The organism is Veillonella parvula, assembly GCF_032550495.1.
Lineage (GTDB): Bacteria > Bacillota > Negativicutes > Veillonellales > Veillonellaceae > Veillonella > Veillonella parvula_G.
Map to the genome: position 1 here is coordinate 173,015 of NZ_JAWFZJ010000003.1, position 57,671 is coordinate 230,685.

The following is a 57,671-nucleotide window of genomic DNA, read 5'->3' on the forward strand; positions in this document are numbered from 1 at the left end:
TTAACATAGTTGGTATAGATAATACTCTAAAGGCCATGCATGATGGATTTTTCATGTACATGGAGTTATACCCATCTCATGCGATCAATGGTTGTACTGCGATGAAAGCCCGTGTAGGGAAAACGCAGGATGCAGTGGATATATTCTTAGACATAGATGGTAAGACCTATCGTATGGCAGATGTGAGTTATCCTGATGCGGTGAAGATGATGCGGGCTTTTGTGAAAAAACGCAGAGTACCTGATCGTAGTTTGTGTGTAGAAGTAGCAAATCTAGATATAGAGCAGATGAAACCAACATTTACAGAGCTAGCAACGTTATTACTAGGCGATGCTAAACAAGCTAAATCTTTTATGACCGAGGCTAAGTTGCGCTCCATGGAAGAATTAGAAGATAGTTGGTGGAACCTTTATGAGAAACTAGTATCTAAAGGATATGCTGTAGAGCTAAGCTGCAAGTGTGAACTAGAGGATTTTATTCATAATGTACAGAAATTAATACGTAACAAGTCTTTAGATACTAGCGAAAATCTAACTATTGATACAGCAGCATTAGATGAAGACCAATGTATTACGGACTGGAGTGCGGATCTTAATGCCACATGGGAAACCTATAAGTTAGTAGGTATGGATATCGGAACCGATAGCTTTGTACTTATGGTGCTTTCAAATGAGGAATTCGAAACGGCCCAAGAACTAGCAAAAGAGCTGTTACATAGAATCGATGTAGCAGAACGATCATGATATAACAGAAATTATGATGAGTAGCGTGATTATAATGTAGGAGAGAGTCATATGAGTATTGTACGTGTACCAGAATATGAAGCAGAGTTTGAGCCGGAAGTATTTGAGATTTATGCATTGCCGCGCAGTGATGCGAATGGAGCTAGTCCTTATTTAGATAAGTACCATAGGCCATTAGTGTCTACCGATGCTATTTTAGATACTCGAACCGGTGTGCTTGACCGTAGCGAAGGCATTTTGACGTGGATTATTGAGGGTCTTGACGATAGATGGGGGTATTCTTTTGAGCCTCATGGGGTCTATAAATTGTTAGTTAAGAAAGCAAAACCCTTAGAGGACTTGGGCTATATGCGCCCGTCTTGGAATAATCGCTATTATGTACTCGAGGTGTTAGAGGAACATGCTAAACATAGCAAGTTAGAGGCGTTGTCGGCGTATTTGAAAACTCCTAAATACCTTCATACCGATAGGGGCGATTTCCTCTTAAATCGAGAGTATCAATATTACACAGCGAGAATTGGTGATTATGCATTCACTCTTGATGTGGATGAGGGATCTGATGAAAGCTGTACCACAGCATTGGCTGCTTTCAATACAATCGATAATTTCAAAGCATTTGAACAACGAATTAGTATATATATTAGTGAGACCTTGTTAGAACTCGCTAATTACTGGCTCGACAATGACGATCAAGATCCGATTACATCAGACGTATTTGCTAAGCGTATTACGATGGGTGAATTGGCGTTTCGTAACGATGGCTCCATAGAGGTCTATTATGACGATGATGATATTTTCTGGGGGCACTGTATCATAGCTCATATTGATGCGGATGGGAACCCTGTTGATGCAGATATTGCAGGCTGATTAACTAATGGAGCGTCCTAATGAGAAAATCGGAATTAATGACATTATGGAATGTTGAAAGCTGGTCTGAAGAACCGTATGGCGTTTACTTTGTATCTCGCCGATTGGGCATTAATCGTTTAGAGAATGTAGGACAAGCCTTTAAAAAACTTAATATTAGTTGTACCGGTTATACTGAAGATGATGTACTTTCACTATCAATATGGGAGCAATTATATGTTCAATTAGATGAATTAGACCAACTGGCGAAGGGGCTCATACAAAAGGGAATACCGCAAGAAGAGTCTGTTGTACTAACGCTAACGGATATAATGCTGGATAAATCAGGTTGTTACGATGCATTTGCACTAGGCTATGATGTGGGAGAATCCTCAGCAGGACATCTATATGTTTTGGTTCCTTTTGATGAAAACTTTACGGCTCAACAAGATGTGATATACGAAACCTTATAGAGTTGTTTTAAAGTGGTGATACTGGTGTTGTATTCTACCTAAAAATATAAGTGATATGCAGGAGAGAGCCTATGGAAGATATGTATAAATTAGTCAAAGATTTCTTTAGTCATGATATGGATTTAGATGATTTATTTGATTCTGAGGCTATTATCTGGGTTGACTGGCACGAGGATGACGAAGATGTGGTGCGTTATTTCAATGATATGATAGATGAGCCTATCGATATTCAAACCGTTAGCAATGGCAAGCCCTATGGTGACGATATTATGCTACAAAAAGGCGATAAAGAACTCTTAATTCCTTACGGTGATGAGAAAGATCGGGATGTGACCATCAAATACTTCAACGACTTCGTTAAACCTGATTATGAGGTGCGTTGGTTTGTTGAAAGCCTTGGAAATGATACGCTCGGATTTACCGTGCTTTCAGGGGCAGAATGGTCCAAATTAGACGATGAATTTGGGGCGGATACGGTTCGCTACTATTTTGAGCCAATTGATCTTGAAAGTAATATGTTTAATCTCGACATGGATGAAGTTTCTGCATTATTGGCATTACGAGAAAATAATAGATGAAATAGAGAGATGAGAGAATCAATAAGAGGGAAGAATATGGATTATTTAAAACTATTGTGTGAAGATTCTAGCTTGGCAGCAAATTTTGATGCTCTATTTGATTTCTTTTTACTCGATGAACCTACAAAACGTGATGAGGTAGAGGGGCGATGTACCTTTTCCGTGGACGGAGTAGCTTTTGCTCGTGATGGTGCCGGTGGCGAATATCATCAATTAGAGGATGGCTCTATCGGATATATGAGTAGCGAAGGGGAATGTGGTCGTATAGCTGAAAGTGTAGATGATTTAATCCATTTGTTGGTGTATAGCATTTGCTGGCATGATTATTGTGACGCCAGCCAATATACGGACATATCTACTCTTGAAGCCTATGCCAATGAGCGACATGATCAAATCGCTTCTTATACAGAAATGGATGTATGGGAAACCGTTGTTCAGGTGCTAGGCATGCCTTTAGAAGCAAATGTGGCTGCTGAATTACAAAAATTCTATGACGCTGCACATCGAGCTCCTTTATATATTTGTTATTTCCATGAAGATGATGGAACCGTTACAGAATCACATAATCTGTTTTTCTAGACGTATTGTTTAAAAGGAGAATTATATGGCTATTGATGGAGTAAAAATCATAGATAGTGATGATGGCCATGATATTTATAATTTGATTGTTGAGCGCTATAGAGATGGTATCAGTATTGATACCATTGTTTCAGAAATTCTGGCTGAAGAGCAGAATTTTTGTACTGACGAATTCTATACAGAAATTTATTGGACTGCCGTAGCCTATTCGCTGTGGAAGATAGGTCATCTGCCGCAGGATATCAAAGAGAAAGCATTAGACATAATCGCGAAGGGCGCTCATGAGTTTTGGCTAGAAATTGATAGTAAGGCGCTCAAACAACGGCAAAAGGTGTTAGATACATTAGCCGTACAACTACAAAGTGAAAATCCAAAGCCTCTAAAGGTTCGTAAATCTAAAACAAAGCGAGAACCTCATTTTAAGGTGGGCGACGTATTAGCTGTTAAGTTTGAAAATGAGTATGGAGCTATTTTTGTATCTGACGTGGATCAATCACCGCGGAAAATCGAGTACCATTTGGCCTGTACAAGACTTTTACAAGCGCACAAACCTAGTATGGATGATTTTTTAAATAGTCAAATTTCCTGTCGTAAAGATAATACAAATTTCGGTATCGATACCGACTGTTGGTTTAATCATAAAGATCTAGGCCTATTGCTAGACCATTTAGAAATCATTGGGGCTGTTGAACTGTATCCGTGCAAGCTGTGGAAACTAGCACCGGCAGGCACATTGGACGATATCTACACCGAGATTACAGATGAGCCTAGAAGAGGTAGAATTCGCCTGATAGATACTAATGAATTGGTGAAAGATATTGTTCACCAATAATTATTGCGCTAAAAAAGGGAGTAGATGCGATGAATGCAACAACTCAAACATATATAGAAACTGTGAAAGTCAGTGATATACCCTGGCATCGTTTGACCACAACTTACGGCCGTGCTACAGATTTTCCTGCTCATCTTGAGGTGTTGTGGGATATGAAGGACGTTGATGCCATTGATGCGGCAGGTGAAGAGCTGGCCCAAAACATTGAGCATCAATCGACTTTATGGCATGCTACGCCCTTTGCGTTGATTTTTCTATTACGTATTTTTAAAAAAGCCGTTGAAGAACAAGGCCATAATGAGATCGCAAGATATTTAGTAAAAGAATTAGCTGAATTATTCATCATTATTGCTGAGTGTATTAGAGATGGTCTTATGCTAGAACATGTAGATCAATTATCGAACTTTGAGGATATGCTCAACGAAGAGTATCTTTGGTCTGAAGAATATGATGAAGATGAAGATGTTCTTAGATATGAGGAAGAAGAGGTATTTCCGGATGATCTGTTCTTTAGCTTCTACTACTATTCTTTACAAGTGCTTCTATTATGTAAGCCATTGTTAGACAAAAATAACAAATATGAGGTTACGTTGCTAGAATTGTTGACAGAGATAGAGAACTAACTATCAGTGGAGGCTTCGAATTATTCGGCATTTATGGAGATTATAGATTCCTAAGTAACTATGTAAGTTTTAGATTACTGAGTATCTAGGGAGGTTTTAGAGTATGGGACTCATTGCAAATTATAATTGTATAAGTGATGAAAGCTTAAAAGAACTCAAAGGGTTAGGCTCATCAAAGAGGGATCTTTTTGAAACCGTTGAAGAGTGGAGCGATGAGGACGAGTTATTGCTCGACATCGATAAGATGTGGGATGTCCTTCACTTCGTGCTTACTGGTGTGAGTACTGATCATAGAATAGATGATAATCCACTTAGTCAAGCTGTGCTTGGTGTAACGTCTATAGAGGATTTATCAGACTATATGGCCTATACGGAACATTCTCAAATAGCTGATATCGTAGCGGCTCTAGAGCAGTTTGATATGGATCAAGCACTCGAATCTTTCGATATGAAAGCCTGTAAAGAGGCTGAATTATACCCAAATATTTGGGACTATGACGAAGAAGAGGAGGAAATCATAGATGAGCTTCTCCATGACTTCGAGCAGATGAAGGTGTTCTATAAAAAAGTGCTAGAAGCGAAGGGCCACGCAGTAGTTTCGATTTGTTAAAAAGGTGGTTATAATGGACAAAGCGCGTAAAAAGGAATTGCTAAAGGCTTATGCTGATGAGCAAAGGCAATCGTTTAAAGATAATCTGCCTATGGATGAAGAGCTATTTTGGAATCTCTTTGACTATGTAGATGAGAAATTAGAGACAAATGATGGTTGCGATCATAGTTTGACTTTCACAAGAGAATTTTTGGAAAAGCAGAGCGTAGATGTTGAAAGTGTACTAGCCTGGATTATTAACGAAGGTGGCGGGTGTGATTGTGAGGTTCTCTACAATGTAGAAGAGAGATTTGAAGAGTAATATCTATGTAATTGGGAAGGTTTTCGTATACAGTTTGTTTTTGACTTAGCGCAAACTGTAAGCAGTCTAATGTAAATTTATTTGTGATTTTGGTAACCAAGTAATCTTTGGTAAAAAATCATAGTATACTAGAAATGTTAAATACTGCTGGCGATCTTAGCGATTTTATCTAAGAAACGCCGGCGTTTTTCGTCCGAACTGTTTTCTGTGCCCGTCAACTGGGTATGTGTAACAGGTTTAATGCCACAGGATTTCAGAACCTGATTTTTTAATACCTTGCCATAGTCCTGAATAAACGGCGTCAAAAAGACGGGAGTGTTATGTGTGGTGATAATCCAGGCTGATTTCCCTTGTAAATGACCTATAAGGCCTCTTTTGCCGTATGAATAGGCAAAGCCTGCTGTAAATACGCGATCAATAAAGCCTTTGAGCATTGCGGGCATACCGCTCCACCAAATTGGGTAGATAAAGATGATATGGTCTGCCCAAGTAATCAGATTGCGATAGGTTTCCATGTCCGGCACAGTGCTTAAATCTCGACGTTTGTGCGTATCATCAAATCGCAATATAGGATCGAACTGCTCCTCATATAAATCCAAGGTGTTCACATTGTGGTCTTTTGAAAGATTCTGTTGCACTACTTTCAGAATAGCGTCATTAAAACTTTGATGATTAGGATAGGTGTAAATGATTAAAATATTCATGGCTAGTTCCTTTCTATTTAATCATCGTCAGATTGAAGCAATTTATATAGTAAAATGGTATCTATATTAAGTTAAAGTCTAGTGAAGAGTATTTATTCTGAAAGTAAATGACAATAGAATTTGCTAAGGAAGTATTGTTAATTTCTTTTATTTGCAGGTGTTACTATAAAGGTATATAGTATAGACATGTGATGGATATAGTCACATGTCTATTTTTTTATAAGGAGGACGCTATGCAACACGTTCAAACCCGTAGTACTACGTCCGCGTTAGTACTCACAGCCGTATTGATTGCCCTCGCAACATTGTTTACCATGTACACGAAAATTCCAGTACCTGGCATTCGCGGCTATTTCAATGTAGGAGATGTCGTTATTATGACGTCAGCTCTATTATTAGGTCGAAAATATGGCGCCTATATTGGTGCTCTCGGCCCGGCGCTAGCTGATTTATTCCTCGGCTATGCAGTCTTTGTACCCATCACCTTCGTTGTGAAAGGCATTGAAGGCTATCTTGTCGGTACTGTCTATAAGAATAAGACAACTACCTCTGCCTTGGTAGCAACTATCGTAGGCGGTATTGTTATCGTAGCTGGCTACTTTATCGCCGAATACTTTGTATTCGACCCAGGCGTAGCGATTGCAAGTATTTTAACTAATACTATTCAAGCTGTTATGAGCGTTATTATTAGCATAATACTCTATGCGATATTGCGTAAACGACTTGGATAGTAAATTGACAGTCTTTAGAATTCAGACTATACTATAAGTACAAAAGAGCCAATTAACGTGTTCTAGGCGTTAGGCTCATCAAAGAAATTGTGAATTTGATAAACCTAACGTGTCTAAGTATTGCCGTACTTAGTCTTAAACGTTAGGTTTATTTTTTTTCCTAACTCACGTTAGTTGGCTTTTTTGTTAGAAGATACCTTTATAGAAATTATTATGTTGTGAGTTGTGTATAGTGTATTGTAATTGGTGAAAGTTTATGATTAGAGTTTTATGTCTATTTTTACTATTAGTTGTTTTGAGTCCTATTAATGCATTTGCTGATGATTTAGAACTATATGACGGTGTACCTTCTTCATTTTTTGGTAAAATACAAGAACAGGTATATATTCCTCCAGAAGTCATGAAAAAGATGGGCAATGGAATGTATAGAGTTCAGTTGATTATAAATACGGATGCTCAAGGAAATGTTATTTCTGTTGAATTAAATCCTTATCAGCATCTATCTAATGACACGGTATATTTTGAATTAGTTCAGACTGCTAAAAATATAGTATGGAATGTAGGTAATATTGGTGTTGAGAAAGCGACAACTGTAATGGTGAATTTTGAATTTGGCTTACAATAGTGTTTGGGAATGCTTAAATGTATCATCATGGAACCATCTATAAGACTTTTATAATCATAGTTATCATATGGTATAATACTTTCATTATGTAGTGAAAAAGGAGATCTAAATGGCAAATTTACCTAACTGCCCTAAGTGTGGCGATGAGTACACATACGAAGACGGCCATATGTTTATCTGCCCTATGTGTGGCAACGAATGGACAGCGGCTGATGCACAAGCTGCAGCTGAAGCGGGTATCATTCGCGATGCTAATGGCAACGAGCTTGATGATGGCGATACAGTTGTTGTTGTAAAAGACCTCAAAGTAAAAGGTGCGGGCGTATTAAAACAAGGTACGCGCGTAAAAAATATTCGCCTCATCACCGATGCAAGCGACGGTCACGATATCGATTGTAAAATTGATGGCTTCGGTGCGATGGCATTGAAATCTGAAATGGTTAAGAAAATCTAATCTAAGGAATCCCTACCGATAAAAATTCGGTAGGGATTTTTTCGTGGTATAATCAACTTATAATGCATATAGTAAGAGAGTTTTTAGATGAGAGGAAACTATGGTTAACCGTGTTATTTTATTGGCCTTATTAGTATCTATGATGAGTCCTATTAGTTCTCTAGCTGCAGATTTAAAGCCTGCGGACAAGCGTAATTATGAATTGCAACAACAGATTTCTTATAACGTGATCATTCCACCAGAGGCTTTTGAAACGAGTGCAGATGGAACATTGATTGTTCCTATAGAGATTAAGACGGACGATAAGGGCAATATTGTAGCTGTTGAAGCAGGTCCTAATAATTGGAAACTAGATCGTGAAGCGTACCCAATTTTTGAGGAGGCTGCTAAAGAGGCGGCTTGGAATACTAAGCATGTTGATACTGATGAAGCGCTCGTTGTAACGATTCCCGTTAGTATTGTCATGTTATCTGATAATAATCTAAAGAAAGGATAAAGGAGGACTTATGGAGGATACAAAAGACTTAGAGAGATATACTTACGAGCTTCTCGCTGAACGGGGTGTCACATTAGAGGACATTGCAGAGCTTGTTTTTTATGTACAAAAACCATATATGCCGAATTTAAAACTTGAAGAGTGTAGAGATAGCGTGGCGTCTGTACTATCTAAACGGGAGGTACATAATGCAATTATTACGGGCATAGAGCTTGATAAGTTGACAGAGCAAAATAAATTATCTCAGCCATTGCAACGTATTGTTGCTAATGATGAAAGCCTATATGGTATTGATGAAATTTTAGCTTTTTCCATCGTTAATTTGTATGGATCTATTGGCTTTACAAATTATGGATATTTAGACAAGGTGAAGCCAGGTATTATCAAAAAACTAGATAGCGAAGAAGGGGGACGCTGTAATACATTCCTTGATGATTTAGTAGGTGCTGTAGCGGCAGCAGCGGCAGGGAAACTAGCACATAATGAACCAAATCGGGTTCGACATGCTATAGTAGAAGAATAGAAGTCCGTCATATATCTACTTGTCGATAAAGTATGAGGTGGGTTTCGATGACTCATTGATAACACTTTCACAACAATTTGATGACACTTTCACAACAACTTGATAACAATTTATAGAGTTGGTAGATACTATTGATGTTATAAAGAATAAAGAGTATAAATAATATTGATTGGAAATAAGTACTTTGTTTTGTAGCTATATACAGGAGGAGCTATGCAAAAGGTTCTGGTAGTAATCGATATGCAAAATGATTTTGTAGATGGTGCACTTGGTTCATCGCAAGCACAGTTAATCGTAGATAATGTGCGTAAGAAAATTGAAAGCTTTGATGGCCCTATTATCTTTACTCGCGATACACATGATAGGGATTACTTGGAGCGTCAAGAAGGGAAACTTTTACCAGTGCCTCACTGCGTTAAAAATACCGAGGGCTGGCATATTGTGGATGGCTTGATTGAGGCTGCAGAAGGTCGATCAATTATGAGTCCTGTATCCTTTGTAGATAAACCAAACTTTGCCTCTTTTGAGTTGCTTACACGGTTAGAGGGCATGGATAGGGTAAATCCTATTGAGTCTATTACGCTCATCGGCTTATGTACAGATATTTGCGTTGTGTCCAATGCGATTATGCTGAAAGCAGGCTTGCCAGAGATTCCTATTCATATTGATTCGAGTTGCTGTGCTGGTGTAACAGAGGAGTCCCATCAAGCGGCATTAACAACGATGAAAATGTGTCAGTGTATCATTGACTAACTTGTGAATCAAATTTATATAAAACTATATGTGATTGCTGATCAAAAGTCATATAACAATTAACTAATTAAAGGCTGTAGGAGTTCCTATGGCCTTTTATGTTAGTCTTTTATATTGACGTTTTTCTATATAATGTGTACAATTAGATAAAGAATGATAATTCATATCAATTTGTTAGCTAAAATATTATATCCTAACTTCTGGTTACGTTAGGATAATCAGTCTCTTCTTGAAGTATATATGCTATGCTAGTAGATTGATTCTATATTACCGATGCAGGTGCATCGAATCGCTTTCACAAGAACGATGATACGAAATAGTTAGCATTGTTCTATGCCCTAAATTTAAGGAGGACTACTATGAAACCTTTCGAACTCGCACCATTACCGTATGCGTATGATTACCTTGAACCTGTTATCGATACTGAAACAATGAAATTGCATCATGACAAGCATCATCAAGCCTATGTTAATAATTTAAACGCTGCTATCGCAAAATACCCTGATCTTCCGTATGGCTGTGTAGACTGTATTCTCGGCGATATTGCTAATGTGCCTGAAGATATCCGTCAAGCAGTTATCAACAATGGTGGCGGTCACAAGAACCACACCATGTTCTGGGACATCATGACAAAACCAGATACTTCTAAATTGCAAGGTCCTTTGAAAGAGGCTATCGATGCTGAACTTGGTGGCTACGATGCTTTTGTTGAAAGCTTCTCTACTGCGGCAGCTACACGTTTTGGCTCTGGTTGGGCTTGGCTTGTAGTTAACAAAGATGGCAAGCTAGAAGTGACATCCTCTGCGAACCAAGATAATCCTTTATTGGAAGGTAAAAAAGCAATTCTATGCTTAGATGTTTGGGAACATGCATACTATTTGCACTACCAAAACCGTCGCCCAGACTATATCAAGGAATTCTTCCGAGTTATTAATTGGGACAAAGTTTCTGAAAACTACGAAAAAGCATTGAAACCACATCATGATTAAGTGGTACACTTGTTAGAAACAGAAACAGAAACAGAAACAGAAACAGAAACAGAAACAGTAACAGTAACAGTAACAGTAACAGTAACAGTAACAGTAATAGACAAGTAATTTAAATATATAACGGATAGTTGATGTGTCTCCCTTCATGTATGAGGTGGGATGGATAATCATCTATCCGTTATTTTTATCTTTTTTTACTGTTTTCGAGCGTATAAGCGTATAATTTATTTTATTGGTAAAGAGTTACTATTGGTAAAGCGTTACATGACATTTTGAAAATTTTTGAATTACTTTCAAAAGTATTGCCACGGATACAGATTTTCTAATCGATATCGTTTATCATAGATTCATAGGTCATTATATATAGACCTTTTACAGTAAATAGATAGCCTTATATGCGAGATTTTTACGTATAGGGGCTCATTAATATTAGTAAGTATTTTATAAAGGTTTTGACATGAGGGGCTCAAAATGGAAAAGAAATTAGATCTATCCAAATCTGTATATGATTTGGTAAAAGAATATCCTGAAGTAGCAGATATTATGAAAGAATTAGGGTTCAGCGAAATCACAAACAAGGTGATGTTGAACTCTGTTGGTAAAATCATGACCATCCCGAAAGGGGCGAAGATGAAAGGCGTATCCATGATCGATATCGTGGGCGCTTTCATGAAAGCTGGCTTTACCTTAGAAGGTGAAATGCCAAATCTATCTGGTGATGATGCGGAAGCTGCGAGTCATCCTGGCGTGGCACCTACTGCAGCGGCTACAAAGTCTAATGTTACGGACGCATCTACTAACGTAGCATCTAGCACTGTTGCAGCAAATGCAGTAGAAAGCAGTGTACCAGTATCTACTACAGCGCCAGCTAACACTGACGAGAATTTCGGAGCTAAGGCTGAAGATACAGTTCAAGATAGCGAACGCGTAGAGCAGCTCAAAGGTTTCTTGAAACGTTTAGGTACAGGTGAAGACCTTGGTGCCGTTCGTGAAGACTTTGCTAGTCAATTCGCCCATGTTGAGGCTAGTGAAATCATGAAAGCTGAACAAGGCCTTATGCGTGAAGGTACACCGTTAGCTGAGGTTCAACAATTATGTGACCTTCACTCCGCATTGTTCCACGGTTCTACTATCCATGAACAAATGGAGTCTGAACACGCTAAGGTTGAGGCCGTACTAGAAGCACAAGAAAAAAGTCAAAGCGTAGTAACGCTAGTCGAAACAGTAGGACATCCACTCAATCGATTAACAGAAGAAAACAAGGCTCTCGATGCATTGATTGAAGCTACAAAGGTTAAGGTGGCCGATAAAACTGCTACGGTAGATGATGTGAACGAAGTGCGCCAAGTGTCTATTCACTACGCTAAGAAGGGCGACCTTTTATATCCTCATTTGAAAGTAGCCTATGATATCTCTGGTCCATCCATGGTTATGTGGACTGTTGATGACGATATTCGCGATGGCTTTGGTCGTCTAGCTCGTGCTAAGTCTATTGATGATGCTTGGTACGAAGAGTTTGATGGTCTTCTCACACGTGCTCAAGAAATGATCTATAAAGAACAAAATATTTTGTTCCCAATCTGTGCAGAAAACTTCAGCACTGAAGAGTGGTACCAAATCTACAAAGATACAGCACAGTATGAAGAAATCTTTGGGGTAAAACGCACTGTTTGGACAGAGGCTGAAGCCGCATTAGCTACACAAATAACAAAAGCAAGTGGCGATGATAATACCATTGCTCTAATAGGTGGTAGCTTAACTGTGGATCAATTAAATGCCATGCTTAATACAATGCCAATGGAAGTAACCTTCGTTGACCACGAAGACATTAACCGTTACTTCAACGATGGTGAAAAGGTCTTTAAACGCCCTACTACAGCTATCGGTCGCGATGTATACTCTTGCCATCCTCCAAAGATAGAGCCTATCGTACGCGGTATTATTGAATCCTTCCGCAAAGGGGAACGCGATAATGTGGCGGTATGGCTTGAAAAGGTAGGTCGTCCATTCTATGTAAACTATATGGCGGTGCGCGACCAAAATAACAACTACCTTGGCACATTAGAATTAGTGCAAGACATGCAATTTGCAAAAGACCATTTCAAACGTTCTTAGTAAATTTTATTTTAAATATCTCTACTAAAGATTATCTTAAACATTCTTAGTAAAAGGCTATTTAAATATCCCTGCTAAAAGGCTTTTCAAACGTTCCGAATAATCGATTATTTCAAATACTCCTGATAAATAATTGCTTTAATACTCCTAATAAAGGCTTTAGATGTCGTTAATAGTAACGTATGATTAGCTAAAAGTAGGTTTAAATATAATAAGAGGCAGTCACAGACGTTTTATAAACAGCTGTGACTGCCTCTTTTGATTATATAGTGATATTGAAAGTTAACTATTATTTTAGGTTTGAAATATTTAAATATTTTGTAGGATAGCATCCGTAGCAATTTTGATGTTCTCAAGGCTTGTGGCCAAGTTCAAGCGCACAAAGGTTGCGTAGCTTCCACCACCAAACCATTCACCAAAGCTTGGTGCAATACCGCATTTATTTTCAAAGAAATCATGCATTTCCTCTGGTTTAAGATAAGCGCTAAAATCGATCCAAGCCAAATAGGTGCCGTCCATAGGGCTAATGCGAAGTTCAGGCAAGGTGGCAAGTAGTTTATTGCACATATAATCATAGTTTTCTTTCACTACATTGAGTAGGTCTGTTAGCCATGCTTCTGCTTCTGGATGCGTGTAGGCAGCTGTGATGGCTGCCTCGGCAAGGACGTCCGAATCTGTATGGTATACAAGGGATTTAAAGACGTTGTAATGATTCCGCAGCTCTTCGTTAGGGATAATGACCTCTGCGTGATGAAGGCTAGCCATATTGAACGATTTTGACAACGAGGACATGGCGATGAGCTTGTCTGTATACGCTCCGTTAGACACAGTTAATGCAGATGTAAATGGTGTAAGTCCCGTGATGAGGTCCTGATGGATTTCATCACTAATGATGAGTACCCCGTGACGCTTACAAATGCTAAATAGCTGATCCATCTCATCTTCGATCCATACATGGCCCACCGGATTATGCGGATTACAGTGAATGAATAACTTAACATCGTGTTTGACGATAGCCGCTTCAAAGGCCGCGTAATCAACAGCATAGCGGTTATCTTCGTTGTGTGTCATGGGAACGGCGATGATTTGCCGCTTCGCATCGCTGGCGCTACTGTCGAATGCGCCGTACACAGGGCTTAACACTGCGATGGCATCGTTTGTTTTTGTGAAAGCTGCTATGCACCACATAATGCCCGTAATGACATTAGGTGCGCTGGTGAGCCAACTACCATCAATTATGCAACGATGGCGGCGCTTATACCAACTAATGACAGCCTTTAGATAATCGGGATTTGTCATGGTATAGCCTAAAGTATTGGCTTTCACATAGGTACAAATAGCCTCTTGTATGCACCGAGGCGGCATAAAATCCATATCTGCTACCCATAGAGGCAATAAGTCGGTGCGATTAAATTTTAAATGCTGCCCGTCCCATTTTCGGGAATGAGATCCTCGGCGGTCAATATAGTATTTTTCGGTAAACTCTGCTGTGTTCATGGGGAACCTCGCATTAGTCATAATTCAGAATAGATTTGGCTGTGGTTAGCGTGTAAAAGTCGTAAATCTCTATTCATATTATATCAGTATATGTATCAAGTTATATGTAAATATTAACATTAATATAGTTTAATCTTGCATATAATATTAAAACAATTATGTTATTAATTACATAATTGCTTTGTAAAGGTAGTGCTAAATTTAGAACTTAACACATCACTATGGAAAGGGGTGGCTCATCTCTTTTTCTATGCAATCCTTGCAAGTATAGGGGCTATATTCGTATACAAAACCTGCTAGATTTGCTTGACTGTTGGGACTTTCACATTTTAGAATATACTATAGAATAGTGTGAGTCTGACCAGTGACCACACGTCTATCGAATGGTTACAAAAGATAAATGTTAGCAGCATGTGGCGGCATCCCTATGTGAGAGGGCTCATCGGAATGCTTAGGTGCATGCAAGGCTGTAAGTATAGTACTGGATCCTTGTTAGGAGGCATGTGCCATGAGTAACGAATTAAAACCACTACATTTTGATGCGGATTATACGATGGAGGAAGCGCTCGCCGAGGCGAAACGTTGTCTGAATTGTCCGAAACCATTGTGTAAAATGGGTTGTCCTATTGAGAACGAAATTCCTCGTTTCATTCAAGCCATCGCACGCGGTAACTTTGGTGAGGCCAATGATATTTTGGCGGAACGCACAAACTTACCATCCATCTGTGGTCGCGTATGCCCACGTGAAAATCAATGTGAAGGCAACTGTATCATGAATAAGGCGAAAAAACCGCCTATTAATATCGGTAAATTGGAACGCTTTGCTGCTGATTTTGAAAGCATCAATGAACTTCGCAAACCTAAGAAAATCAAACAAGATCTTGGTAAGGTTGCTGTCGTAGGTTCCGGCCCTGCAGGCTTGTCCGTAGCCGGTGATATAGCTAAACTTGGTTATGATGTAACTGTATTTGAAGGCCAATCTGAACCAGGTGGGGTACTCTTATTCGGTATTCCAGAATTCCGTTTGTCTAAAGCCGTTGTACGTCGTGAAATCGCTCGTCTTGAAGGCTTAGGCGTTAAATTCGTATGCAATACATTTATCGGTCAAGATAAAACTTTGGATGATCTCTTTGCTGAAGGTTTTGACTCTATCTTTATCGGTACTGGTACGCATATTCCTCAAGAAGTGCGCATGGAAAACGATGAAGTGCATGGCGTATTCCAAGCAATGTATTTGTTGACGAATGTACAATTGGTAGAAAATGGCGAGCTTGATGAAGAACAAATTCCTGTTAAAAAAGGCGATCGCGTAATTATCATCGGTGGTGGTAACGTAGCGATGGATGCAGCTCGTACATGCGTGCGTTTAGGTTGTAAAGCGGTAACTGTAGCATACCGCCGTAGCCAAGAGCAAATGCCAGCTTTGTTATCTGAATACGAAGAAGCGCGCGCTGAAGGTGTTCAATTCCAATGGTTCGCTTCTCCAGTAGGCGTAGAAGGTAAAGATAAGGTAGAAGGCTTTAAATACGAAGTGATGGCACTTAACGAAGATGGTGCAGGTATCCACGGCACTGGTAACTTCCAAGTAATGCCTGTAGATAAAATCATTATCGCTGCAGGTCATAAACCAAATGCTCGTCTTGTTGGGGAAGGTAATAACCTACAAGTAGACGAAAAAGGTTACATCATTACTGCAGAAGATCCTTATGGCATGACTAACCGTAAAGGCGTATTTGCAGGCGGTGACGTTGTACATAAACCAGCTACTGTAGTATTAGCGATGCGTGAAGCTAAAAAAGCTGTTGATGGCATGGTTAAATACATGGAAATCAAAAAAGCACAAGAAAGCATTACTCAATAATCTTATATAAATACATAGAAAGGACTATACAGTTGAACCGTATAGTCCTTTTGTATTGTTAATAGACTTATTATTTCTCAATGTATGTTAACAATATTGCGTATTTACTATACATCGTATAGTCTTCTTGTAGTATTAATAGAACTAGGTGATTTTATAAATCAAGTATATGCATAATGTATGAATGCTGTATAGAAATGGTAATATATAGATAATACCTGTATTTTTTGATTTATTCACTGTATTTTTAATGATAATAATTTTTATATATACTAAAATTCCACGAAATGATGAAATCCTACGAAACGTAATCTACATAGTAAAAAGCCTTAACTAAACTAATTTAGACATTAGTTTTTGTTAAGGCTTTTGTGTTATTGCATTTCAACTACTACTAGGCACTGACTGAGCCTAGCCGTATAGTAAAGGCATAAGTATGTGTTGAGGGAGAAAGTAGATAGAGGTTGGCATGAATCCTATCGTATGTTGTCAAGACTTACAAGTTCGACAAGAAATTCATAAACTTGGCGTATTGATTTTACTTTGGCGCAGACAATTGGGAATGACTCAATATCAATTGGCAGATAAATCGGGTTTAGCCCAATCTTATATTAGTGACCTTGAAAGTGGTGCCGTAGATCCTCGGTGGTCTACAATTTATAGAGTCATATATGGACTTGGAGAAATGAACATACAAGATTTTTTGAATGGACCGCAAACAATTAGAAGCCTAAAGATTCATTAATGATGATGACTTCCATGGTTTGCATATTGCGCATCTTTTTATAGTAAATCGTTAATGCATTGCATATACGATCTGGAGAACCACAGTCATAGCATTTTTCTTCTAATCTAGAACATGGATTGAGAGAGCTCTTTTTGTTCTTTTTGCTATTGAGCGGAGCGGCCACATTCCGTGCACGATAGATGGCGGAAGCTAAATCTGGTGTGATTTTGTTGATGCCTAGCACAAAAAATACCTCTTGAGAGCCAAAGAGTGAGGCGGCAACACGATTACCCGTACCATCGATATTGACCATTTCCCCCGTTTGAGCAAGAGCATTTACAGAGGTGAGAAATACATCACGTCCCATGGTGCGCAATGCGGTGTCGCGGAAGCTTTCACCAGGAAGGGGACGTTGAATATCTGTTATATCATCGTTGACCTGGGCTAAGACATCATGAACCTTGAGCTCCAATAAGGTGTGAGAATCACCGATGGCTACACGTTTATTTTGAATACGACCTTTTAAATAGGAAATAGCTTCTGCGCCTGTTTCAAAATAATGAACTACAAATTTATTTCGCTCCAAGGCTTTAATCGTTTTCTCTATGTCTATAGGCGTTTCGTTATTTTCTGGATTTATAACGGCGTTGATTGTTGTCTCAGTATTTGCCATAAGCCCTCCTAAATGGGTGTATAAGGAATATAAATTGGCATTTGGCTATCCGTATTTTGTTTCTATTATTGTAGCGTGTATGTGTAAAGAGTTCAATTATTGGTATGTAGTTCGTAGATAAAACTTATTTGAGGCGTTAGGTTTTAAATTAAAAAATTAGGAATCTAATCCAATCTTATATTTAAAATGATAAAAAGTTGGAATGAAATCCAAGTTGATAATTAAAATTGAGAAAAGTTGGAATGAGTTTCAACTTTCACAAAAAGAGTATAATACTAGGAATGATATGTTAAGAAATAATTTTTACTTTTACCAATAGGTTGAATTTGCTATAATAATAGTATTGATATGGCGTAATGCCAATGTTAAGGAGGCAAAAATCGTGGATTTAATTCAAAATTTGAAAAACCAAGTAAAACCATTAGGTAAAAAAATCGTATTGCCAGAGTACCAAGATGAACGTGTTTTGGTAGCTACTGAAATCATTTTAAAAGAAGGTTTCTGCACACCTGTATTAGTAGGTAATCCTGCTGAAATCGCTGAAGCGGCTAAAGCTGCTGGCGTTTCTATCGAAGGCGCTGAAATCATCGATCCTGCTAACTACGATCGTTACCAAGAAATGGTTGATACATTCGTAGAATTGCGCGCTAAAAAAGGTATGACTCCTGAAAAAGCTGACGCAACTATGAAAGGCGACTGCTTATTCTTCGGCGCTATGCTTGTTCGTCTTGGCGCAGTAGATGGCATGGTTGCTGGTTCTGCTACTCCAACTGCATCTGTATTGCGCGCTGCATTACAAGTTGTAGGTACTAAACCAGGTCTTAAAACTGTATCCTCCACAATGGTTATGTTCACAGATAAAAAAGAATATGGCGATGATGGCATGCTCATCTTCTCCGACTGCGGCGTATTGCCTAACCCAACTAGCGAACAATTAGCTGATATTGCAGAATCCACTGTAGAAAAAGCTCGCAAAGTTGTTGGCATGGCTGATCCTCGCGTATCCATGTTGTCCTTCTCCACTAAAGGTTCCGCTTCCACTCCAGAAGTAGACAAAGTAGTTGAAGCTGTTAACATCTTGAAAGAACGTAATGTGGACTTCAAATTCGACGGCGAATTACAATTGGACGCTTCCATCGTTCCTTCCGTAGCAGAAAAGAAAGCTCCTGGTTCTCATGTAGCTGGTAAAGCTAACATCTTGATTTTCCCTGATCTTCAATCTGCTAATATTGGTTACAAATTGGTTCAACGCTTCGCTGGAGCTGACGCTATTGGTCCATTGATTCAAGGTTTGGCTAAACCTATCCATGACCTTTCTCGCGGTTGCTCCGCTCAAGACGTTGTAGATGTTGCGGCTATCGCTGCTGTTGAAAGCATCTAATTTCCATAATAACTTCATTTGAACGATTCAATGAAATATAAAAAGCTGATTCTTCGGAATCAGCTTTTTTGTTTTATACAGATATTGTTTGATATCTTTTGTAAATATATTGGTGAAAGCATATAGTGTTTGTAAGTTAATTTAGAACATAGAGAGTCAGAAAAATATAGTAGTTGTTTACATTTATATAGAAGGTGTATGATTAAGTTAAGAATATTTAATTAATATATTTAATCAATGTTTGAGTAAATGCACTTGATATGTACAAGTGTAGTTGTGTTTAGAGTCGTGAAAAGGAGAGGGCTATGATTTCTGTATTCGACACAAATCCCATTATTTTTGAAAGTGATGATCGTACCTTAACGATTAGTTACAATGGTGTACTTTGTAAAGATGCAAATGGGCAGGTTGTAACCGACATTAATTTTGAAGATGTAAATGAGCTTCATCTCACAAGATATTTAAATTCAAACTCTAATTATACGATTGTGTTTAGAGACCACAATTGGAAAAATATTGAAGGCCAAGATTTAGATACTGACCGTACAGATTGTAATGGTGGTCATAATATTCGTGAAACCAAAGCAATCATTGCTGCCTTTGCTCGCCATAAATTGACAGCGGACTTCCCTGCAAATTTAGACACGCTTCAATTACCATTGGATTATTCCATTATGGGTAAACGAGAAATTACCATTAAAAATGGCGTTATCTCTAATGGCAAGGTAGATATTCCTATTAAAGATATCCGTCGCGTAGTATGTGCATCTAATGGCACGATTAGCAAGCTTTTAGTATACAAGGAAGAAAAACCTAGCTCTTTCTTTAAAAAAATTTTTGATTCTCCTGATATGAAAATCACATTGAATGCAATCACATTACCTTTGTTGGAGGCTATCGTAACGCGCAATACAGGCCATGGTATTGATTTTACCCGCGGTAACGGTTTTGACCAAAAGGATTCCAACTATATTATTATCCGCTATCTTGACTCTGGTTACTTCCTTGATAAAGATGGTACAGCCCCTACAGAATGGCAGGAAACAGCCTCTGAAACAACGGCGGCCTTTGATTATGATATTCGTTATAAATATAATAGCGATTATTAATATAAGTTAGGAGATAGTATGTCTGTTTATCAATTTTCTCTGCCTACAAAGTCTGGTGAGTTACAATCATTGAAAGATTTTGAAGGCAAGGTTCTTATCATTGTTAATACGGCCAGTAAATGTGGTTTTACACATCAATATGAAGCCTTAGAGGCTTTATATAAGCAATATAAGGAGCAAGGCTTAGAAATTATCGCCGTTCCTTCCAATCAATTTGGAGAAGAAGAACCTGGTTCAAATAGCGAAATTCAATCGTTTTGTAAATTAAATTACGGTGTGACCTTTACGGTTATGGGAAAGGCAGATGTGCGCGATGAAAGTGCATTAGATCTTTTCAAATACATGATTCGAGAACATCCATTCCAAGGCTTCCCAGCTAGTGATAAGACGGAAATGCTTACGGATTATCTTAATGGTATTGACCCTAATTATCTAAATGATGATGAAGTAAAGTGGAATTTTACTAAATTTGTTGTAGATCGTAAAGGTAATGTAGTGGGCCGTTTTGAGCCTGTTGTAAGCCCAGAGGAAATGGAAGCTTTCATTAAAGAATTACTAGTGTAGTTTATATTCCTGAGGTGAGTACAGGCTGCACTTAATCAATTTAAATCAAATATTGAAAAATAATAGACATATAAAAACTGCTTGTACCATAGGTACAAGCAGTTTTTGTGTGTATAGATTTATATAGTATTAGTGTGTAAGTTATTATTCTGCATCCTCAAAGATAAAGCCTGTCATGGATAGGGAGCCTAAATTATAAGTTTGATTAAATACAGTCGGTTTTGCACTTTCACTCGCACCCATAATATAAATTAATGGCAGATAGTGATCTGGTGTAGGTGCTGCATAGCTAGCCTGAGGATGTCGAGTGTAATTAACAATAGCATCTATATCGTTTTCTAAGACTGCCTTAGAAATGTATTGGTCAAACTCAATTGTGGCGGAGGTGCCGGATGGACTGTCCCATTCTATGCGTCTTAGATTATGAACGATATTACCGCTACCCATAATAAGATAGCCTTCATCGCGTAATGACTGAAGTTTTGTTCCTAGTTGATAGGCTTCTTTTGGGCTCAGGTGTTTGTTGATAGATAGTTGGACAACTGGAATTGATGCATCAGGGAACATGTGAACTAACACGGTCCACATGCCGTGATCGATGCCCCAAGTGTCATTTATAGAAACGGAGTTACCCAGTAATTTTTGTACTTCTTTCGTTAAATTGCTGTCACCCTTTGCAGGATATACAACTTCGTAGAGTTCTTGAGGGAATCCATACATATCGTAAATTTGTTTTGGATTCTCTGCACTTTGAATATAGGTGCCATCTGCATACCAATGGGCGGAGATGGCAAGTATGGCTTTTGGTTTGCCATACTTGTTGATTATATTTTGTCCTATACTTGTAAAAGTATTTGTTGTTTCTGTATGTTCTAAGGCCATCATGGGACTGCCATGGCCTACGAATAATGTTGGCATGCGTTTCATAATATCACCTACTGTTTATAAATATAAAAATTAATATTTGTTTAAAGGTATTGATTTAATTATAAGCGAGGGCTATTGGTTGCAGTCAATAGCCCTCGGTGTCTTTATATACGTTGTTTTGTATTGGGAGGATGAGTGTTGCATATAGAGACATGAAAATAGATTGAGATATTAGTTTTGCACTGCCGTAAAACGTTGGCGACCTGCGTTACCATTGGCACCGATTACTAAAATATTCATGATCTAGTTGGCAGATGTCCTTTTGCAACGAGCCAAAAGTTATTGGCTGGCAAATGGTCTTTGTTGATTATGCATGAGTTGTCTGAAGGTCCTGTGCGCTTTCGTGAGTTAGAGCGTCGTCTACATCCCATTACGCAAGCTACATTGACAAGAGCGTTGCGTCAAATGGAGGATGATGGACTTGTACATCGTGAAGTATACGGTACCATTCCACCAAAGGTTGAATATAGACTTACCGAAGTGGGGGCAGGTTTTAAGACTGTTTTAGTATCCCTTGAAAACTGGGGTAACCAATATATCGACTATATGAAAGCCGCTGGTCGCATCTAAGAAATGCCAGCGGCATTTCTTTTCAGTTTTTGCTACTATTAAATTGTATTAGTCCTTGTTATATCTAAGCGTAGGTACAAAAAATATGGTATAATAAAAAATACGAATGATATAAATTCTCAATAAATGAGAGGTATTGATAATAATGTTGAATGTAACTTTTTTAGCTCATAGCGGCTTCCTCGTAGATGACGGTAAGCGTTGCTATGTGTTTGATTATTATAAGGATCCTAATAATATTGTTTGGCAATTGGCAAAACGAGGCCGTGAGCTTTGGTTCTTTGTGACACATACTCATGGGGACCACTTTAATCCGTCCATTACAGAATTTGATGGTCCTCAAACTCGCTATATTTGCCATCAAGATGTGCCATTAGAAGGCAAGGTAAAGAAATGTATTACCATGCGTCCTGGCCAAGATGCGACATTAGATGATGTAGGCATCCATATGTATGGCAGCACCGATGAAGGCGGTTCTTTTTACGTAAAGACAAATACGGCCAATATCGACTCTGACTCTATCTTCCATGCAGGCGACCTTAATTGGTGGCATTGGCTTGGCGATACGCCAGAAAACAATGCGGATGCAAAGCGTATGGCTTGGCGTGAGTTCAAGGAATTAGACGGCTTATCCGTAGATGTAGCGATGTTCCCAGTAGACAATCGTTTGGAAGACGCTATGGAGTGGGGTAGTATTGAGTTTTTGCGCCGTGTACAGGTGAATAAAGCCTTTATTCCAATGCATTTAAATGGTCCATTATGGGCACCGTCTGTATACTTTAAAGCTCTCTTTGGGGAGGTGCCGATTTGGGAACCTCAAAAAGATGGCGATGAGGCTACTTTTTAGATTGTAGATATAATTTGTGAAAGTCCGTAGGCCTCGAGGTCACTACGTTATATAGGGATAGTCTATATGCGTAATTGAGTAAGTTAGGATCAAGTGATGATGAAAACCAAACCAGTGGCAACCACCCTATTGGTTGTCATGGCTATTATATTTTTAATTTCATATCCGCAACGACATGATACATTTTGGGCCTTTATCATGCATATCTCTGGAGCAGCTATGATAGGTGGCCTCGCGGATTGGTATGCAGTAACGGCTCTCTTTACGAAGCCTTTAGGCATTCCTTTCAAAACGGCAATCTTGCCGCGCAGTAAGGAACGATTAATTCAGATAGGCCGCACTATGCTCAGCGAAGAGCTATTGCGCGTGCCACAGATGTATTATGCTATCAAAAAAGAACGCGTTATGGTCCGTATCGTTGAATACGGCATGAGCGATGTGGGACAAGTTCAAATTCGAAATCTCTTGTACGGTGTGGGCAATCAAGTTTTATCTCATATGGATATTGAACCGATGCGCCAAGAGATTAATAAGGCCATTTATAAGGGGGTTACAAACTGGAAAGCAACACCCCTTGTTATTCTCTTTGGTCGTTGTATGCTAGAACGTCACACAGCAAGCGTGTTTTGGCTTTATTTTAACCGCACATGTCAGCGTGTTATCGCATCAAATCAGGTATACCCGTATTTGTATCGCGTCATGCTAGACATTATGAAAACTTATACAAAGGATTCTTTCTTTCGCGAATTGGCTATCGCCTTTGGTGGAGATGGACTTTCACCAGAACGATTGGTAGAAACGGTACAGAAAAAAGCCGTTCAATTCTTGAAGGAAAATGAATCTATTGACTCTGCATTGGGGCGCTATGTATGGGGCCAAGCCATTCGCTTTTTCAATAATTTGGAAACTAATACAGAGTGGCAAGCTTTCATCGAAGAACATAAAAATCAGTGGATTAGAATGGTTCTTGAAGAATGGGAAGGCAAACTTATCGATGGGGATACATTGGACTGGAAACGCCTCATGGACATCGTTATGGAGCGCTTTAATGTGCTTGGCACCGAAATTTTATTGAATCCAGACAAGCAGGCGCCGTTTGAGCGGTTCTTCTTGCTGCGTAGTATTCCGTGGTTGCAGAAGTTGAATCCGCTCATCGACAGTGTGGTAGGTCAGGAATTATCTCGTTACTCGCCTGATGAAATCACTCAAATTGTTCGCGGCAAAATGTACTATGACCTTCAAATGGTGCGTATTAATGGTTCCCTTATAGGCGCTGTCCTTGGCGGCATCTTATACGGTTTGACCATCATTGTAGAGGGGGTGCTCAAATGATTAGTTATTTGAAATCCCTTACCTTGAAACAGCGTGCTAATGGCATTCTTGGTTTGACTGCCGTATTGTACTGTTTTGCTTTTGTAGGACAATTTTTCTTTGGCTATGAAAGTTGGTATCAACCGTTGTACTGGGCTGTTCAATCTGCCCTCATCGGCAGTGTGGCTGACTGGTTTGCTGTAACGGCTTTATTTCGCAAGCCACTAGGCTTCCCATATCATACAGCGCTAATTCCTCGCAATAAAGATCGCCTTATTAATGGTGTCATTAAACTTGTAGAGACGAAGATGCTTACCAAGGAGCGTTGTAAGGTATTATTGAAAAATGTGCAATTTGTGCCATTGTTTGAAAAGTTCTTGTTGTCTCCTGAGGGGCAGAGAGCAGCGCGCCTTGTGATTCATCAAGGACTACACCTTTTATGGAAATCTCAAACTAATGAAGAATGGGCACAATGGGGGGCAAAACGCATTCGCGGATTGCTTCAACAACATTCTCTCGTGCCTGTTTTGAAACACGTATTACTCGATTTATGCGAGCATAATCGCTATGAAAGTATGGTTGTGCAAGTTTTAAACGTGATTCAAGAACGGATTAATCATCCGGCCATGGTTACCTGGCTTACCGCTGTCGTAGCAGAAGAGGCACATAAGAAAAAGCGAAAAGGCTTCTGGTCTGATTTCCTTATTTCTATGTCCGAAGCTACCGATGTAGTAAACTATCAAGAAATGGCAGAGGCTATTGTCCAAGAGGCCTATGCTATGCTGGAAAGCTGGAAACGACCCAATAGCCCTGAACGAACAGCTTGGTTGCGACAATGGGTAGAACCAATTCGTAATATTGAAGAGAACCATGAAGTCTGCGATGCTCTTGATGAAGCGTGGGAACGTTGGATTCGCGAACAAGATTGGGAATCTGTTATCGAAAACCATTTATGCCCTTATATAGAAGAACTATTGCTCGTAGGGGATGAAAATGGAGAGACTCCGGCTCAGGTTTTAGTTAATATTGCTCTTGAATTATGGAATGTATACGGTCAATCAGAAGATCTTAGAAATCGTATTGAAAAAACCTTACACGATATTGGCGACTACGTACTTGAACAAGGGTATGACCTCATTGAAACTATCATACGTCAAGTATTAGGTGGCCTCAGTACAGATAAATTTATTTACTTTATTGAATCTAAGGTGGAGGATGATCTCAGCTGGATTCGTATTAATGGCGCTATTGTTGGTGCTGTAGCGGGTCTACTTGTATGGACCTTCCTAGAATATGTATATATACCGTTTTGGCAACAATTTGTAGGCTAAAGTTAATTATCTGTAATAAGTTGCTTTAAAACTAAATACATAAAAACTAGCATATAGAAGGAGCTTCTATATGCTAGTTTTTTATGGTTTAATTAATTTCTACATTATGGACTTTTGGGATTAAAATCAATATAGAAAAGGGACTGACCAATGGTCAGTCCCTTTTATGTTATTCTTCCGTTGTGTTGTACGGCAATCGCACTGTAAATGTAGTCTTTACTTGTGGTTCACTCGTGGCCGTTACTGTGCCATGGTGTAAGTTAATAACTTTATTTACAAAGTATAGACCTAGACCTATACCGTGATTAGATTTTTTGTTTCGCGATTGTTCCGTCTGATACATACGATCCCAAATATGATCCAGGGCTTCAGGTTCGATGCCAATACCATTATCTGTTACGGTAATGACTAAGTCTCTGCCTACGAGTTTAGCCGAAATATCAATAGTAGAGTTTGTAAACTTAATGGCATTGTCCACTAGGTTTGTGATAGCTCGACGTAATGATACTTCGTGAGCATTCATATGTAAATTAGGCTCAATGTGAGATGTAATCGTAATCTGTTTATCTGTATTTTCTGTACAAAGTCTTGTATAGTCGTGCACCATATTGGATAACATCAATGATACATTGACAGGTGCAAAGCTTAGACCTTGTGCATTTTCAAGGCGGGCTACATCAAGCAGTTGGCTTACAAGATTAGTCATGAATTTAGCTTGCTCTAAGATATGTGTTAAACCTTCCCGTAAATCTGCTTCCGTACGACCGTATTTTAAAGCAAATTCACTTTCTGCTTTAATAACAGCAATTGGTGTTCTCAATTCATGAGATACGTCAGAACTAAACTGTCTTTCACGATTGGAAGAATCCTCAAGACCTGAAATCATACGGTTAAACGTTGTGGTCAGTTCGTAGATTTCATCTCTTGCCGTGCGAGCAGGAATGTCGATACGACGGCTCAAATCGTTGTTTTTACCGATGACTTTAGCTGTTTTCGTCAAAGTTCGGACGGGCTTAAGTCCTTTTTTGATGAAAAGATAACCACCTAGGGAGGAAATTAGTAAGAAAATGATATTTCCTAATAATAGGCTGTATAAAAGGTTTTCCGTCTTTTTAGAGGCTGTTTTTACTTTTGTAACAGCACGCAAAATACCACGATAGTTTGGTTCATTGACCGGCGTATCGTAGTAGTAGAAGGTATCATCACCTGCAGCAATTTCACCAACTTGTCCTAAGGAAAGAATTGTTTGGTTTGGAAACCCATCTGGCAAGGCCCCTTTAATAATATAGCCGTCTTGAGTTGATACAAAGAAGAATGTATTATCTTGGTACGGTTTAAATTTGCGGATATCCGTAGCCATAATCATCGCTTGCTGCTGTAAGCGCTCGCGCACTTCTTTGTTATCGGATTCATGTGTATATGCGTAAATCCATGCGGATGCAACCATCAAAATGATAAGCAAAAAGATGGTATACCACGACATAATTTTAAAGGTTAGGGGCAGCCGATTAAATAAATCGGCTGCCCCAGACATGGTATCTAGATCTCGGTGAGGATCATTAGTTTTCTGTTTTGAGGACATACCCTACTCCACGAACCGTTTGAATGAGTTTTACATTTTCATCAGTATCAATTTTCTTACGCAAATCTTTAATGTATACGTCGATAAGGTTAGAGTAGCTTTCATAATCGTATTCCCAAACATGGTCAAGGATTTGTTGACGAGATAATACGATATTTTCGTTACTTGCTAAATAGAATAATAGGTCAAATTCTTTTGCAGTCAATGTAATTGTTTCGCCGTCGCGTTTAACTGTACGTTGAGGAACATTGATGGTAAGTGGACCTACATGGATATCGTTTTGTGCATGACGCGCATTACGACGAGCCAATGCATAAATACGAGCAGTTAACTCTTCAAGATCGAAAGGTTTTACAAGGTAATCATCCGCGCCAGTGTTAAGGCCTGTAACTTTATCTTGTAAGGAATCTTTTGCTGTTAAAAGCAATACCGGTGTTGTATTACCGTCGTTACGCATTTGTGCAAGAGCACTGATACCATCGAGGATTGGCATCATAATATCCATTACGATAACGTCATAGCTGGATGTGTTAACGTAATCGATCGCTTGTTGTCCGTTGAAGCATGTATCAACTGTCATATTCTCTGCACGTAAATATTTAGCCGTGATACCATTCAGCATTTCTTCGTCTTCTACAAGTAAAATTTTCATTCTCTGTTCTCCTTATGTATGATTTAAAAATATAGCTCTCCAACTACATTAATTATAGTCATTATATATATATAAACTTCCTTTTTTTGAAAGCTACAACACCATATAAGGTGACTATATATATAATATTATATAACTTATTTATCTATTATCATACCTTATACAATAGTAATGAGCAAAAGATGAATGTACATGCGAGTTTACAAGACTTTTCTTCATCTTTAAAAGCCTTAAAAATGGTGAAAGACAGAAACTTAATGAATTCTGCTAATGAATAAAATCTAACTATATCGAAGATTGCCGTATGCGCATAGATGAGGATGATTTTATCGATTTTAGATGATGTGCGATAAATCACTAAAAAAACTTATGATAATTATTATCACAGGAATAAATACTTGTTATGAGCGGAGAAAAACGATAATTTTCGATGATTAAATTCGAGGTAAATTTAGTAGGAATTTAATGGATATTAATTATTAGGAATGGTTAGCAATAATTAAAAAGCTAGTGTTTATGCGAATTCTATAGATACCAAAGGAAATAAAAACATAGAAAAATTTCGGAACCGAACTACTTTCGTAAAATCCTTAACTTCTTGTAAAAATTATTCATATAGGTATTTTTTTGACTCCTCTTTTTACCTTAAAAATACTAAGTGAAATAAATTATCAATTAGATTAATCAAAATTAATTATGCATAATAGGGTTTAGACATGACCTGAAATGCTCTCTATAATTATAGGTAAAGAAATAAGAAAAATCGCATAAGTATGGGGTTTTTCTTGAAAGAAAAATGATTAGGTTATCAAAAATTTTTATAAGTTTTTGAAATGAGATAGTCTAACAGGTTTCTTATTAATAGGTAGTTATGAGGAGGTCATTATGGAACAGTTTGATGTTCTAGTAGTAGGTAGCGGTGGCGCCGGCATGCGTGCGGCTCTTGAAGTAGGTCGTCGCAAAGGCTTAAAAGTAGCTCTTATTACTAAAATTTTCCCAACTCGCTCTGCAACAGCAATGGCGCAAGGCGGTGTAAATGCATGTTTGAACAACGTTGCAGCTGAAGATACAGTTGAAACTCATACTTTCGATACTGTAAAAGGCTCTGACTATCTTGGCGACCAAGATGCAATCGAATTCTTCTGCTCTCGTTGCCCAGAAGGCGTACTTGAAATGGACCACATGGGTGCTCCATTCTCCCGTACTGAAGAGAATAAAATTGCGCAACGTAACTTCGGTGGTCAATCCTATCCACGTACTTGCTACTCTGCAGATAAAACTGGTCATGTTATTTTGCACACAACTTACGAACAATGCTTGAAAGAAGGCGTACACTTCTTACAAGAATGGTACCTTTTAGATCTTGTTAAAGACGCAAATGGTCACGTTGGTGGCGCAGTTGTGTGGAACATGAAAGAAGGTAAAGTAGAGCAAATTAAAGCAAAAGCAATTATCTTGTCTACTGGTGGTGCAGGTCGTATTTTCTGGACTCGTACTACAAACCCATTCCTTTCCACAGGTGATGGCATGGCAGCAGCATTCCGCGCTGGTAATGGCTTAAAAGATATGGAAATGATCCAATTCCATCCAACAGGTCTTGGTCGTACTGGTATCTTGATGTCTGAAGCGGTTCGTGGTGAAGGTGGTTACCTTCTTAATGCTGAAGGCGAACGTTTCATGAAAAAATATGCGCCTAATAAAATGGAATTGGCATCCCGTGACGTTGTAGCGAAAGCCATCGAAGATGAAATCGCTGCAGGTCGTGGTTTCGGTTCTGGTCTTAACGCATACGTAGTAGCTGACCTTCGTCACTTAGGTCCTGAAGTTATTATTGAAAAACTTCATGGTATCCGTGACTTGGCTATGACTTTCGAACATTGCGATCCATTGACTCAACCGGTACCTATTCGTCCAACATGTCACTATACAATGGGTGGTATCGACGTAGTTGACTACAAAACTTGTGCATGTGAAGTGCCTGGTTTGTTCGCTTCTGGCGAAGCATCTTGTATCTCCATCCACGGTGCGAACCGCTTGGGTGGTAACTCCTTGGCAGACGGCGTAGTATTCGGTAAAGTATCCGGTGCTGGCGCAGCTGATTATGCTGAAACACATGAACAACCTAACGTAGATGCGGAACTTGCTGCAGCTGCAAAAGCTTGGGAAGCTCGTTTCACAGAAGTAACATCCCGTGAAGGCGGTCGTCCGGTTGTAGAAATTCGCGATGCATTGGCTGATGCAATGTGGAATAAAGTAGGTATCTTCCGTAATGAAGAAGGTATTACTGAAGCCTTAAAAGAAATCGAACAATTGATTGAAGATTATAAAACTTGCTATGTAGGTGACCCTGAACGTACTTACAACATGGCATTCGTAAACTATTGTGAAATTGGCTCCATGTTAACAGTAGCAAAAGCTATTGCTATGGGCGCTTTACACCGCCGTGAATCTCGTGGTGCTCATATTCGTGAAGACCATCCTAAACGTAATGATGAAAGATACTTAAAACATTCCTTGATCAAATTAGGTGCTGACGGTCAATACGAATTAACAGAACGCGATGTAGTGTTCACTAAATACGAACCACAAGAAAGGAAGTACTAAGATGAGACAAATCACCTACCATATTCACCGTTACCAACAAGGTCGCGCGTTTGTACAGACTTTCAAATTCGATTATGAACCTGACCGTACAATCCTCTGGGGCCTTCAAAAAATTAAAGATACTCAAGATCCAACATTGACATTCTTGGCAGCTTGCCGTTCCGCAGTTTGCGGCGCTTGCTCCATTCGTGTAAATGGCGAAGCGATGCTCGGCTGTGAATCTAAAATCGATGAATTAACAGAACGTTATGGCACAGACGAATTGACAATCGCTCCAATTGGCAACTTCCGTGTTATCCGTGACTTAGTTGTTGATTGGGAATCCAAAGTTGATCGTTTGAAAACAGTTGCTCCTTGGATTTTCCTTAAAGCTGAATTCAACGAAGGAGACAAAATCGTTCGCCAAACTCCAGCTGACTTCAAAAAATTCGTTGCTGGTACAGAATGTATCCTTTGCGGTTGCTGTGCGTCTGAATGTAACAAATTGACTGCTCGCGAAGACGACTTCTTAGAACCATATGTATTCACAAAAGCTAACCGTTTCGTATTGGATAGCCGTGATGATGCACCTATGGCTCACATTCAACCTGCATTCGACAACGGTCTTTGGAAATGCGTTCACTGCATGAACTGTATCTCCCGTTGCCCTAAACACTTAAAACCTGCTCAAGACATTTCCAACTTGCGTAAAGAAGCTACAAAAGCTGGTCTTACTAATAGCAAAGGCGTTCGCCATGCAGTTGCTTTCAAAGAGGATCTTTACAAAACTGGTCGCTTGAAAGAAGTTTCTATGAGCTTGAAATCTGATGGTGTTGTAGATTCCGCTAAACAAGCATTCTATGCATTGCGTTTGTGGAAACACAGCAAAATCAACCCATTTGAACTTGTAGTACCTCAAAAACCTGTAAACGGTATTGATGGTGTTCGCAGACTTATGAAAGCAGCTGAGGAGGTAAGCAAATAATGAAATACGCATTTTTCCCAGGTTGCGTTCTTGAAAGCGCTGCCAAAGAAGATTACTTAGCAACAGTTGCTGTAGCTAAAAAATTAGGTATTGAGTTGGAAGAACTTGACGGCTGGACTTGCTGCGGCGCTTCCCACGTTCAAGATATCGCTCCAGAAGTTACACTTGCTACAAACGCACGTAACATTGCATTAGCAGAAGAAAAGGGTTTAAACCTTTTAACTGTATGTAATACTTGTACTTTGATGCTTCGTGAAGCTAAAAATGAACTTGATGCAAACGAAAAAGAAAAGAACGAAGTTAATAAAAAATTGGCTCAAATCGGTAAACAATACCGCGGTACAACTGATATTACTCATTTCTTATGGGTATTGATTCGCGATTACGGTTTGGATAAATTGAAAGCTAAAGTTGTTAAACCGTTAACTGGTTTACGTGTAGCTGAATACTATGGTTGCCATATTCTTCGCCCTCAAACTGAATTGGGCTTCGAAGATTATCAAATGCCTACATCTTTAGCAGATTTGATCTCTGCTATCGGTGCTACACCAATCGACTTCTCTCGTAAACTTGATTGCTGCGGTTTCCATGCTGTATACCCTGCACATGATTCCGTAATGCAAATGACTGGTTCCATCAACAAAGATGCAGCTACAGAAGGCGCAGATTGCGTAGTAACTCCTTGCCCACTTTGCCAAATGCAACTTGATATGTTCCAAAAAGAAGCTAAAGAAGTTGTAGGCGGTGGCAAAGATATGCCAATCTTGCACATGTCCCAATTAGTAGGTCTTGCTCTTGGCATTTCTCCTGCTGAAATGGGTATGCCTAAACGTCACTTAACTGATACTGCGGCAGTGACAAAATTTGTAGGTTAATTCGTTTGATTTAGGCATGATCAGAGTTGATCTATATAGTAGTCTGAATCTAAACCTATTATCATAATTACCAGAAGAACCCCCTAGCTTAGGCTAGGGGATTTTTCTTTTTTATAAATAGAGCTCCAGTAATGTTAATGGTAATAGTAATAGTAATAGATTTGGATTTAAGTGTACTGAAATATTAATCGTAAAATATATATAAACCGATAAATGTAAAATAAATACAGTAAAATACTAACTTTATAAATAAATTTGATTTTGATATCGATTGATAATTGTAGTATAATAAGTACACAAATTGTATACACTTATATGAGTAATAACTAATATGTTGTAATTCATAAATTATTATAATGCTATATATACTAGACTAGACTATACTATACTATACAATATAAATTTGGGAGATATTATATTGGAAATACTAGTTATTATGCTTTGAGAGGGCCATTAGCATTATAGAGTGTATATACGGGGGGAAAATAATGAATGATATGCTATTAGAATATATCGATCGAATGATTGATCAAGAGACAGAACATCGTGTTTTTTCTGTGGATTTTAACAACAAACAGTACTTTGTAAAACAGGATATAAGTAACCATCGCTCTAGTTGGATTAAACCCGCACCTAGAGCTTCTTTTGATTATGAGTTTTACAAGATTTCTTTTGTGAATACGCAATTACCAGTAGCTCCTGTTATTGCTGGTTTTAGAGAACATTATTTTGTTACAGAAGATTGTGGCAAAACGTTAACATATTATAGCCAATTGCCTGCTCAACATCCAGAGGATGATAGTTTGCAAGATATGTTAAGTCATATTTTTTATATGTTTGGCAAGACATTGGGTCGCTTGCATGATTATGGTTTAAGTCATGGTCGTCCTGCCATGCGAGACATTACTTATGAGCCAGAAGAAGATAAGATTACTCTGCTAGATTGGGAGAATAGCCGTCGTTGGCCTGAGTTTACACCGCAAGGCTGGGATTTACTCATCTTTGTTCACAGTTTTTTCCGAGAGGATAATTTACCTATATGTTATCTATATGCTATGATGAATGGCTATAGCTCAGCTTGTACAGCCCGTGAGACCGTTCTACATATAAAAGACATTCTGGGTAAACATGAATATCTTTTTAAATTCTGTCGTATGTTAAATCCTCTACATTTTGTGGACACTGAAGCCGCTGTTAAAGCATATGACTTTATGTTGGCTTTGAAAACCGAATAATATGTATATGGATAGTACTCATAGTAAGAGCACTTTATAGACCTTTACCGGTGTTATCTAGATTGATAAGCTTCTAGATAACATTAGGTAGAGGTCTTTTTCTATTTCAATTCATAGTATTACAGTCAGAGTTCAGCTACTTTCACCATAAGTACCTTAAATAACGGCAAGAGGGTTGTCGAATGAGGGCCTCAGGAATATAAGAGGGTGAAAGGAGGTGATACGATGGCTAATATTAAACGCACTAAATTGGTGTTGCGTTTTAACATCGGTACCGAAGATGCGCCGAAGTACAAAGACGTAACCTATACTCGTGTTGCGGAAGAAGCGTCTGACGATCATGTGAAAACCGTTGGTAATGCGCTGGCAGCCTTGTATGACCACAGCTTGTCCGACGTGGTCCGCGTCAATGAAGTATCCTTAGGACATTAAGTGTAGGTTTTCTACCATTTTGTTTTAGGTGATCCAAACACATTTTTAATTGCTGGTTTCGTACATTCTTATATAGTCGTAAAAAGGTGTAGAAATAGCAAGTCCACACATTCCCATCCTTATTGATATGAATCGAAGACAGGCATATTTGTAATTTAACTTGTTTATATAGTCTATTTAGATTCGATGAACTTGTTTATGAAACGTGAAAGGAGGCGCCCACATGGCGGAAAAACGCGTTGTATATCTTACATTTTCTACGGTCGGTGGTAAAAGCACATCAGTCACAATTAGTGCTCCTCGTGCTGGAATTACTTTACAAGATGCTAAAACAGCGGCTAATGCGTTAGTGGCTAACAAAGTCATTCTTGGTGCTGGTGATGCAGAATTAGCAGCATTTACTACAGCTCGTGAAGTAAAGACACAAACTACGGAATTGCAATAGTACTGATTATGTACGATGTGATTTTGTTAGTGGAAATATAATTTAATAAAAAGAGACCTTGATCAAAGCAAGGTCTCTTTTTGTGTTGCAATTGAGACGTAAGTTCAAAATTATTTCAGGTTTATAATTTATAATATCCTTTATAATGACTGGTATTTATATGATATTGGAAAATATAGTATGATATGGTAGACTTATTAAGTGATTTTGATTATCGTTTTGATGTAACTTGATTTATTTAAAACTAGTTTAGTAGGGGAGAAAATAAGTTTATAGAATTAAACTGTTAATAAAGGAGGTTTACGATGAAAGAGGCTTGGGAATTATTCTTACATGGTGGATTTGTTATGTGGCCGTTACTAGTGGCCCTTATCATTGCCGTAGCTATAGCGATTGAACGTATATCTTATTATCGACAATTGAAGCGGGAAATGTTTGCTCTGAATGATGCATTAGAAGAGAGCGAAATGAACTGGCAATCCTTATTAACTACCTTAGAATCTAAATATACAGCTAATATTTCGTATAATCTACCTCGCGTGCTTGGACAGTGTCAGAATCGTAATGTATTGCAGTCTAAAATGGAGGATATGGTGGCTCATGTTTATACGCACGCTTCTCGTAGCCTTGATTGGCTCTCTACCATTGTTACGATAGCACCATTATTAGGCTTACTTGGTACTGTAACGGGTATGATTGGTGCCTTTCAGGTATTCGGTGCTGACGGTGCGGTACCTACTGCTATTACCGGTGGTGTGGGGGAAGCCCTTGTCGCAACTGCTTCCGGACTTTGCGTGGCTATTGTAGCGTTATGTTTCCATGCTGCATTTACCCATCATGTACGCATGACGATATCTCGTTTAGAAGATTCATTTTCTCGTGTTTTAGATTCTTATGATCGGGGGCATGCTGCATGAAACGAATGAGTCGTATGGAGGGAGAAAAGCCTACTTTAATGGTTATTCCTATGATTGATATCATCTTTTTCTTGCTCGTATTTTTTATGATTAGCACCATATATACAATTCCACAACAATCCTTATCTATTATGCTGCCAAAAACGAAAACGCAGCAGTCCGCTGAGTTGCGCCCGGTTTTAATTGATTTTGAAAAATCTGGGCAGCTGATGATAGATGATGGGTATGTGACGAAAGAACAGCTTATTAGCTCTGTGAAAGCCAAGATTGGAGAGAATAAAAATCAAAATTTCCTTATTCGTGCCGATAAGGATTTGAGCTATGGCAAGGTCGTGGAGTTAATGGATGATATGAAAGTAGCCGGCGCTGCAAGTATTAGTATTGCCACTGTTAATAAATAGGTGATGCTATGCCAAAAAAATATGTAGATGTGTGGAAATATCCACATATGACTTATAAAAAAGCCTTTGTTATTGCTACTATTATCAGCATTATTACGGTTGGTGTTGCTTTTATTTCCTTTTCTGATTACATCGAATCTCAAATGACCGGATCTTTGCAAATTAATTTTCTAACGGAACAGGAAGCGGAGAAACAAGTAGAAGAAATTAAAGAGCAGATTAAAGAAGAGAAGGTTCATGAACTTCAATACCAAAAAGAATTGGAAAATAATAAAGTTCAACCTGATAACGGTGGAGCCGGTCACGGAGGACAAAATGGGAACTCTGCTGTTCCTACAAAAAGTGATGTAAGTCCGTCCAGTCAACAAGCGCGTGCCGGTGAAAACTCTACCGTTAAACAATCTTCTGTAGGTAGTGATACCGGGAGTGGCCTTGTAGGGCCTGAAGGTCCTGGAATTGGGTATGCATCAACAGGAAGTGGAGAAGGGCTTAGCGATCGTGAAGGTACCGGAGGCACTGAAGCAGATGTCGGTGGTGGTGGCGTATTTAGCTATGATGGGTATTGGAGTAATTTACAAAGTGCAATTAATAGTAATTACCCTACAGATGCATACGCTATGGGAATTCAAGGTGATGTAACACTAAGAATTTATTTTGCCCCAGGTGGCAGTGTTGCCAGTGTGGAAGTTCTTAATTCTGATGATCCTATATTAACAGAACATGCTAGGGAATATGCTTATAGTGTAGGCGGTGCTGAAAATTCTACAGGTATACAACAATATGCAGATATCACAATTCACTATAATCTGTAAGTATAATGAAAAACTAGTATCTTTATAGATGCTAGTTTTTTTGCATATATATTACTTTAATATCATAAAATAATATTGATAGTTATTCCTGATAAATATATAATTGAGATTAGATATCGTTTTATACTATTAGAGCCCTAATATATTTTCTGGAGGTGTGTGATGAGAAAGTCATGGGCAGCACTATTGTGTGTTGTATATCTAACGTCTGCTGCAGGTGTGGTAGGTGCAGAAAATAATAGTTCTACAAGTGTAGTTAGTATGAATGAATCTCAAAATAATCCGAGTGATGAGCAGTCGAGACGTATGAAAGATATTACGGTTACCGCTACTCGTACGGAGGCATTAGTTCGCGATGTGCCAATTGCGACAACGATTATTTCACAAGAAGAAATTAAAAGTCGCCAATATCGTAATTTAGAGCAAGCCTTACAAAGTGTGCCAGGCGTTGCTTTCAGCACCGATGCCCACGGTGGACAAAATATTACGATGCGTGGTGCCGAATCTCGTCATACATTAATTCTTATTGATGGACGACGTGTTACGGGAGAGTTGACGAAAACGAGAGCTAATGCCATGGGCTGGCTTCGTCAAGGCATGGATAATGTGGAACGCATCGAAATAACGCGTGGTCCGTCGAGTGCCCTTTATGGTTCTGAGGCGAACGGCGGGGTTATTAATATTATTACAAAGCAATCCAGAAAGCCAAGTGTAGAGGTTAATACTGAAATCTCTCGTCGTGATGCATCGAGTGCGACGGGATATAACTTCAATGTATTGGCTCGTAGTGGGCAAAAAGGAAAGTGGAACGGATCGGTCGGTGCTGGTATTCGCAGGAATATAGCGGGTAATAATGATTCTGGCTCGGATAATAATTATCATGGTGATCGGATACCGCTTCATTTTGACGTATCTTATCAAGCGGGAAAAAGGGATAAATTTTCCTTCTTTATAGATCGAGAAACTGAAGACTTGGATATGAATACGAAAAAGGGTAGCTCATTAACTCAATCGGTTGATAAAAATACGACTACTACAAGCACAGGTCTTCGTTGGAATGGTCGTCGTGGTCGGTCATCGCTTATGGTGCAGTCTTACTACAATCATTACAAAGACACCTATGATCAATATAAGCGCACGGGTGGCATAAAAAAACTATCCATTTGGGATGAATATTATAATAAAGAATGGATTACAGACGCACAGGTTAACACATCAATCGATAAGAAGAATCTCTTGACTTATGGCGTTCAATTCCGCCGTCAAGAAGCGATTAGTACGCGTATTAATAACGGCTCCATAGCATGGTCAAGAACTCGAGAAGGCATTACAGATACTGCGGGTAAGGCAACCATTAATTACGGTAGTTACTTTGTGCAACATCAATGGAAACCTAGTCGTAAATGGGTAATTATTCCTGCTGTTCGCTACGATACGTCAAATGCATTTGATAGCCATTGGTCGCCTAAGATTGGTGTTACCTATAAAGCAAATGATAGTCTTCGCTTTAAAATGAACTATGGTGCAGGCTACTCCACACCTGGTATGACGGAAATGTATCATCATTGGCTTATGGCATCTAATGTGCCAAGAGGGCGATTAGGGGCTTTCGATATATATTTGCAAGGTAATCCTAATTTGAAACCTGAAAGCTCTTATAACTTTGATTTCTCTGTAGAAAAAGATTGGAAACGGACAAATGTTAAGGCGTCCTATTTCCACAATGTTATTAAAAATTATATTGAAAGCGGTGCCAATCGTATTGATATAGCGAATCGCCGTATTTATGTTTCGTATTCCAATTTACCTCGTGCTGTATTGCAAGGTGTGGAATTATCTGTAAATCATAGACTCAATGATAAATGGGATGTATTCGGTAACTATACTTATTTGGATGCGAAGAATGACGTTACCCATAATCGTCTGTTAAACCGTGGTCGTCATGTATTTAGTGGTGGTGTTAATTATCATCAAGGTCGCTGGACTGGCGCGTTCTGGGGTAATTATTATATTAACTACCTTGATGGCATTGATGCTATCGTTGTTAACCCACGTCTCAGCATTCCGAAGAAGAAAAACATTCAAACTTGGAATGTTATGGTGACTCGTCAGTTGAATGATAATGCATCCATGTATGTAGGGGTTGAAAATATATTTGGCGAAAAACAAGACTTACGGGATATTCATGGCGCTACTTATCGCATGGGCCTTAACTTGCGTATGTAATAGTGAGATATTAATGTACGCATGAAATGCTGAGGCCTTAATGTATGAATGAAATACATGCATATGTATGGGTGTATGTAATATAGTGGCATTAATTTGAAACTATAATGTATGAGGTTTAGCTTGCATAAGTAATCTGCGAGGTGATCATTATCAATAAGCCATTATTATGTTTATTGGGGCTTGTTGCCGTTGTGGGAACTTTCACTACGGTTATGAGCTTTGAAGGCAAGCGAGAGGTATTCAGCGAGGCTGGTGCTATTCAGATTGAAGATGATACGAAGCAAATTGTGTCGTTGCCAAACATAGCAAGTCGTGTAGTATCCATTTCTTCGGCGGATAGTGAATTGCTTATCACTTTAGGTGTTAGCCCCGTAGGCGTAGTAAATTCAAGGGAGTTACCGACAGAGGTGCAGGCTAAAATTGCACAGTATCCGAATATGAATAGTGCTGTATCTCCAAGTATTGAACGAATTATTATGTCCGACCCGAATCTCGTTATCGGCATTGCCATGCCGTTTCAAACGGCGTTGCGCAAAGCTTTTAATGCGAATCATATTCCTAGCTTTTACCACTTATCCTCCAATTATGATGACATCATGGACCATATTCGACATGTGGGCACCATGACTGGTCATGATAGGGAGGCGGCTGCGTTGGTCCAGAAATATAATGATATCCTAACGGAAATCATACAGCGTCATAAAGATGAGTCTGCACCGCGTGTCCTCATCGTTTTTGGGACACCTACGAGTTACCAACTAGCCTCCAGTAAAACATATGTGGGAGATATTTTCCAAAGATTAGGGGCAAAAAATGTGGCTGATGTATATTTGCCGCAGGATGTATCGGAGAATGCTTTGGATGGATATATTCCACTTAATCTGGAGACGATGGCCGTTCTTGATTGTGACAAGGTTATCTTGATTAATCATGGCAGTAGCGGTGAGAAAGATATAGCAGCTTTTAAAAAGGCTTTTAAAACGCCGGCATGGCAGAATGTACCTGCTGTTGCTAATGGGAATATAGAGGTCTTGCCGGGTCCTTTGTTTGCGTCGGTGCCGACCGCTCGAATGGATCAAGTGTTATTATATGCGGAAAAGGTGTTATATGGACAATCTCATTAATGTGCAGGAACGTCGTGGCTTACGCGTTTTTGTGGCTGCGCTGATTCTGTTAATAGCAGGGGTGTTGCTGAGTATGAAACTGGGCGCCGTTCCATTAACTTGGGGCGAATTATACCAAATCATAACGGGTGGCGACACATCGAAAATTGGTCAAATTATCATGACTATACGCTTACCACGTGTTGTAGTGGGGTTTTTAGCTGGCATGAATCTTGCCTTAGCCGGTGTGATTTTACAAGGTATCTTGCGAAATCCTTTGGCGGATCCCGGAATTATCGGCATTACCTCTGGTGGTGCTTTGGCGGCTATGATTATCATGATTCTCATGCCTACTTACGTTATGCTTGTTCCTATTGGCGCTTTTGTTGGTGCGTTAGTGGCATCGTTTTTGGTTTATGGGATTTCTTGGCAAGGTGGGCTCAATCCGTTGCGCCTTATCTTGGCCGGTGTGGCAGTAGCTGCTTTTTTCGGCGGATTTAATACGATTCTGTCTGTGTTTTATCCGGATCGTGTTCAAGGAACGGTGAGCTGGATGGCAGGTGGTTTTGTAGGGCGCAGCTGGGATGATGTAATGATGATTTGGCCTTATACGGCTATAGGAATTATTGGATCTATGATATCTATCAGATGGCTTACATTGCTTAGTTTAGGCGATGATACGGCGCGCACTTTAGGTGTGCATGTTGAAAGATGTCGATTGTCCTTACTCGTATTAGCTTCTTTATTAGCCGCATCAGCAGTGAGTGTGTCGGGGATGTTGGGATTTGTAGGTCTTATAGTGCCTCATGTGGCGCGCCTCATCGTAGGTGTGGATTACCGTTACTTGATTCCTACGTCTATGGTCTTTGGTGGTATATTAATTGTTTATGCAGATACATTGGCGCGCATGATGATTGCGCCTGGTGAAATTCCTGTAGGCGTATTGATGAGCTTTTTGGGTGCTCCATTCTTCTTGTATCTATTGAAAGGGGTGGGGCGAAGATGAGTGTGTTAACCGTCGATAATATAACGGTAGGCTATGGAAAACGATTGATACTGGAGAATCAATCCATCGTCTTTGATAAACCGGAAATAATATCTATTATCGGTCCAAATGGTTCGGGAAAATCAACGTTTTTGAAAGCTTTGGCGCGGCTTATCAAGATAAAACAAGGGACTATATCGTTAGATGGAAAATCTTTACATTCGTGGAATACAAAGGAATTAGCGCGCCATATAGCTTTGTTACCGCAAATTACGACCGCCCCTGAAGGAATGTTAGTTGAGCAGTTGGTTCGATCCGGACGAAATCCGTATGTATCGATTTTTAAGGAACTATCTGATGCGGATTTAGCTGCTGTGGAGCAGGCGATGAAATGCACAGATGTATGGAAATATCGGTATCGGCAAATAGGGGAACTATCCGGCGGTGAACGGCAGCGCGTATGGCTTTCATTAAGTTTGGCGCAAGAACCGAATATTTTACTTCTCGATGAACCGACTACCTATCTCGACAGTCGTCATCAAATTGAGTTGATGGAGCTAGTTAAACGCACACAGCGGGAACGAAATATTATGGTCGTTATGGTGCTCCATGATTTGAATCTAGCTTTACGCTATAGTGACCGCATTATTGCTCTTAAAGAGGGAGCTATTGTAGGTGATGGAACTCCGCATATGATGATGACTCCAGAGAATTTAGCAGAGTGGTTCGGTATTAAAGCGGATATTTTACAAAGCCCTCGCAGTGAAGAAACATGTCCTATATGTGTACCATATGGTCTTGCTTAGACAGAGTAGATTAGGTACCGTATAGTCAGTTAATTGTTAGCTGTTTTTACTGAAATGTACACAATAGCAAAAAAGCTATTTCGAAAATTGCATACTGTTTATACTTTAAAGAGACCCCACCTGTGGTGAGGGTCTCTTTATTATGGTAAAATATATAGTGTACTAAATGGTTGGGTGAAATTTTCACGAAATGATGTACAAGCATAAGTACATTATAGAACCCGGATGGGGATTTTTAATGAGGTAAAATAGTGGAATATATTATTTCGTTTATGGAAACATATGGCTATACGGCCATGTTTATTGCAATGGTTCTAGAAAATGCTAACGTGCCTATTCCAAGTGAAATCGTACTTGGTTTTGCGGGGTATTTGATAGCTCAAGGCATATTTGATATGCATACAACAATGGTGGTAGGTATCTTAGCAGGTATTATTGGTTCTATAGTATCCTACTGGATGGGTGAGCATGGTGGGCGCCCTTTATTATTGAAATATGGTAAATATATATTCTTTAATGAACATAAATTTGAACTGGCAGAAAAGATGTTTAATAAATATGGCGGTGTAGCTGTATTTTTTGGTCGACTTTTACCTGGTGTTCGTACCTTTATCTCCTTCCCTGCAGGAATGGCACGCTATCCCATGTGGCATTTCATCATCTGGACGGTACTCGGTACGATTCCTTGGACGATTTTGCTCGTTTACTTAGGCAAGGTACTTGGTGAAAATTGGCAAGACCTTATCGAGTACAATCATGAGTTCTTGATTGTTATGATCGTTGTATTTGTCATTATAGCTGTAGTACTGGGCTTTAGATACTATCGTAATCGTCGATAAGGAGGCCCTTATGAAACTCTCTCGATTAACACCAGTCGTATTTATTGTGTGGCTAGTGTTTTATATGTTTGGCAATAATATGTTGCCTGTTACAGATCCCGTTGAATCTAATTATGCGTTAACAGCAAAGGAAATGGTTCTTTCAGGTGATTGGCTATCTCCGCAGATTTATGGTACTTATTGGTACGATAAACCAATTATGATTTATTGGCTCATTGCTCTTGGCTTTAAAATCTTTGGAATTGCTGATTGGGTGGTGCGCCTACCGAGTGCTATTTTTGGTGCTTTGTCGGTGGCGACCATGTATCAATCTACGCGCACCATGAGCGGTAAGTGGGCGCTTGGTCTCATTGGGGCATCCGTTCTAGGCACATCTCTCATGTTCTGGACCGTAGCACATGGCGTTATTACGGATATGGTGCTCCTCTATACGACGTTGATGGTCATGATTTACTCCTACAAGGGTCTGGTGGAACAGAAACCATATGCCATGATTGTAGCTTATGTATTCGCTGCTTTAGGTGTACTCACTAAAGGTCCTGTAGCTATTGTGTTGCCTGGTATGATTTTACTTGTTTTTGCAGGTATTAATCGTTCTTGGTCTATGGTGAAAGCTATCTTTGATTGGCGTGGCATTTTAGCCTTTTGTGTAGTTTGTTTGCCGTGGTATGTGTACATGTACAGTGTTCATGGTCAAGACTTTATCAATGGCTTCTTAGGGCTTCACAATGTGACTCGTGCTACTCAATCGGAACATCCGGAAGATAACGTATGGTGGTATTACCTCGCTATCTTCCTTGGCGCCTCTATGCCGTGGACAGGTGCTGTTATTTACGGCATAATCGATGGTTTCAAACAACGTCATACAGGGTTTATCTATAATATGACCTGGGGTGTTGGAATTGTGCTATTCTACACCTTGATGGCAACAAAATACCCTCTATATACCTTTGTTAGCTTAGTCCCATTTAGTGCTATCGGTGCTTTGGGCGTTATGAAGCTTATTCGCAAAGGCAAATCTAGAGCCTTAAAATGGATTATTATGGGGCCGACGTTGCTTTTGTGGATTGCTTATGTAGCAGGTTCTTTCTTCGCACCATGGGGTTTTTATTGTTTGCTCTATGTCGTGGTTGCTATGGCAATATTGGCTATGTTCTATACATGGTATACGAAACGAGGATATCGTTTAGTTACAATTATTGTCCTTGGTACGATGGTTATATCTTCTATAGTTGTTATGGAAGGTTTAGAGCCATTCGTTAAGCAACGTAGTAATATTGATGTTGTTCCAGTAGTGGATTCCTATGAAGGGGATGTCTATTACTATAACGGCTATAGTACGGCTGTTGTGTATTATACGGGCCATAAGGTTATCAAGATTAATGGTGATGAAAGCCGCTGGGATGATCGAGATAAATTAAAAAAACGTAGCGCTGAATGGCAGAAGAAATATCTTATGGAACAAGTAAGTGAAGAGGAATTTAACAAGATTATCGAATCTGGTAAGCCACTTATGTTAATCGTTCCTAAAGGGGAAATTAAGCATTTCCGTCAGTCCTCCATTTATCCACATGTATCTGAGTCTAGTGAAGCCGGTACATCTGAAGTTTACGTATTAAATAAAAAGACTCTATTCAAATAATTGTGAAAACTTAATAAACATTAAAAGCAGGTAGTATTCAACGGATGCTACCTGCTTTTTATTATGTTTGTCATTCTTAGTTAAATGCTTGTTTAAAGAGAATATGATTCTGTACATATTGATATTTTTCGTACATAAATAATAACACCTACAATATTAATATGATTTATTGACATAATTAATACATATTGATATAGTAGGTTATATTAAGTTTAAAAGACGAGGTGTTCTAAAGCCTTATTTCATCTAAGGTTTAGAAAAATGCGAAAAAGTGACATGAGTCATAAACGCCCCTTGTTGTGAGGTAGAAAGAGGGGACACTATGAAAAAAACTTGGTATCTAATCACTGCTATCGTGCTGTTGGTAGTAAGTGGGTTGGCGTATGGTTATCATGAATACAGTAAACCGAAGACCGCCCAAGAATTAAAAACTTTACGTGTTGCGTATTTACCGATTACTCATGCGCTGCCCGTATTTGCTACGAAGGAATTGGAGACAGCGGATGGTCCTGTCCATGTAGAGCTTGTTAAATACGGTTCCTGGCCGGAACTCATGGATGCGCTCAATACCGGTAAAGTAGACGCTGCAGCCGTTCTCGTTGAACTTGGAGTAAAGGCTCGTGAACAGGGAATTGATGTGCGCGCAGCGGCATTAGGCCATACGGAAGGCAACATTATCGTTGTAAATAACGACATTAATTCTGTACAGGATTTGAAAGGCAAATCCTTTGCCATCCCTCATAAGCAATCTACACAAAAGATTCTCGTAGACCTCATGCTTGAACGGGCAGGCCTTAGTGAGAAGGATGTACAGATAGTGGAGATGAGTCCTCCTGAAATGCCGTCCGCATTGTCGGTCGGTCAAATCGCTGGGTATAGCGTGGCTGAGCCTTTCGGTTCTCTTGCCATAGAAATGGGTACGGGAAAAGTCTTTGAAGACCCTGATCACTTATGGCATGATAATATCTGCTGCGCCCTCGTGTTCAATGGTCAATTCGTCGATGAACATCACGATTTGGCGAAGACTTTCACAAAAGCCTATCTCGATGCAGGTACATATTTGGATGAGCATCCGGAGGCGCAAAAGGAGATTGCCTTGAAATATATGAAATTTAAGGATCCTGTTATCGAGCGTTCCTTGCAAGTAATTGGGTTTGGAGATTTGGCCCTCACCGAGGATCGTTATAATGCGCTCGTGCATCACATGACCCATGTCGATTTGATTAAAAAGGTGCCGAGTTATTCGGAGTTTGTAGATACATCGCTGTTGCCATAGGGGGTAGACCATGAAGAAATACACATATGTACCGGGCGCGTTCGTCGCGGTCTGGCTGATTTGGGAGCTGGTTGTCCGCATCGGCGGATTTAACGAAGCCTTGCTGCCGACGCCGTACAAGGTGCTGCTCGGGTTCGGAGAACTCATCGGGGACGGCGTATTGTTCAAGGATATTGCGGACAGTTTGGTGCGCTTTTTCATCGGCTATATCATTTCCGTCGTAGCCGGTGTGTTTTTAGGCCTTATTTTAGGTTGGTATAAGGGCATTTGGAACTATATTAATCCTATCGTTCAGGTGATTCGTCCTATTTCGCCAGTAGCATGGTTGCCGTTTATCGTTCTGTTCTTCGGTATCGGTCAAGCGCCTGCCATTGTTATCATCTTTATTGCGGCGTTTTTCCCGGTTCTATTGTCCACGGTGTCCGCGATTCAAAATATCGATCCCGTATACATCAAGGTGGCTCGAAATTTTGGTATCAAGCAGCCGGAATTGTTATTTAAAATTGTATTGCCCGCGGTGTTTCCCGGTATTGCATCAGGACTTCACATCGCGCTCGGCACGGCGTGGATATTCCTGGTGACGGGGGAAATGGTAGGGTCCCAGACGGGTCTTGGATTCCTCATCATCGATATGCGGAACAATTTGCGCAACGACCTCCTGATGGTGGCGATTCTGACGATCGGCTTTGTGGGACTTTTGCTTGATTGGGGCGTGTCCCTCATCGAAAAATGGATTTATAGACGTTGGGGCATTGAGAAATAGGAGGTGGACGCATGGGTTACATTTCGGTGCGCAATGCACACAAGGAATTTATGAAAGATGGAGAACCACTCACCATCCTTGAGAATATTAATCTGGACATTGAACAAGGTGAATTTATTTGTCTCTTAGGTCCTTCCGGGTCCGGTAAAAGTACGCTTTTAAATGCTATGGCAGGCTTTGAGCTCGTTACCTCGGGTTCTATTACCATTGATGGCGCAGAGGTGAAAGCACCCCAATTGCGGTATGTAACGGTTTTTCAGAATTACGGACTGTTACCGTGGAGAACGGTGGAAAGCAATATTGAACTGGGTCTTGAAAGTAAGAATGTACCAAAGGAAGAGCGACCTGCCATTATCGATAAATACGTGAAAATGGTGGGGCTCGATCATGCTCGGAACCGCTATCCGGCGGAGTTGTCCGGCGGGATGCAGCAACGTGTTTCCATTGCGCGGGCGCTGGCGGTCGATCCGGATATTATCTTCATGGACGAGCCGCTAGGGGCCCTCGACGCGTTGACACGCATTAATTTACAGGACGAAATCTCCCGCATCTGCCGTGAAGAGGGTAAAACGGTGGTATTCGTTACGCATGACATAGAAGAGGCGGTGGTACTTGCGGATCGCGTCGTAGTGCTTGCCGCCAATCCGGGACGGGTGCAAACGATCATCCCCGTCAATCTCATCGATAGGACGGACAGGACCTCCGCATCCTTCGTCAATATTCGAAATCACATATTTGAACAATTCCAACTTGCCAAAGAAGACAAAATCGAGTTTTATATATAAATGTGAGATTGTATATATTAGTAGCAACAGAAGTCCAACAAAAACTGTAGTTTCAAAGATAGTAGGATCGTTCATTACCATCAGGGCTGTTACATGAGGCCTGTCGTTTTGATGGTAGAGAATCTAAAGTCGCTTTAAAATTACAGTTTTTTATATTTTGTTGCATGTGGATATTTTGAATATTAATTTCGCATCAAATTTTCAGAAATGGATGCTATTATAATATAGTAACGGCATACATTTTATGTAGTGCGTGATTATCAGATATATTATCACATATTATGATTGGATATCGTAATATATGGATTGTATTATTATGGGCTTTAGTATATAAATACAGTATATAAAGGATTGATAATCATGATATACAGCATTATTAATTATATGGTTCGGTAGTATAAATTGGGGGAAATCCTATGTCCTTATTTGCACCAGAGGAAGAAAAAACGCTGTCTTTTGATGAATATATGGCCTCGTTTGATGCGAATCGGGTAGCAAAAGTACAGCAGTTTGTAGACTGGCTCGGTCAATATAGAGGCGAGCTTGTTCACAATCCGTGGGGTGAGGTGAATTCCGACCTCGAAATTGTTCGGTCTGACTTTGATGCGGCGCAGGTGCGTCGTAACAATTTGACGGCGTATTTGTTGCCGCGGTTGGGACGCTCCAAAATCTTTGTAGTGGCAGAGGCTGTCGGATATCAAGGCGGGCGTTTTTCGGGCATTGCCATTACCTGTGAGCGCATGTTGTTGGATAAGCATAAAACAATTCGGGCGCATCAAATAACGCCTGTTACATTACAAAGAACTAGCTCCCCTGTGAGTCCAATGCTGAAACGGACTCAACAGGAACAAGGGTTCAACGAACCTACGGATACGGTAGTATGGAGTGCCATCATTGAACAGGGAATCGATCCGTACGATGCACTGTTGTGGAATATATTTCCCTTTCATCCTCATAAGGCGGACGAACCGCTCACTAATCGGACACCGACCGAGTCGGAGCAGCAGCTAGGTTGGGAATATACGAAAAGACTGCTGGCATTGCATACCGAATTAGGTGGACCGAAGTCGCTCGTGCTCGCTGTCGGTCAAAAATCGGCGGACACGATGGGGCGATTCGGTCTTTCAGCCATCGGTCTTAGACATCCCGCTAACGGTGGGGTTAATTTATACCGTGAAGGTTTTGCTAAAGCTATAGGCCAATTTATACCGTAAAGATCTTGTTGAAGCTATATATAGAGAGAGTTTTGAGATAGAAGGTATTACATATGAAACGTTATTGTGAATCCTGCCGTCAATATTGTGACGAGGCGGCCATGTTCTGTCCGCATTGCGGGCAGTATACGACTGCGGTGGAGGTTGAGAGAATTGCACCGGAAGGGGATATTATCTATCCGCTGGCGCATTATCAGTTGAGTTATAAGGATACATTTCTTTATGTGGTAGGCCACAAATTTATGAATTCAGATGGCCGCGCGTCTAAAGGAGAATTTTTGCGGTTCTTTTTGTTGTGGCTATTAGTTATCGTTGGAATTCTGGCGCTTGCTTATGGACTTACGGCGGTGCTTCATAGGGGTATTTATTTAATCCTGTTGGCATGGATGTTACTGACAATCATCGGTCTAGTCTTGCTAATTCCGTTGGGGGCTCTATGTATCCGTCGCCTTCATGATACCGGTAAAAGTAGTGAACATCTATTTTTTGTTTTAATACCTTTTATAGGGCCAATAATTCTATTTGCTCTACTGTGTAAGAAGGGTGAACCGAAGGCCAATCAATATGGTGAGGCGTTAAGGAACATCGTCATTGACAAACGGTTGGCATCTATTATGAAAGTATCGCCTACGAGCAGTGCTTTCACCACTCGAATTCTCGTTGCATTGCTGGTGAGTGCTATCTGCGTATGCAGTGTTTCGGCTCGTTATATGGGACCGGAAAGTGAACTGGAGCTGGGCGGATGGTTTACGAACATCATTGTCGGTCAAGGCAGTGATGAAGCTGCACGGGATGCGATACACGATTATTTTGATGCCGTCAATGAAAAGAACTATGATAAGGCTTTCACCTATGTTATCAATCAGACTAAGACGAATCCCGTAGAAAAGCAAAAATGGATGGAATCTATGAAGTCGGCGCCGAAGGTGGTTGTCGGGTCCTTAGGTGCGAGTCGTATCACTCGTATAAACAGCATGAAACGCATCATTTACGAAGCGGATCTGCAAGTCACTAAACCCGGAGATGGCGCGGTTGAGGCTGCGCACATGACACGCTACATATCTCTGGTCGAAGAAAATGGCGAATGGCATATTGAAGGATTTTATAAAAGTATGCCAGATGATAAATAATGAAATGCTTTGGGGTGGTTCGGTTTGAGCCGCCCTTTTAAGTAGTAGTAAAATTTTATGTTACTTTTGATGAATCAAGCGTAGAACTCTTTTGTTTATGTTGTTTTTATGTTATAATGAGCACAACGTATGAAAGTGAGGCTTTCATCAAAACAGATCGGACTATATTGCACTGCGTATCGGATTGAGATAAAAATAGAAGTCTCTTGCGGTTGAAGCATCTGATAGTGCACTATACTCATTTGCTACGGCAAATGGCACACAAACTAGGAACGGCAAAATTTGATAGCGCATTTTTGCGCCCATTTGACGAGACGCTAGTATAATAGCGCCTTTTTCTTTGTGTGACATTTCCTCGTGGCATAGATCAATTCAAGTGATAGGTGAGAAAAACTATGTTAAATAAATTAATGAACAAAATTTTAGGAGGAACTGTGAATACAACAGATAATCAGGTTACTGCGCAAGTGAAAGCAGAACCAACAGTAGCAAAAACTGCTACTCTTACAGCTGCGGCTGAAGGCGAGCAAAAACAAACGCGTCGCCGTACAAATACACGTCGCCCTGCTGGCGAAGGTCGTACGCGCCAACAAACAGCTGGTGAAGGTGAAGGTGCAACACGCCAACGCCGTTCTACAAATACTCGCACAAGTGCGAATGGTGGCCGTACTAATACGACTCGCCGTACAAATACACGTCGCAATGCCGAACAAGGTGAAGGTCAAGAACGCAAAACTCGTCAAACTCGTGCACCGCGTGGTGAAAATACACGTAATACGCGTACTAATAATGGTCGCAATGGTCAAAATGGTCAGAACCGCAATAATAACCGCTCAAATAATCGTTCTACAGGTTGGAACAATCAAGAGGAACAAGTGGAATTAGTCGGTCGCACACCAAATGGCGCCAACAAGGGAAAATTCCAAATCATTCCATTAGGTGGTCTTGGTGAAATTGGTAAAAATATGACTATCTTCCAATACGAGGACGAAATCATCGTTCTTGACTCTGGGCTTGCATTCCCTAGTGAAGATATGCTTGGCGTAGATATCGTTATTCCTGATATGAGCTATATCATCGAGAATAAAGACCGCGTGAAAGCTGTCGTAATTACTCATGGTCATGAGGATCATATCGGTTCTTTGGCATACCTTATGAAAGAAATTAGTTGCCCAGTATACGCAACAAACCTCGTTTGTGGATTAATCGAAGGCAAGTTTAAAGAACATAAGGTATCTCCAAAATGTCTGCGTACGATTGCTGCCGGCGATGAAGTTCAAATTGGTCAAGTGACTGTTGGTTTCATCCAAACAAATCACTCCATTCCTGACTCCTGCGCTGTATACTTTAATACACCAATCGGGACGGTTCTTCATACAGGGGACTTTAAAATTGACCAAACCCCAGTTGATGGCCGTTTGATGGATATGCACAAATTTGCTGAGCTCGGTAACAAAGGCGTATTAGCGCTATTATCGGACTCTACAAATGTAGAAAAACCAGGTACTACTGGTTCTGAAAGTTCCGTAGGTCCTGCGATTAAACAAGCTGTTGGAGAAGCAAAAGGCCGCGTTGTTTTGGCAACATTCGCATCCAACGTATCCCGTATCCAACAAGCTATTGATGCGGCGGTTATGTTCAACCGTAAGGTTGTAGTTATGGGCCGCAGCATGGTCAATGTTACAGAAATTGCCCAAGAACGCGGATACTTGAATATTCCACCAAATACAATCATCGATGTAGATGTAATGCACAACTACACAGATGACCAAATCATGATCTTAACGACTGGTTCTCAAGGTGAACCGATGGCAGGCTTGTCCCGTATGGCAACAAGCAATCATCGCACTGTAGAATTGGCACCGAATGATACTGTTATCATCTCCGCTACACCAATTCCAGGCAACGAAGGTGCTGTAGGTAGAACTATCGATAACTTACTTCGTTTAGGTTGTAATGTGGTATATGGTAAAGACCGTGGTATCCACGTATCTGGTCATGCGAGCCAAGAAGAGCTTAAAACAATGCTTAACCTTGTTCGTCCAGAATACTTTATCCCAGTTCATGGTGAGTACCGTATGTTGCGTCGTCATGGTGAACTTGGTGTGGCTATGGGCGTAGATCCTAAGAAAGTCCTTATCGGCGATAATGGTCAAATCTTTGAATTTGATAAAGATGGTGGTCGTAAAGGTGGACGCGTACAAGCTGGCGCTATCTTCGTTGATGGCCTTGGCGTTGGTGACGTAGGTAATATCGTTATCCGCGACCGTCAACAATTGGCACAAGAAGGTATGGTTATCGTTGTTATGGCGATGGACAAAGCGTCTGGTACTATCGTAGCTGGTCCAGACCTCGTATCTCGTGGCTTCGTATACGTTCGTGACGCAGAAGAACTCATGCTTGCTGCGGAGCGCCGCGTAGAACAAGTTCTTGAAGATTGTGAAATGCAACGCATCAAAGACTGGACAACCATTAAGCAAAACGTACGTGACGCATTGGGTAAATTCTTCTATGATAAAACCCGTCGTCGTCCTATGATCTTGCCGATTATTCAAGACGTATAATCTTATATAATACAGAAAAGTACCGCACCTCATGGTGTGGTACTTTTGACATTTTAAAAGAGCAATAAAAACTACCATTAATAGCACTGCTATCGCATTCGTCTACTATATGGGGTATTTGAAGTTACCGTTTTAAACTGTTATAATTAAAAGATACCAATTAATATATCTTCTTATGTAAGAATGGTGATTTATGAATAAAACAAATACAAGAGCGATGGTGGAAACTGCCTTTGTATCGACCATTGTTGCTATGTTGACTATAATTGGGGCAGTCATGCCGTTTTCAGCTTTTCTAGCAACTATGGTAGCTCCAGCAGGTATTTCTATCATTGGTATCCGTTGGGGTAGTAGATATAGCTGTACTTCCTCAATAGTAGCCTTTATATTAGTAACACTCTTTCTTGGACCATTAATTGCTATGTCTACCATTTTAGTATATTCATTGCCTAGTATATTTTTGGGGGAAGCTTTTAGAGCAAACTGGTCTTTTAGAAAGTTAATATTAGTGCCTGCTGCTGTATTGCTTGGTATGGGCCTCTTACAATTAGTGGTTGCTAATAGTTTTGCATCTGTAGATTTTATTAGCTTAGGACAAAATGTAAATAATGAGTTAAAAGAAGCTATGATTGAGTCTATACGACAGCAATCAGCACCGCAAGAACAGATTGATACGATGATTCAGCAACTTAATTATTCATTTGCTCAAGCAGAACGTATGATGTTGTCATTATGGTTCTGTGCATGCTCTATCATAACGTATATCATGGCTAAGTTAGTATCTTATATTGGTCGTCGAACTAATACAGTTCATAGAGAATTACCTCCCATGGCTACTTGGCGTATGCCGATTTGGGGTGCTGGAGTTCTAGCCATAGGGATTATTATTATTTATGGCTTATCCTATATTGGATATGATAATAGTTTACTTAAAGATATCGGAATGAATGTTGCTTTTGTGGGGGCTTTCATTTGCTTAGTTAATGGTATTACCTGTTTAATGGCAGTTATGAAAAACTATGGAGTAAATGGATTCTTTCAATTTATAATTCTTTTCTTCTTATATACAATGAGTCCGTATGGTCTTGTTTTCTATGGTATTTTTGATATGTTTTTAGATATGAGAGCACGTTTCGAAAAACGTAGCTCATAATAGAAAGGAGGCCGTTATGAAATCCTTTCAACGGAGATGGAAAGGTTTAGAAATTACCATTGTTGCCGTTCTCGTATTATTGCTATTATTGCTGGCCTATTTAAATTGGGCTATTGCGATTTTAGCATTAATCATTGTAGTAGCGGCGTATTTGGTTAATTATAATACCCTTCATAACCGGCGTCGTTTAGCAAGAGAACAGTTTAGTGCGATGATGAAAAATGTCACACAAGCTTCTAATTTTGCTTTACAAAATTTGCCAATGGGGATTGTTCTTGTTAATAAACAAGGCACATTGGTGTGGAATAATAGTGTTTTCGCTGACTGGGTTAAGGTCGACTGGAATAAGCTCCAAAAAATGTCTGCCTTGTTACCTGGTTTCCGTATCGATAAAATCTGGGGTAAGTCCGGATATATGACGGAAAAATATGAAAATCGATATTTTCAAATTATTTATAAATTTATCGATCCTCGGGATACGCGATCAGATATTGATAGTGAAGATGAACTGGCAGAACATGCAGTGATGGCATTGTACTTCAAGGACATTACAGACCTAGAAAAAGCCCGTATTAAAGCCGAAGAGGGGCAACCTGTATGGGGTATGATTCAAATCGATAATCTCGAAGAATTGACAAAAGGCCTTAGTGATCGTGAGTATACTAGTATTTGGACAGATATAAATAATATCATTATGGATGAAATCGATCGCTACGAAGGTTTTATTCGTAACTTCCAAGATGATATGTATACCTTTGCCATTTCTCGTGGTGCGCTTCATGAGATGGAGGAAGATGGTTTTAAAGTGCTCGAACGAATCCGTAAAGTACCATCTCCTCGTCAAGTACCAGCTACGATTTCCATTGGTATTAGTGAAAATATAGGTTCTGTGAAAGATGTATCTGGTCGTGCTCGTGCAGCCTTAGATATTGCATTAGGTCGCGGTGGTGACCAAGTGTGTATTATGGATGGTGAAAGTACGCGCTTCTTTGGTGGTAATACGGCAGGCGTTGAGAAAAATACGCGCGTTCGTGCTCGTGTTGTATCTCAAGCGATCCATGAGCTTATGATTGATTCTGATAAGATCCTTATCATGGGGCATCAGCGCGAAGACTATGATGCCTTAGGTGGCATTATCGGTGTAGCTGCCATTGCTCGAGCACTTGGTAAAGACGTGCGCATTGCGCTTTCAAAAGAAACTAGCGCCATCGATAAAATGGTGAATGTTCTTAACGAGTCAGAGTTCTGGAAAGAGAATATTATTACTGCAGAAGCTGCAAGAGTATGGGTAGATGCGAATACGCTCACTGTCGTGTGTGATACGCATCGTCAGGAAATGGTGGCGGCTCAAGAGGCGCTTGAAATTTCTGAACGACGCATCGTTATCGACCATCATCGTCGTGCAGCGGACTTTGTAGAGAATCCATTGCTCACCTATTTGGAACCATCTGCATCGTCCACATCTGAGCTCGTAACAGAGCTTGTACAATATGCAGGCGTTCCTGTGAAACTTTCAAAAGCGGAAGCCACAGGTATTTATGCAGGTATCGTGCTAGATACAAAGAACTTTGTTCAACAAACTGGTGCACGCACCTTTGAGGCTGCAGCATTTTTGCGTCGTGCAGGGGCGGATATCGACAGAGTTAAACAATTGTTTATTGAAACCTTCGATTCTATCCAATTGCGTGCTAAAATGGTATTTGAAGCAAGTCGTACTGAAGGGATCGCTATTTCCGTAGCTCCTGAAGGTTTGAAGGATATGATGGCGTTGGCTGCACAAAGTGCGGATATGCTCATCAGTAATGAAGATATTGAAGCAGCCTTTGTACTATATTCCTTGAATGAGGGTGGTATCGGCGTCAGCGCTCGATCCAAAGGCAAGGTAAACGTACAAGTTGTAATGGAAGCCTTGGGTGGTGGCGGTCACAGAACTGTGGCGGGTGCTCAATTACAAGGTATGACCGTAGAGGAAGCGAAGCAGGCCATCTTGGAGCATGCTCTTGAGGCGCTTCATTCCGCAGAACAAGAGGAGGAACAACAATGAAAGTAGTATTGTTAGAAGACGTTAAGAAAGTTGGTAAAAAAGGCGAAATCGTTGAAGTTAGCGATGCATATGGTCGTAATGTATTGATTAAAAAAGGTCTTGGTCTTGAAGGTACAACGACTAATGTAAACAATGCGAAACAAAAACAAGACTCCATTGCTCACCACAAGGTTGTAGCGAATGACGAAGCTAAAATCTTGGCAGCTCAATTGACTAAGGTTGAAGTAACTGTAAAAGTTCGCATGGGTGAAGAAGGTCGCGTATTCGGTTCCGTTACTGCAAAAGATATTTCCGATGCTGCTAAAGCTCAATACAAAGTAGATATCGATAAAAAGAAAATCGAAATCAAAGAACCATTGAAAACATTGGGCGTACATGACGTATTAGTTCGTGTTCATCCTGAAATTACAAGTACTATCAAGGTTAATGTAGTAGCCGAATAATAGTATTCACCATGCTCTTTGAGTATGGTGAATTCTTTTATCCATAGTGGTTGTGTGAAGGGGATTATCATGGATGTACGCATTCCACCGCATAATCTAGATGCGGAAAAGGCCGTTTTGGGGGCTTTATTAACTAATGGATCCAATATGGGAGCCGTTGTAGATACGGTGACGAGTATTCTTAAATCTGAAGATTTTTACCGCGATGCACATCGTATTATTTACGATGCTATTTTAGAAATCGTGCATGCCAATAAGACGGCTGATTTTATCACCGTTGGTGAAGAACTAGACCGTCGTAAGCGCCTCGATGCGGTAGGTGGTCTTGCTTATATTACATCTCTTGCCAATGAATCGGTGTCCTACAATGTTGAGGAACATGCGAAAATCATCAGCGAGAAAGCTCAGTTGCGCCGCCTCATCGATGCAGGGAATAAAATCGTAGGCATGACGTATGCTGGCGAAGATGAGCCTACGGCAATCCTTAATAAGGCAGAGCAAATGGTGCTAGACGTAAGCGGTCAAACTCAGTCTGAATCATCCTTTGCAGCCATTGGTGAAGTGGTTTTATCTAATCTAGATAAACTCAATGCACTGCAACAGCATGATGGTGCTATTACAGGCGTGCCAACAGGCTTTAAAGATGTAGACCATATTTTTAACGGCTTACAAAAATCTGACCTCATCCTCGTAGCAGCTCGTCCTGCGATGGGGAAAACAGCTTTCACCTTGAACATCGCTCAAAACGTAACGATGTTGTACGACAAGACGGTGGCGTTCTTTTCGCTGGAAATGGGCAAGGAACAGCTCGTTGGTCGTATTTTGTCCTCCGTGGCAGGTGTGAGCTCTGAAAAATTGCGCCGTGCGAACATGGATCCTGCTGACTGGGAAAAGGTGATTGCTGCGGCGGATCGCATGAGTAAATCTAAACTCTTTATCGATGATACGCCGGGCCTTACCGTACAAGATATGCGCTCTAAATTGCGCCGTCTCAAGGTGGAACATGGCCTCGACCTCGTTATCGTCGATTATATTCAGTTGATGCAAGGTCGCAATGCTGGTAAGGGCAGCGAGAACCGTCAACAAGAGGTATCCGAAATCTCTCGTAATCTTAAATTGATTGCTCGTGAATTTAACGTACCAGTTATCGCTTTGTCTCAGTTATCTCGTAGTGTTGAAAGCAGACCAGATAAACGGCCTGTACTTTCGGACCTTCGTGAATCTGGTTCCCTCGAACAAGATGCGGATATCGTTATCTTCTTGTACCGCGATAAATATTACGATGAAAACTCTGAAAAAGGGGACAATGCAGAAGTCCTCATTCGTAAACACCGTAATGGCTCCGTCGGTACCGTAGAACTCCAATTCGTTGGAGAATTAACACAATTTAGAGATGTAGAATTCCGAGACCTAGGGCCGGAACAATAATGAAAGCTATCGTGGGGGGACTATATTGATGGGGCCCCATAACATAGCTACATTTTGATTAAAAAGAAAGGACTATACTTCTTTGCTCCTCGTGACCTGATGTCGCTGCATAAGTATAGTCCTTTCTTTTTATCACTGTAGTTATGAAGGTGTCCCATCAATATAGTGGCACTAGATAGTTTTCGTTGTATTGTTGGGAGAGGAGCGTATGATGGTTAGAGGTACTGAGTTTTTTGTGTTTTACTTCTTTTGTGTGGCTCTTGGGTTAATAATTAGTGGGTTGTATTTAATTATCAAACGTTTTTTATTACGTCGCAATGGAACTCCAGTAACGATTGTGTCTATACTTCCACGAGTTACAAAGGAAATACCATTTAGAGTGATTGGTGCGGATAGATATATTTATGGTTATGATATTAAGTATATTTTGAATGGTGAAACTCATACTGCTGAGAGTGTAGAGTTTTATATTCCTTTTGCACCAACCAGTGGACCTATGGTTCAATTTAGTCCGACAGGTGTGCTTGCAAAAAATGGAGAAGTAAGTATAGGTAATGTGACGATAACTATTGAGT

58 protein-coding genes (2 of these 58 running past the window's edge) are annotated in these 57,671 nt (G+C 40.0%); 52 read left to right on the top strand and 6 right to left on the bottom strand.

Features of this window, described 5'->3' with window-relative positions; all coding sequences use genetic code 11:
- The 9 genes from E6X37_RS07160 to E6X37_RS07200 all read left to right on the top strand — a co-directional run.
- Nucleotides 1-743, top strand: partial view of a DUF6630 family protein gene (locus E6X37_RS07160; protein ID WP_287531301.1) — the 3' portion only. 88 nt of this gene lie to the left of the window's left edge; 743 of the gene's 831 nt are visible here — the last part of the coding sequence; its start codon lies beyond the left edge, outside the window; its stop codon occupies nt 741-743.
- Nucleotides 744-794: 51 nt separating this feature from the next.
- Nucleotides 795-1,610, top strand: a complete 816-nt coding sequence (locus E6X37_RS07165; protein ID WP_287531300.1) for a DUF2262 domain-containing protein — start codon at nt 795-797, stop codon at nt 1,608-1,610.
- A 20-nt stretch (nt 1,611-1,630) separates the two neighbouring features.
- Nucleotides 1,631-2,062: a hypothetical protein gene (locus E6X37_RS07170; protein ID WP_278467445.1), complete on the top strand. Its 432-nt coding sequence runs from the start codon at nt 1,631-1,633 to the stop codon at nt 2,060-2,062.
- 71 nt (nt 2,063-2,133) lie between these two features.
- On the top strand, nt 2,134-2,640 hold the full coding sequence (locus tag E6X37_RS07175) for a hypothetical protein (protein ID WP_287521347.1): 507 nt from the start codon (nt 2,134-2,136) through the stop codon (nt 2,638-2,640).
- 36 nt (nt 2,641-2,676) lie between these two features.
- Nucleotides 2,677-3,219: a hypothetical protein gene (locus E6X37_RS07180; RefSeq protein ID WP_120055055.1), complete on the top strand. Its 543-nt coding sequence runs from the start codon at nt 2,677-2,679 to the stop codon at nt 3,217-3,219.
- Between the two features lie 25 nt (nt 3,220-3,244).
- Nucleotides 3,245-4,051, top strand: a complete 807-nt coding sequence (locus E6X37_RS07185) for a hypothetical protein (RefSeq protein WP_120055053.1) — start codon at nt 3,245-3,247, stop codon at nt 4,049-4,051.
- Between the two features lie 29 nt (nt 4,052-4,080).
- Nucleotides 4,081-4,674, top strand: a complete 594-nt coding sequence (locus E6X37_RS07190; protein WP_278457811.1) for a hypothetical protein — start codon at nt 4,081-4,083, stop codon at nt 4,672-4,674.
- 103 nt (nt 4,675-4,777) lie between these two features.
- Nucleotides 4,778-5,284, top strand: a complete 507-nt coding sequence (locus E6X37_RS07195; RefSeq protein ID WP_287531299.1) for a YfbM family protein — start codon at nt 4,778-4,780, stop codon at nt 5,282-5,284.
- Nucleotides 5,285-5,297: 13 nt separating this feature from the next.
- Nucleotides 5,298-5,585 carry a DUF2695 domain-containing protein gene (locus E6X37_RS07200; RefSeq protein ID WP_077707788.1) on the top strand — a complete coding sequence of 96 codons (288 nt, stop codon included), beginning with the start codon at nt 5,298-5,300 and terminating at the stop codon, nt 5,583-5,585.
- A 137-nt stretch (nt 5,586-5,722) separates the two neighbouring features.
- Here the strand turns inward: E6X37_RS07200 and E6X37_RS07205 are convergent, their stop codons facing one another.
- Nucleotides 5,723-6,289, bottom strand: a complete 567-nt coding sequence (locus E6X37_RS07205) for an NAD(P)H-dependent oxidoreductase (protein WP_287531298.1) — start codon at nt 6,287-6,289, stop codon at nt 5,723-5,725.
- Nucleotides 6,290-6,522: 233 nt separating this feature from the next.
- On the opposite strand from E6X37_RS07205, the gene E6X37_RS07210 reads away from it, so the two are divergent.
- The 8 genes from E6X37_RS07210 (at nt 6,523) to E6X37_RS07245 (ending at nt 12,975) form a co-directional block, all read left to right on the top strand.
- On the top strand, nt 6,523-7,020 hold the full coding sequence (locus E6X37_RS07210; protein WP_287521142.1) for an ECF transporter S component: 498 nt from the start codon (nt 6,523-6,525) through the stop codon (nt 7,018-7,020).
- 256 nt (nt 7,021-7,276) lie between these two features.
- Nucleotides 7,277-7,645, top strand: a complete 369-nt coding sequence (locus E6X37_RS07215) for a succinylarginine dihydrolase (RefSeq protein WP_282004069.1) — start codon at nt 7,277-7,279, stop codon at nt 7,643-7,645.
- Nucleotides 7,646-7,754: 109 nt separating this feature from the next.
- Complete coding sequence (locus E6X37_RS07220; protein ID WP_021148732.1) at nt 7,755-8,099, top strand: zinc ribbon domain-containing protein YjdM; 345 nt, start codon at nt 7,755-7,757, stop codon at nt 8,097-8,099.
- A 100-nt stretch (nt 8,100-8,199) separates the two neighbouring features.
- Nucleotides 8,200-8,595, top strand: coding sequence for a hypothetical protein (locus E6X37_RS07225; protein ID WP_021148731.1), 396 nt, complete (start codon nt 8,200-8,202; stop codon nt 8,593-8,595).
- 10 nt (nt 8,596-8,605) lie between these two features.
- The gene (locus E6X37_RS07230) at nt 8,606-9,118 is read left to right on the top strand and encodes a phosphatidylglycerophosphatase A family protein (protein ID WP_287508048.1); all 513 of its coding nucleotides are present in this window, start codon (nt 8,606-8,608) and stop codon (nt 9,116-9,118) included.
- Between the two features lie 213 nt (nt 9,119-9,331).
- Nucleotides 9,332-9,871 carry a cysteine hydrolase family protein gene (locus E6X37_RS07235; RefSeq protein WP_287508050.1) on the top strand — a complete coding sequence of 180 codons (540 nt, stop codon included), beginning with the start codon at nt 9,332-9,334 and terminating at the stop codon, nt 9,869-9,871.
- A gap of 359 nt (nt 9,872-10,230) precedes the next feature.
- Nucleotides 10,231-10,860, top strand: a complete 630-nt coding sequence (locus E6X37_RS07240) for a superoxide dismutase (protein WP_004698210.1) — start codon at nt 10,231-10,233, stop codon at nt 10,858-10,860.
- 471 nt (nt 10,861-11,331) lie between these two features.
- Complete coding sequence (locus tag E6X37_RS07245; RefSeq protein WP_287531297.1) at nt 11,332-12,975, top strand: DUF438 domain-containing protein; 1,644 nt, start codon at nt 11,332-11,334, stop codon at nt 12,973-12,975.
- 309 nt (nt 12,976-13,284) lie between these two features.
- On the opposite strand, the gene E6X37_RS07250 is transcribed toward E6X37_RS07245, so the two are convergent.
- On the bottom strand, nt 13,285-14,472 hold the full coding sequence (locus E6X37_RS07250; RefSeq protein WP_287521231.1) for a MalY/PatB family protein: 1,188 nt from the start codon (nt 14,470-14,472) through the stop codon (nt 13,285-13,287).
- A gap of 508 nt (nt 14,473-14,980) precedes the next feature.
- Between E6X37_RS07250 and E6X37_RS07255 the strand changes: the two genes are divergently transcribed.
- Complete coding sequence (locus E6X37_RS07255; RefSeq protein WP_195213355.1) at nt 14,981-16,333, top strand: NAD(P)-dependent oxidoreductase; 1,353 nt, start codon at nt 14,981-14,983, stop codon at nt 16,331-16,333.
- Between the two features lie 469 nt (nt 16,334-16,802).
- Nucleotides 16,803-17,078 carry a helix-turn-helix domain-containing protein gene (locus E6X37_RS07260; protein ID WP_316581189.1) on the top strand — a complete coding sequence of 92 codons (276 nt, stop codon included), beginning with the start codon at nt 16,803-16,805 and terminating at the stop codon, nt 17,076-17,078.
- Here the strand turns inward: E6X37_RS07260 and E6X37_RS07265 are convergent.
- Nucleotides 17,056-17,733 (bottom strand): lactate utilization protein, encoded by a 678-nt coding sequence (locus tag E6X37_RS07265; RefSeq protein WP_004698255.1) that lies wholly within the window; start codon nt 17,731-17,733, stop codon nt 17,056-17,058. The genes E6X37_RS07260 and E6X37_RS07265 overlap by 23 nt on opposite strands.
- 382 nt (nt 17,734-18,115) lie before the next feature.
- On the opposite strand from E6X37_RS07265, the gene pta reads away from it, so the two are divergent.
- The 3 genes from pta (at nt 18,116) to E6X37_RS07280 (ending at nt 20,787) form a co-directional block, all read left to right on the top strand.
- Entirely contained in the window at nt 18,116-19,114 is a 999-nt protein-coding gene (gene pta, locus E6X37_RS07270; protein ID WP_316581190.1) for a phosphate acetyltransferase, read from the top strand.
- Nucleotides 19,115-19,419: 305 nt separating this feature from the next.
- On the top strand, nt 19,420-20,223 hold the full coding sequence (locus E6X37_RS07275) for a hypothetical protein (RefSeq protein ID WP_004698146.1): 804 nt from the start codon (nt 19,420-19,422) through the stop codon (nt 20,221-20,223).
- Nucleotides 20,224-20,241: 18 nt separating this feature from the next.
- Complete coding sequence (locus tag E6X37_RS07280) at nt 20,242-20,787, top strand: glutathione peroxidase (protein WP_004698203.1); 546 nt, start codon at nt 20,242-20,244, stop codon at nt 20,785-20,787.
- A 144-nt stretch (nt 20,788-20,931) separates the two neighbouring features.
- Here the strand turns inward: E6X37_RS07280 and ygiD are convergent, their stop codons facing one another.
- Nucleotides 20,932-21,714 carry a 4,5-DOPA-extradiol-dioxygenase gene (gene ygiD / locus E6X37_RS07285; protein ID WP_004698227.1) on the bottom strand — a complete coding sequence of 261 codons (783 nt, stop codon included), beginning with the start codon at nt 21,712-21,714 and terminating at the stop codon, nt 20,932-20,934.
- A 282-nt stretch (nt 21,715-21,996) separates the two neighbouring features.
- Here ygiD and E6X37_RS07290 point away from each other — a divergent pair, with 282 nt between their 5' ends.
- The 4 genes from E6X37_RS07290 to E6X37_RS07305 all read left to right on the top strand — a co-directional run bounded on the left by E6X37_RS07290 (nt 21,997) and on the right by E6X37_RS07305 (nt 25,773).
- Nucleotides 21,997-22,284: a winged helix-turn-helix transcriptional regulator gene (locus E6X37_RS07290; protein ID WP_287542008.1), complete on the top strand. Its 288-nt coding sequence runs from the start codon at nt 21,997-21,999 to the stop codon at nt 22,282-22,284.
- Nucleotides 22,285-22,429: 145 nt separating this feature from the next.
- Nucleotides 22,430-23,131 carry an MBL fold metallo-hydrolase gene (locus tag E6X37_RS07295; protein WP_316581191.1) on the top strand — a complete coding sequence of 234 codons (702 nt, stop codon included), beginning with the start codon at nt 22,430-22,432 and terminating at the stop codon, nt 23,129-23,131.
- Between the two features lie 96 nt (nt 23,132-23,227).
- The gene (locus E6X37_RS07300; protein WP_004694645.1) at nt 23,228-24,463 is read left to right on the top strand and encodes a DUF445 family protein; all 1,236 of its coding nucleotides are present in this window, start codon (nt 23,228-23,230) and stop codon (nt 24,461-24,463) included.
- A complete protein-coding gene (locus E6X37_RS07305) occupies nt 24,460-25,773 on the top strand; it encodes a DUF445 domain-containing protein (RefSeq protein WP_316689710.1) in 1,314 nt (437 codons plus the stop codon). Before E6X37_RS07300 ends, E6X37_RS07305 begins: the two co-directional genes overlap by 4 nt.
- Before the next feature lie 169 nt (nt 25,774-25,942).
- Here the strand turns inward: E6X37_RS07305 and E6X37_RS07310 are convergent, their stop codons facing one another.
- Nucleotides 25,943-27,355 carry a sensor histidine kinase gene (locus tag E6X37_RS07310; protein WP_316689711.1) on the bottom strand — a complete coding sequence of 471 codons (1,413 nt, stop codon included), beginning with the start codon at nt 27,353-27,355 and terminating at the stop codon, nt 25,943-25,945.
- Nucleotides 27,333-28,007, bottom strand: coding sequence for a response regulator transcription factor (locus E6X37_RS07315; RefSeq protein WP_004698139.1), 675 nt, complete (start codon nt 28,005-28,007; stop codon nt 27,333-27,335). The genes E6X37_RS07310 and E6X37_RS07315 overlap by 23 nt, the downstream gene beginning before the upstream one ends.
- An 885-nt stretch (nt 28,008-28,892) precedes the next feature.
- Between E6X37_RS07315 and E6X37_RS07320 the strand changes: the two genes are divergently transcribed.
- The 26 genes from E6X37_RS07320 to E6X37_RS07445 all read left to right on the top strand — a co-directional run.
- Nucleotides 28,893-30,611: an FAD-binding protein gene (locus E6X37_RS07320; protein ID WP_316584201.1), complete on the top strand. Its 1,719-nt coding sequence runs from the start codon at nt 28,893-28,895 to the stop codon at nt 30,609-30,611.
- 1 nt (nt 30,612) lies between these two features.
- On the top strand, nt 30,613-31,575 hold the full coding sequence (locus E6X37_RS07325; protein ID WP_008714753.1) for a succinate dehydrogenase/fumarate reductase iron-sulfur subunit: 963 nt from the start codon (nt 30,613-30,615) through the stop codon (nt 31,573-31,575).
- Nucleotides 31,575-32,450, top strand: coding sequence for a CoB--CoM heterodisulfide reductase iron-sulfur subunit B family protein (locus tag E6X37_RS07330; protein WP_004698224.1), 876 nt, complete (start codon nt 31,575-31,577; stop codon nt 32,448-32,450). Before E6X37_RS07325 ends, E6X37_RS07330 begins: the two co-directional genes overlap by 1 nt.
- Before the next feature lie 488 nt (nt 32,451-32,938).
- Nucleotides 32,939-33,685, top strand: a complete 747-nt coding sequence (locus tag E6X37_RS07335) for a BUD32 family EKC/KEOPS complex subunit (RefSeq protein ID WP_004694659.1) — start codon at nt 32,939-32,941, stop codon at nt 33,683-33,685.
- 225 nt (nt 33,686-33,910) lie between these two features.
- A complete protein-coding gene (locus E6X37_RS07340; protein ID WP_004698290.1) occupies nt 33,911-34,117 on the top strand; it encodes a DUF1659 domain-containing protein in 207 nt (68 codons plus the stop codon).
- Nucleotides 34,118-34,340: 223 nt separating this feature from the next.
- Nucleotides 34,341-34,562, top strand: coding sequence for a DUF2922 domain-containing protein (locus E6X37_RS07345; RefSeq protein ID WP_004694662.1), 222 nt, complete (start codon nt 34,341-34,343; stop codon nt 34,560-34,562).
- A gap of 305 nt (nt 34,563-34,867) precedes the next feature.
- Complete coding sequence (locus E6X37_RS07350; RefSeq protein WP_287533172.1) at nt 34,868-35,479, top strand: MotA/TolQ/ExbB proton channel family protein; 612 nt, start codon at nt 34,868-34,870, stop codon at nt 35,477-35,479.
- Nucleotides 35,476-35,880, top strand: coding sequence for an ExbD/TolR family protein (locus E6X37_RS07355; RefSeq protein ID WP_004698134.1), 405 nt, complete (start codon nt 35,476-35,478; stop codon nt 35,878-35,880). Before E6X37_RS07350 ends, E6X37_RS07355 begins: the two co-directional genes overlap by 4 nt.
- A gap of 8 nt (nt 35,881-35,888) precedes the next feature.
- Complete coding sequence (tolA, locus tag E6X37_RS07360; RefSeq protein ID WP_287533173.1) at nt 35,889-36,692, top strand: cell envelope integrity protein TolA; 804 nt, start codon at nt 35,889-35,891, stop codon at nt 36,690-36,692.
- Nucleotides 36,693-36,854: 162 nt separating this feature from the next.
- The gene (locus E6X37_RS07365; RefSeq protein WP_316689712.1) at nt 36,855-38,918 is read left to right on the top strand and encodes a TonB-dependent receptor plug domain-containing protein; all 2,064 of its coding nucleotides are present in this window, start codon (nt 36,855-36,857) and stop codon (nt 38,916-38,918) included.
- 143 nt (nt 38,919-39,061) lie between these two features.
- Nucleotides 39,062-40,045 (top strand): ABC transporter substrate-binding protein, encoded by a 984-nt coding sequence (locus E6X37_RS07370; protein ID WP_287528754.1) that lies wholly within the window; start codon nt 39,062-39,064, stop codon nt 40,043-40,045.
- Nucleotides 40,029-41,030, top strand: a complete 1,002-nt coding sequence (locus E6X37_RS07375) for a FecCD family ABC transporter permease (protein WP_008602154.1) — start codon at nt 40,029-40,031, stop codon at nt 41,028-41,030. Before E6X37_RS07370 ends, E6X37_RS07375 begins: the two co-directional genes overlap by 17 nt.
- A complete protein-coding gene (locus tag E6X37_RS07380) occupies nt 41,027-41,815 on the top strand; it encodes an ABC transporter ATP-binding protein (protein ID WP_195394715.1) in 789 nt (262 codons plus the stop codon). Before E6X37_RS07375 ends, E6X37_RS07380 begins: the two co-directional genes overlap by 4 nt.
- 251 nt (nt 41,816-42,066) lie before the next feature.
- A complete protein-coding gene (locus E6X37_RS07385; RefSeq protein WP_278618267.1) occupies nt 42,067-42,654 on the top strand; it encodes a DedA family protein in 588 nt (195 codons plus the stop codon).
- Between the two features lie 10 nt (nt 42,655-42,664).
- Complete coding sequence (locus tag E6X37_RS07390; RefSeq protein ID WP_058948257.1) at nt 42,665-44,296, top strand: ArnT family glycosyltransferase; 1,632 nt, start codon at nt 42,665-42,667, stop codon at nt 44,294-44,296.
- A gap of 322 nt (nt 44,297-44,618) precedes the next feature.
- Nucleotides 44,619-45,572 carry an ABC transporter substrate-binding protein gene (locus E6X37_RS07395; protein ID WP_004694684.1) on the top strand — a complete coding sequence of 318 codons (954 nt, stop codon included), beginning with the start codon at nt 44,619-44,621 and terminating at the stop codon, nt 45,570-45,572.
- A 10-nt stretch (nt 45,573-45,582) separates the two neighbouring features.
- Nucleotides 45,583-46,335, top strand: a complete 753-nt coding sequence (locus tag E6X37_RS07400) for an ABC transporter permease (protein ID WP_004694686.1) — start codon at nt 45,583-45,585, stop codon at nt 46,333-46,335.
- 11 nt (nt 46,336-46,346) lie between these two features.
- On the top strand, nt 46,347-47,120 hold the full coding sequence (locus E6X37_RS07405; protein ID WP_004694688.1) for an ABC transporter ATP-binding protein: 774 nt from the start codon (nt 46,347-46,349) through the stop codon (nt 47,118-47,120).
- Between the two features lie 416 nt (nt 47,121-47,536).
- The gene (locus E6X37_RS07410) at nt 47,537-48,334 is read left to right on the top strand and encodes a uracil-DNA glycosylase (RefSeq protein ID WP_195213347.1); all 798 of its coding nucleotides are present in this window, start codon (nt 47,537-47,539) and stop codon (nt 48,332-48,334) included.
- Nucleotides 48,335-48,387: 53 nt separating this feature from the next.
- Nucleotides 48,388-49,464, top strand: coding sequence for a DUF805 domain-containing protein (locus E6X37_RS07415; RefSeq protein ID WP_058948253.1), 1,077 nt, complete (start codon nt 48,388-48,390; stop codon nt 49,462-49,464).
- Between the two features lie 395 nt (nt 49,465-49,859).
- Nucleotides 49,860-52,028 (top strand): ribonuclease J, encoded by a 2,169-nt coding sequence (locus E6X37_RS07420; RefSeq protein WP_083791382.1) that lies wholly within the window; start codon nt 49,860-49,862, stop codon nt 52,026-52,028.
- A gap of 193 nt (nt 52,029-52,221) precedes the next feature.
- A complete protein-coding gene (locus E6X37_RS07425; RefSeq protein WP_077707766.1) occupies nt 52,222-53,181 on the top strand; it encodes a DUF2232 domain-containing protein in 960 nt (319 codons plus the stop codon).
- A 16-nt stretch (nt 53,182-53,197) separates the two neighbouring features.
- On the top strand, nt 53,198-55,225 hold the full coding sequence (locus E6X37_RS07430; protein ID WP_316689713.1) for a DHH family phosphoesterase: 2,028 nt from the start codon (nt 53,198-53,200) through the stop codon (nt 55,223-55,225).
- Nucleotides 55,222-55,668: a 50S ribosomal protein L9 gene (gene rplI / locus E6X37_RS07435; RefSeq protein ID WP_009352526.1), complete on the top strand. Its 447-nt coding sequence runs from the start codon at nt 55,222-55,224 to the stop codon at nt 55,666-55,668. The genes E6X37_RS07430 and rplI overlap by 4 nt, the downstream gene beginning before the upstream one ends.
- Nucleotides 55,669-55,737: 69 nt before the next feature.
- The gene (dnaB, locus tag E6X37_RS07440; protein ID WP_004694701.1) at nt 55,738-57,096 is read left to right on the top strand and encodes a replicative DNA helicase; all 1,359 of its coding nucleotides are present in this window, start codon (nt 55,738-55,740) and stop codon (nt 57,094-57,096) included.
- A gap of 208 nt (nt 57,097-57,304) precedes the next feature.
- Nucleotides 57,305-57,671, top strand: the 5' portion of a protein-coding gene (locus tag E6X37_RS07445) for a hypothetical protein (RefSeq protein ID WP_287550548.1). It continues 53 nt past the right edge of the window; the window shows 367 of its 420 coding nt (coding positions 1-367); its start codon is at nt 57,305-57,307; the stop codon falls past the right edge of the window.

What these genes read in the sequence shown, in the direction of transcription:
- E6X37_RS07235 (WP_287508050.1), top strand. Translation starts at nt 9,332, where the DNA reads ATGCAAAAGGTTCTGGTAGTAATCGATATGCAAAATGATTTTGTAGAT.
- E6X37_RS07320 (WP_316584201.1), top strand. Translation starts at nt 28,893, where the DNA reads ATGGAACAGTTTGATGTTCTAGTAGTAGGTAGCGGTGGCGCCGGCATG.
- E6X37_RS07165 (WP_287531300.1), top strand. Translation starts at nt 795, where the DNA reads ATGAGTATTGTACGTGTACCAGAATATGAAGCAGAGTTTGAGCCGGAA.
- E6X37_RS07180 (WP_120055055.1), top strand. Translation starts at nt 2,677, where the DNA reads ATGGATTATTTAAAACTATTGTGTGAAGATTCTAGCTTGGCAGCAAAT.
- E6X37_RS07215 (WP_282004069.1), top strand. Translation starts at nt 7,277, where the DNA reads ATGATTAGAGTTTTATGTCTATTTTTACTATTAGTTGTTTTGAGTCCT.
- E6X37_RS07300 (WP_004694645.1), top strand. Translation starts at nt 23,228, where the DNA reads ATGATGAAAACCAAACCAGTGGCAACCACCCTATTGGTTGTCATGGCT.
- E6X37_RS07430 (WP_316689713.1), top strand. Translation starts at nt 53,198, where the DNA reads ATGAAATCCTTTCAACGGAGATGGAAAGGTTTAGAAATTACCATTGTT.
- E6X37_RS07240 (WP_004698210.1), top strand. Translation starts at nt 10,231, where the DNA reads ATGAAACCTTTCGAACTCGCACCATTACCGTATGCGTATGATTACCTT.
- E6X37_RS07175 (WP_287521347.1), top strand. Translation starts at nt 2,134, where the DNA reads ATGGAAGATATGTATAAATTAGTCAAAGATTTCTTTAGTCATGATATG.
- E6X37_RS07415 (WP_058948253.1), top strand. Translation starts at nt 48,388, where the DNA reads ATGAAACGTTATTGTGAATCCTGCCGTCAATATTGTGACGAGGCGGCC.
- ygiD (WP_004698227.1), bottom strand. Translation starts at nt 21,714, where the DNA reads ATGAAACGCATGCCAACATTATTCGTAGGCCATGGCAGTCCCATGATG.
- E6X37_RS07275 (WP_004698146.1), top strand. Translation starts at nt 19,420, where the DNA reads ATGATTTCTGTATTCGACACAAATCCCATTATTTTTGAAAGTGATGAT.
- E6X37_RS07170 (WP_278467445.1), top strand. Translation starts at nt 1,631, where the DNA reads ATGAGAAAATCGGAATTAATGACATTATGGAATGTTGAAAGCTGGTCT.
- E6X37_RS07355 (WP_004698134.1), top strand. Translation starts at nt 35,476, where the DNA reads ATGAAACGAATGAGTCGTATGGAGGGAGAAAAGCCTACTTTAATGGTT.
- E6X37_RS07195 (WP_287531299.1), top strand. Translation starts at nt 4,778, where the DNA reads ATGGGACTCATTGCAAATTATAATTGTATAAGTGATGAAAGCTTAAAA.
- E6X37_RS07250 (WP_287521231.1), bottom strand. Translation starts at nt 14,472, where the DNA reads ATGAACACAGCAGAGTTTACCGAAAAATACTATATTGACCGCCGAGGA.
- E6X37_RS07345 (WP_004694662.1), top strand. Translation starts at nt 34,341, where the DNA reads ATGGCGGAAAAACGCGTTGTATATCTTACATTTTCTACGGTCGGTGGT.
- E6X37_RS07315 (WP_004698139.1), bottom strand. Translation starts at nt 28,007, where the DNA reads ATGAAAATTTTACTTGTAGAAGACGAAGAAATGCTGAATGGTATCACG.
- E6X37_RS07280 (WP_004698203.1), top strand. Translation starts at nt 20,242, where the DNA reads ATGTCTGTTTATCAATTTTCTCTGCCTACAAAGTCTGGTGAGTTACAA.
- E6X37_RS07330 (WP_004698224.1), top strand. Translation starts at nt 31,575, where the DNA reads ATGAAATACGCATTTTTCCCAGGTTGCGTTCTTGAAAGCGCTGCCAAA.
- E6X37_RS07410 (WP_195213347.1), top strand. Translation starts at nt 47,537, where the DNA reads ATGTCCTTATTTGCACCAGAGGAAGAAAAAACGCTGTCTTTTGATGAA.
- E6X37_RS07255 (WP_195213355.1), top strand. Translation starts at nt 14,981, where the DNA reads ATGAGTAACGAATTAAAACCACTACATTTTGATGCGGATTATACGATG.
- E6X37_RS07245 (WP_287531297.1), top strand. Translation starts at nt 11,332, where the DNA reads ATGGAAAAGAAATTAGATCTATCCAAATCTGTATATGATTTGGTAAAA.
- E6X37_RS07425 (WP_077707766.1), top strand. Translation starts at nt 52,222, where the DNA reads ATGAATAAAACAAATACAAGAGCGATGGTGGAAACTGCCTTTGTATCG.
- E6X37_RS07375 (WP_008602154.1), top strand. Translation starts at nt 40,029, where the DNA reads ATGGACAATCTCATTAATGTGCAGGAACGTCGTGGCTTACGCGTTTTT.
- E6X37_RS07295 (WP_316581191.1), top strand. Translation starts at nt 22,430, where the DNA reads ATGTTGAATGTAACTTTTTTAGCTCATAGCGGCTTCCTCGTAGATGAC.
- E6X37_RS07305 (WP_316689710.1), top strand. Translation starts at nt 24,460, where the DNA reads ATGATTAGTTATTTGAAATCCCTTACCTTGAAACAGCGTGCTAATGGC.
- E6X37_RS07260 (WP_316581189.1), top strand. Translation starts at nt 16,803, where the DNA reads ATGAATCCTATCGTATGTTGTCAAGACTTACAAGTTCGACAAGAAATT.
- E6X37_RS07390 (WP_058948257.1), top strand. Translation starts at nt 42,665, where the DNA reads ATGAAACTCTCTCGATTAACACCAGTCGTATTTATTGTGTGGCTAGTG.
- rplI (WP_009352526.1), top strand. Translation starts at nt 55,222, where the DNA reads ATGAAAGTAGTATTGTTAGAAGACGTTAAGAAAGTTGGTAAAAAAGGC.
- E6X37_RS07225 (WP_021148731.1), top strand. Translation starts at nt 8,200, where the DNA reads ATGGTTAACCGTGTTATTTTATTGGCCTTATTAGTATCTATGATGAGT.
- E6X37_RS07405 (WP_004694688.1), top strand. Translation starts at nt 46,347, where the DNA reads ATGGGTTACATTTCGGTGCGCAATGCACACAAGGAATTTATGAAAGAT.
- E6X37_RS07310 (WP_316689711.1), bottom strand. Translation starts at nt 27,355, where the DNA reads ATGTCCTCAAAACAGAAAACTAATGATCCTCACCGAGATCTAGATACC.
- E6X37_RS07420 (WP_083791382.1), top strand. Translation starts at nt 49,860, where the DNA reads ATGTTAAATAAATTAATGAACAAAATTTTAGGAGGAACTGTGAATACA.
- tolA (WP_287533173.1), top strand. Translation starts at nt 35,889, where the DNA reads ATGCCAAAAAAATATGTAGATGTGTGGAAATATCCACATATGACTTAT.
- E6X37_RS07205 (WP_287531298.1), bottom strand. Translation starts at nt 6,289, where the DNA reads ATGAATATTTTAATCATTTACACCTATCCTAATCATCAAAGTTTTAAT.
- E6X37_RS07200 (WP_077707788.1), top strand. Translation starts at nt 5,298, where the DNA reads ATGGACAAAGCGCGTAAAAAGGAATTGCTAAAGGCTTATGCTGATGAG.
- E6X37_RS07350 (WP_287533172.1), top strand. Translation starts at nt 34,868, where the DNA reads ATGAAAGAGGCTTGGGAATTATTCTTACATGGTGGATTTGTTATGTGG.
- E6X37_RS07210 (WP_287521142.1), top strand. Translation starts at nt 6,523, where the DNA reads ATGCAACACGTTCAAACCCGTAGTACTACGTCCGCGTTAGTACTCACA.
- E6X37_RS07400 (WP_004694686.1), top strand. Translation starts at nt 45,583, where the DNA reads ATGAAGAAATACACATATGTACCGGGCGCGTTCGTCGCGGTCTGGCTG.
- E6X37_RS07230 (WP_287508048.1), top strand. Translation starts at nt 8,606, where the DNA reads ATGGAGGATACAAAAGACTTAGAGAGATATACTTACGAGCTTCTCGCT.
- E6X37_RS07380 (WP_195394715.1), top strand. Translation starts at nt 41,027, where the DNA reads ATGAGTGTGTTAACCGTCGATAATATAACGGTAGGCTATGGAAAACGA.
- E6X37_RS07395 (WP_004694684.1), top strand. Translation starts at nt 44,619, where the DNA reads ATGAAAAAAACTTGGTATCTAATCACTGCTATCGTGCTGTTGGTAGTA.
- E6X37_RS07325 (WP_008714753.1), top strand. Translation starts at nt 30,613, where the DNA reads ATGAGACAAATCACCTACCATATTCACCGTTACCAACAAGGTCGCGCG.
- E6X37_RS07220 (WP_021148732.1), top strand. Translation starts at nt 7,755, where the DNA reads ATGGCAAATTTACCTAACTGCCCTAAGTGTGGCGATGAGTACACATAC.
- E6X37_RS07340 (WP_004698290.1), top strand. Translation starts at nt 33,911, where the DNA reads ATGGCTAATATTAAACGCACTAAATTGGTGTTGCGTTTTAACATCGGT.
- E6X37_RS07265 (WP_004698255.1), bottom strand. Translation starts at nt 17,733, where the DNA reads ATGGCAAATACTGAGACAACAATCAACGCCGTTATAAATCCAGAAAAT.
- E6X37_RS07365 (WP_316689712.1), top strand. Translation starts at nt 36,855, where the DNA reads ATGAGAAAGTCATGGGCAGCACTATTGTGTGTTGTATATCTAACGTCT.
- E6X37_RS07335 (WP_004694659.1), top strand. Translation starts at nt 32,939, where the DNA reads ATGAATGATATGCTATTAGAATATATCGATCGAATGATTGATCAAGAG.
- E6X37_RS07185 (WP_120055053.1), top strand. Translation starts at nt 3,245, where the DNA reads ATGGCTATTGATGGAGTAAAAATCATAGATAGTGATGATGGCCATGAT.
- E6X37_RS07190 (WP_278457811.1), top strand. Translation starts at nt 4,081, where the DNA reads ATGAATGCAACAACTCAAACATATATAGAAACTGTGAAAGTCAGTGAT.
- dnaB (WP_004694701.1), top strand. Translation starts at nt 55,738, where the DNA reads ATGGATGTACGCATTCCACCGCATAATCTAGATGCGGAAAAGGCCGTT.